At 62.4% G+C, this 56,964-nt stretch carries 54 protein-coding genes (1 of these 54 only partly in view); 30 read left to right on the top strand and 24 right to left on the bottom strand.

Going from position 1 to position 56,964, the window contains the following annotated elements:
• The 6 genes from L1069_RS10795 to L1069_RS10770 form a co-directional block, all read right to left on the bottom strand.
• Positions 1-184 carry the 5' end (the start) of a cell wall hydrolase gene (locus L1069_RS10795; protein ID WP_237455669.1) on the bottom strand. Its footprint begins 470 nt before the window's first position, so only the first 184 of its 654 coding nucleotides appear in the window; it begins with the start codon at positions 182-184; its stop codon lies off the left edge, out of view.
• 171 nt (positions 185-355) lie between these two features.
• On the bottom strand, positions 356-2,974 hold the full coding sequence (locus tag L1069_RS10790; protein WP_237455668.1) for a putative PEP-binding protein: 2,619 nt from the start codon (positions 2,972-2,974) through the stop codon (positions 356-358).
• A 135-nt stretch (positions 2,975-3,109) separates the two neighbouring features.
• Complete coding sequence (glyS, locus tag L1069_RS10785; protein ID WP_237455667.1) at positions 3,110-5,350, bottom strand: glycine--tRNA ligase subunit beta; 2,241 nt, start codon at positions 5,348-5,350, stop codon at positions 3,110-3,112.
• A 9-nt stretch (positions 5,351-5,359) separates the two neighbouring features.
• Positions 5,360-6,568 (bottom strand): sodium/glutamate symporter, encoded by a 1,209-nt coding sequence (gene gltS / locus L1069_RS10780; protein WP_129371691.1) that lies wholly within the window; start codon positions 6,566-6,568, stop codon positions 5,360-5,362.
• A gap of 33 nt (positions 6,569-6,601) precedes the next feature.
• On the bottom strand, positions 6,602-7,129 hold the full coding sequence (locus L1069_RS10775; protein WP_237455666.1) for a DUF6446 family protein: 528 nt from the start codon (positions 7,127-7,129) through the stop codon (positions 6,602-6,604).
• Between the two features lie 16 nt (positions 7,130-7,145).
• Entirely contained in the window at positions 7,146-8,087 is a 942-nt protein-coding gene (locus L1069_RS10770) for a glycine--tRNA ligase subunit alpha (protein ID WP_237455665.1), read from the bottom strand.
• Positions 8,088-8,344: 257 nt separating this feature from the next.
• On the opposite strand from L1069_RS10770, the gene L1069_RS10765 reads away from it, so the two are divergent.
• The gene (locus tag L1069_RS10765) at positions 8,345-10,117 is read left to right on the top strand and encodes a trypsin-like peptidase domain-containing protein (protein ID WP_129371694.1); all 1,773 of its coding nucleotides are present in this window, start codon (positions 8,345-8,347) and stop codon (positions 10,115-10,117) included.
• A 384-nt stretch (positions 10,118-10,501) separates the two neighbouring features.
• Here the strand turns inward: L1069_RS10765 and L1069_RS10760 are convergent, their stop codons facing one another.
• From L1069_RS10760 to L1069_RS10745, 4 genes are all read right to left on the bottom strand, one after another.
• Positions 10,502-11,143, bottom strand: coding sequence for an SDR family oxidoreductase (locus tag L1069_RS10760; protein WP_237455664.1), 642 nt, complete (start codon positions 11,141-11,143; stop codon positions 10,502-10,504).
• A gap of 14 nt (positions 11,144-11,157) precedes the next feature.
• The gene (locus L1069_RS10755; protein WP_129371696.1) at positions 11,158-11,667 is read right to left on the bottom strand and encodes a DUF1178 family protein; all 510 of its coding nucleotides are present in this window, start codon (positions 11,665-11,667) and stop codon (positions 11,158-11,160) included.
• A gap of 68 nt (positions 11,668-11,735) precedes the next feature.
• Entirely contained in the window at positions 11,736-12,509 is a 774-nt protein-coding gene (locus L1069_RS10750) for an EcsC family protein (RefSeq protein ID WP_129371697.1), read from the bottom strand.
• A gap of 48 nt (positions 12,510-12,557) precedes the next feature.
• Entirely contained in the window at positions 12,558-13,046 is a 489-nt protein-coding gene (locus L1069_RS10745; protein ID WP_237455663.1) for a GNAT family N-acetyltransferase, read from the bottom strand.
• A 121-nt stretch (positions 13,047-13,167) separates the two neighbouring features.
• Between L1069_RS10745 and L1069_RS10740 the strand changes: the two genes are divergently transcribed.
• Both L1069_RS10740 and L1069_RS10735 read left to right on the top strand, forming a co-directional pair.
• Positions 13,168-13,773 (top strand): flavin reductase family protein, encoded by a 606-nt coding sequence (locus L1069_RS10740; protein WP_237455662.1) that lies wholly within the window; start codon positions 13,168-13,170, stop codon positions 13,771-13,773.
• A gap of 8 nt (positions 13,774-13,781) precedes the next feature.
• A complete protein-coding gene (locus L1069_RS10735; RefSeq protein WP_129371700.1) occupies positions 13,782-14,423 on the top strand; it encodes a CatB-related O-acetyltransferase in 642 nt (213 codons plus the stop codon).
• Positions 14,424-14,523: 100 nt separating this feature from the next.
• Here the strand turns inward: L1069_RS10735 and L1069_RS10730 are convergent, their stop codons facing one another.
• Positions 14,524-16,164 carry a SulP family inorganic anion transporter gene (locus L1069_RS10730; RefSeq protein ID WP_237455661.1) on the bottom strand — a complete coding sequence of 547 codons (1,641 nt, stop codon included), beginning with the start codon at positions 16,162-16,164 and terminating at the stop codon, positions 14,524-14,526.
• Positions 16,165-16,402: 238 nt separating this feature from the next.
• Here L1069_RS10730 and L1069_RS10725 point away from each other — a divergent pair, with 238 nt between their 5' ends.
• The 4 genes from L1069_RS10725 to L1069_RS10710 all read left to right on the top strand — a co-directional run bounded on the left by L1069_RS10725 (position 16,403) and on the right by L1069_RS10710 (position 20,261).
• Entirely contained in the window at positions 16,403-17,047 is a 645-nt protein-coding gene (locus L1069_RS10725; RefSeq protein ID WP_164982747.1) for a PRC-barrel domain-containing protein, read from the top strand.
• A 495-nt stretch (positions 17,048-17,542) separates the two neighbouring features.
• Positions 17,543-18,406 carry an S-methyl-5'-thioadenosine phosphorylase gene (locus L1069_RS10720; protein WP_129372941.1) on the top strand — a complete coding sequence of 288 codons (864 nt, stop codon included), beginning with the start codon at positions 17,543-17,545 and terminating at the stop codon, positions 18,404-18,406.
• A gap of 128 nt (positions 18,407-18,534) precedes the next feature.
• Positions 18,535-19,545, top strand: coding sequence for a DUF418 domain-containing protein (locus L1069_RS10715; RefSeq protein ID WP_237455660.1), 1,011 nt, complete (start codon positions 18,535-18,537; stop codon positions 19,543-19,545).
• A gap of 176 nt (positions 19,546-19,721) precedes the next feature.
• Positions 19,722-20,261 (top strand): adenine phosphoribosyltransferase, encoded by a 540-nt coding sequence (locus L1069_RS10710; RefSeq protein ID WP_129371704.1) that lies wholly within the window; start codon positions 19,722-19,724, stop codon positions 20,259-20,261.
• A gap of 212 nt (positions 20,262-20,473) precedes the next feature.
• Here the strand turns inward: L1069_RS10710 and L1069_RS10705 are convergent, their stop codons facing one another.
• The 11 genes from L1069_RS10705 to coxB form a co-directional block, all read right to left on the bottom strand.
• Positions 20,474-21,892, bottom strand: coding sequence for an FAD-binding oxidoreductase (locus tag L1069_RS10705; protein WP_237455659.1), 1,419 nt, complete (start codon positions 21,890-21,892; stop codon positions 20,474-20,476).
• A gap of 44 nt (positions 21,893-21,936) precedes the next feature.
• Positions 21,937-22,758: an MBL fold metallo-hydrolase gene (locus L1069_RS10700; protein ID WP_237455658.1), complete on the bottom strand. Its 822-nt coding sequence runs from the start codon at positions 22,756-22,758 to the stop codon at positions 21,937-21,939.
• A gap of 278 nt (positions 22,759-23,036) precedes the next feature.
• Positions 23,037-23,627, bottom strand: a complete 591-nt coding sequence (locus L1069_RS10695) for a GNAT family protein (RefSeq protein WP_237455657.1) — start codon at positions 23,625-23,627, stop codon at positions 23,037-23,039.
• The gene (locus L1069_RS10690; protein WP_237455656.1) at positions 23,627-24,889 is read right to left on the bottom strand and encodes a pitrilysin family protein; all 1,263 of its coding nucleotides are present in this window, start codon (positions 24,887-24,889) and stop codon (positions 23,627-23,629) included. Before L1069_RS10690 ends, L1069_RS10695 begins: the two co-directional genes overlap by 1 nt.
• Complete coding sequence (gene thrC / locus L1069_RS10685) at positions 24,886-26,274, bottom strand: threonine synthase (protein WP_237455655.1); 1,389 nt, start codon at positions 26,272-26,274, stop codon at positions 24,886-24,888. The genes L1069_RS10690 and thrC overlap by 4 nt, the downstream gene beginning before the upstream one ends.
• Positions 26,275-26,286: 12 nt before the next feature.
• A complete protein-coding gene (locus L1069_RS10680) occupies positions 26,287-26,955 on the bottom strand; it encodes an SURF1 family protein (protein WP_237455654.1) in 669 nt (222 codons plus the stop codon).
• Between the two features lie 133 nt (positions 26,956-27,088).
• On the bottom strand, positions 27,089-27,898 hold the full coding sequence (locus tag L1069_RS10675; protein ID WP_129371712.1) for a cytochrome c oxidase subunit 3: 810 nt from the start codon (positions 27,896-27,898) through the stop codon (positions 27,089-27,091).
• A 24-nt stretch (positions 27,899-27,922) separates the two neighbouring features.
• The gene (locus L1069_RS10670; RefSeq protein WP_129371713.1) at positions 27,923-28,510 is read right to left on the bottom strand and encodes a cytochrome c oxidase assembly protein; all 588 of its coding nucleotides are present in this window, start codon (positions 28,508-28,510) and stop codon (positions 27,923-27,925) included.
• Complete coding sequence (locus L1069_RS10665; protein WP_129371714.1) at positions 28,510-28,674, bottom strand: cytochrome C oxidase assembly protein; 165 nt, start codon at positions 28,672-28,674, stop codon at positions 28,510-28,512. Before L1069_RS10665 ends, L1069_RS10670 begins: the two co-directional genes overlap by 1 nt.
• A 1-nt stretch (position 28,675) precedes the next feature.
• Positions 28,676-29,617: a heme o synthase gene (gene cyoE, locus L1069_RS10660; protein WP_129371715.1), complete on the bottom strand. Its 942-nt coding sequence runs from the start codon at positions 29,615-29,617 to the stop codon at positions 28,676-28,678.
• Positions 29,618-29,713: 96 nt separating this feature from the next.
• A complete protein-coding gene (coxB, locus tag L1069_RS10655; protein ID WP_129371716.1) occupies positions 29,714-30,559 on the bottom strand; it encodes a cytochrome c oxidase subunit II in 846 nt (281 codons plus the stop codon).
• Between the two features lie 198 nt (positions 30,560-30,757).
• Between coxB and tldD the strand changes: the two genes are divergently transcribed.
• From tldD to L1069_RS10630, 5 genes are all read left to right on the top strand, one after another.
• Entirely contained in the window at positions 30,758-32,179 is a 1,422-nt protein-coding gene (gene tldD, locus L1069_RS10650; protein ID WP_237455653.1) for a metalloprotease TldD, read from the top strand.
• Between the two features lie 239 nt (positions 32,180-32,418).
• Positions 32,419-33,600 (top strand): DNA-processing protein DprA, encoded by a 1,182-nt coding sequence (gene dprA / locus L1069_RS10645; protein ID WP_134829279.1) that lies wholly within the window; start codon positions 32,419-32,421, stop codon positions 33,598-33,600.
• A gap of 195 nt (positions 33,601-33,795) precedes the next feature.
• The gene (topA, locus tag L1069_RS10640; protein WP_237455652.1) at positions 33,796-36,423 is read left to right on the top strand and encodes a type I DNA topoisomerase; all 2,628 of its coding nucleotides are present in this window, start codon (positions 33,796-33,798) and stop codon (positions 36,421-36,423) included.
• 444 nt (positions 36,424-36,867) lie between these two features.
• A complete protein-coding gene (locus tag L1069_RS10635; protein WP_129371720.1) occupies positions 36,868-37,590 on the top strand; it encodes a CoA transferase subunit A in 723 nt (240 codons plus the stop codon).
• Positions 37,590-38,234, top strand: a complete 645-nt coding sequence (locus L1069_RS10630; RefSeq protein ID WP_129371721.1) for a 3-oxoacid CoA-transferase subunit B — start codon at positions 37,590-37,592, stop codon at positions 38,232-38,234. The genes L1069_RS10635 and L1069_RS10630 overlap by 1 nt, the downstream gene beginning before the upstream one ends.
• 72 nt (positions 38,235-38,306) lie before the next feature.
• Here the strand turns inward: L1069_RS10630 and L1069_RS10625 are convergent, their stop codons facing one another.
• Positions 38,307-39,020: a hypothetical protein gene (locus tag L1069_RS10625; protein WP_237455651.1), complete on the bottom strand. Its 714-nt coding sequence runs from the start codon at positions 39,018-39,020 to the stop codon at positions 38,307-38,309.
• 35 nt (positions 39,021-39,055) lie between these two features.
• Between L1069_RS10625 and L1069_RS10620 the strand changes: the two genes are divergently transcribed.
• A complete protein-coding gene (locus tag L1069_RS10620; protein WP_237455650.1) occupies positions 39,056-39,361 on the top strand; it encodes a TetR/AcrR family transcriptional regulator in 306 nt (101 codons plus the stop codon).
• On the opposite strand, the gene L1069_RS10615 is transcribed toward L1069_RS10620, so the two are convergent.
• Complete coding sequence (locus L1069_RS10615; protein WP_237455701.1) at positions 39,286-40,053, bottom strand: lytic transglycosylase domain-containing protein; 768 nt, start codon at positions 40,051-40,053, stop codon at positions 39,286-39,288. The genes L1069_RS10620 and L1069_RS10615 overlap by 76 nt on opposite strands.
• Before the next feature lie 397 nt (positions 40,054-40,450).
• Between L1069_RS10615 and L1069_RS10610 the strand changes: the two genes are divergently transcribed.
• From L1069_RS10610 to L1069_RS10530, 17 genes are all read left to right on the top strand, one after another.
• A complete protein-coding gene (locus L1069_RS10610; protein ID WP_129371725.1) occupies positions 40,451-40,642 on the top strand; it encodes a hypothetical protein in 192 nt (63 codons plus the stop codon).
• A gap of 392 nt (positions 40,643-41,034) precedes the next feature.
• Positions 41,035-41,226 (top strand): hypothetical protein, encoded by a 192-nt coding sequence (locus L1069_RS10605; protein WP_129371726.1) that lies wholly within the window; start codon positions 41,035-41,037, stop codon positions 41,224-41,226.
• Between the two features lie 344 nt (positions 41,227-41,570).
• Positions 41,571-41,747: a hypothetical protein gene (locus L1069_RS10600; RefSeq protein ID WP_164982748.1), complete on the top strand. Its 177-nt coding sequence runs from the start codon at positions 41,571-41,573 to the stop codon at positions 41,745-41,747.
• A 98-nt stretch (positions 41,748-41,845) separates the two neighbouring features.
• The gene (gene cpaB, locus L1069_RS10595) at positions 41,846-42,703 is read left to right on the top strand and encodes a Flp pilus assembly protein CpaB (RefSeq protein WP_237455649.1); all 858 of its coding nucleotides are present in this window, start codon (positions 41,846-41,848) and stop codon (positions 42,701-42,703) included.
• A 215-nt stretch (positions 42,704-42,918) separates the two neighbouring features.
• Positions 42,919-44,325 (top strand): type II and III secretion system protein family protein, encoded by a 1,407-nt coding sequence (locus L1069_RS10590; protein WP_237455648.1) that lies wholly within the window; start codon positions 42,919-42,921, stop codon positions 44,323-44,325.
• Positions 44,326-44,340: 15 nt separating this feature from the next.
• Positions 44,341-44,970, top strand: a complete 630-nt coding sequence (locus tag L1069_RS10585) for an OmpA family protein (RefSeq protein ID WP_129371729.1) — start codon at positions 44,341-44,343, stop codon at positions 44,968-44,970.
• Positions 44,971-45,124: 154 nt separating this feature from the next.
• Complete coding sequence (locus tag L1069_RS10580) at positions 45,125-46,354, top strand: AAA family ATPase (protein ID WP_237455647.1); 1,230 nt, start codon at positions 45,125-45,127, stop codon at positions 46,352-46,354.
• Between the two features lie 23 nt (positions 46,355-46,377).
• Entirely contained in the window at positions 46,378-47,814 is a 1,437-nt protein-coding gene (locus L1069_RS10575; RefSeq protein ID WP_129371731.1) for a CpaF family protein, read from the top strand.
• Complete coding sequence (locus tag L1069_RS10570) at positions 47,814-48,782, top strand: type II secretion system F family protein (RefSeq protein WP_129371732.1); 969 nt, start codon at positions 47,814-47,816, stop codon at positions 48,780-48,782. The genes L1069_RS10575 and L1069_RS10570 overlap by 1 nt, the downstream gene beginning before the upstream one ends.
• Before the next feature lie 10 nt (positions 48,783-48,792).
• On the top strand, positions 48,793-49,764 hold the full coding sequence (locus L1069_RS10565) for a type II secretion system F family protein (protein WP_237455646.1): 972 nt from the start codon (positions 48,793-48,795) through the stop codon (positions 49,762-49,764).
• A gap of 11 nt (positions 49,765-49,775) precedes the next feature.
• On the top strand, positions 49,776-50,366 hold the full coding sequence (locus L1069_RS10560; protein ID WP_134829271.1) for a tetratricopeptide repeat protein: 591 nt from the start codon (positions 49,776-49,778) through the stop codon (positions 50,364-50,366).
• 30 nt (positions 50,367-50,396) lie between these two features.
• On the top strand, positions 50,397-51,245 hold the full coding sequence (locus tag L1069_RS10555; RefSeq protein WP_129371735.1) for a hypothetical protein: 849 nt from the start codon (positions 50,397-50,399) through the stop codon (positions 51,243-51,245).
• 3 nt (positions 51,246-51,248) lie between these two features.
• On the top strand, positions 51,249-51,746 hold the full coding sequence (locus L1069_RS10550; RefSeq protein ID WP_129371736.1) for a prepilin peptidase: 498 nt from the start codon (positions 51,249-51,251) through the stop codon (positions 51,744-51,746).
• A gap of 151 nt (positions 51,747-51,897) precedes the next feature.
• Positions 51,898-53,205 carry an ATPase gene (locus L1069_RS10545; RefSeq protein ID WP_129371737.1) on the top strand — a complete coding sequence of 436 codons (1,308 nt, stop codon included), beginning with the start codon at positions 51,898-51,900 and terminating at the stop codon, positions 53,203-53,205.
• A gap of 90 nt (positions 53,206-53,295) precedes the next feature.
• Complete coding sequence (locus tag L1069_RS10540; protein ID WP_237455645.1) at positions 53,296-55,713, top strand: ligase-associated DNA damage response DEXH box helicase; 2,418 nt, start codon at positions 53,296-53,298, stop codon at positions 55,711-55,713.
• Between the two features lie 37 nt (positions 55,714-55,750).
• Positions 55,751-56,401, top strand: a complete 651-nt coding sequence (pdeM, locus tag L1069_RS10535; RefSeq protein ID WP_237455644.1) for a ligase-associated DNA damage response endonuclease PdeM — start codon at positions 55,751-55,753, stop codon at positions 56,399-56,401.
• Between the two features lie 74 nt (positions 56,402-56,475).
• Positions 56,476-56,883, top strand: coding sequence for a PaaI family thioesterase (locus tag L1069_RS10530; protein WP_237455643.1), 408 nt, complete (start codon positions 56,476-56,478; stop codon positions 56,881-56,883).
• The last annotated feature ends 81 nt before the right edge of the window (positions 56,884-56,964 follow it).

Here is a 56,964-nt window from a genome sequence, read left to right as displayed (position 1 = left end):
GTGCCTTGCGGCTCTTGAACGCGTTGTTGCGGATCCCGAAAAACCCGCTGAACTTCCGCGCAGGAACTGCACTCAAACTGGCCTGTTCACGCTCGATCAGCGTACCCAGACCGGTTTCGGCAGCAACACTCTTACCCATCGCGATGGTGGCAGCCATCACGGCAATCATAGTCAACAATTTCATTCAGGGTTCCCCCGTCCTAGCAGCTTGTGCCCGGTTCCCCCGGCACATGCGGTCGCATCCCTTAAGGTAAAAGACCCGAAACGTCCAGCGTTCGGGCAGCAACCGCACTCACGAGGAACACAAGCCCACCGCCGGTGTTACATCGGCGGCTGCTGGATGGCCCAATTTTTCTTAATATTTTGTGTATGTTGGCGCTGTCTGCCCGGTTTTTCCGGAAATTGCCAGCTGGGCTGCGGCCAAACGCGCAACCGGTACCCGGAACGGGGAACATGAAACGTAATCAAAGCCCGCGTCACGGCAAAAGGCAATCGATTCGGGGTTGCCGCCGTGCTCGCCGCAGATTGAAAGAGTGATCTCCCCGTTTTCCGCCCGGCCGCGCTGAACGCCCAGTTTCAGCAGCTCTCCCACCCCGTCGGTGTCCAGCACATGGAACGGATCCTCGGGAAAGACCCCCTGGTTCACGTAGTCCGACATGAACCGCCCGGCATCGTCGCGCGACAGCCCATAGGTCATCTGGGTGAGGTCATTGGTGCCAAAGCTGAGGAACGCGGTATGCGGTGAAATCTCGCCCGCCCTGAGCGCCGCGCGCGGTGTTTCCACCATGACGCCCAGCCGGTAGGTAAAGTCCTCGCCGCGCTCTGCCTTGACCGCTGCGGCCACCGCATCGATGCGGGCCTTGACCAGCTCCACCTCGCGCTTGGCCGAGACCAGCGGGATCATGATCTCCGGCACCACAGGCTCGCCTTCTTCCGAGGCTTCCAATGTGGCTTCAAAAATCGCCCGCGCCTGCATGTCGTAGATTTCCGGCACCGTGACCCCCAGCCGCACACCGCGCAGGCCCAGCATGGGGTTGTATTCGCCCATTTCCTCAACCCGGCGGGTGACATCGCTGACCGGGATGCCCAGTGCTTCGGACAATTCCCGCTGGCCGGATTTGGTGGCAGGCAGGAATTCATGCAACGGCGGGTCGAACAGGCGGATGCAGACCGGCATCCCCTCCATGATCCGGAACAGTTCTCGGAAGTCGTCACGCTGCATCGGCAGCAGCCGCTCCAGCACCGCAGCCCGCCCTGACGGTGTCTCGGCAAAAATCATCTCCCGCATCACCGTCAGGCGGCCGGGTTCAAAGAACATGTGTTCCGTGCGGCAGAGCCCGATGCCCTGCGCATTGAATTTCCTTGCTGTTTCAGCATCTTCCGGCGTATCAGCATTGGCGCGAATGCCAATGTCGCGGGCCTCGTCGGCCCAGGCCAGCAAGGTTTGCAGCGCCCCGTCCTGGGCCGCCTCCAGCATCGCCGGCTGGCCCGCCAGCACATGGCCGCTGCTGCCGTCGATCGTGATGATGTCACCAGCCCGGAACACCCGGCCATCCGCCGCCTCCAGCATCTTGCGCTTGCTGTGGAACTTCATGTTCAGGGCGCCGACAATACACGGCAGCCCCAGCCCGCGGCCGATCACCGCAGCGTGGCTGGTCATGCCGCCCTTTTCGGTCAGCACCCCGGCAGCGGCATGCATCCCGCGCACATCTTCAGGAGAGGTTTCCCGGCGCACCAGAATGCAGGGCTCCCCGCGGGACGCGCTGGCCTGCGCCCCGGCGGCGGTAAAGACCAGCTTGCCCGTGGCAGCCCCCGGACTGGCGGCGATGCCGCTGCCAATCACATCCCGTTCCGCATCCGGCGCCACCTGGCGGTGCAGCATCTCGTTCAGGATATGCGCATCCACCCGCAACAGCGCCTCTTCCTGCGGGATAATGCCGTCTTCGGCCAGCGCCACAGCAATCCGCACCGCAGCCTGCGCCGAGCGCGCCACCCGCACCCCGTCCAGGATATGCACACGCCCGTTTTCAATGACAAACTCCAGCTGCATTTCCTCACGCAGCTTCTCACGCATCAGCGCGGCATGGGATTGAATATCCGCAAAAGCCTCCGGCGCCAGCTCCTCCAGCGACAGTCCGCGCGTGTCCCTGGCCAGATACAGTGCCTTGGCCCCTGCCCCCAGCGCATCGCGCCCCTGGCTTTGGCTCAGGTAGCGTCCGGTCAGCCGCGGGCTGCCGGTGGTCGAATTCACCAGCTGCAGCACGCCGGAGCCGCATTCGCCCTGGCCGACACCGGGGATCATTTCCTGCACCACCAGCCCCAGGCCTGCATCAGCAGGTGCGCCCTTGGCCTGGCGCAACAGCCGCGCCGAGGTGCCTTCCCAGGCCCGCGCCATCGACCGCAGCACCGCCGCCAGCTGTTCGCCTGGATCCTGCGGGAAAGGCTCATCCGTTTCCGCCTCGTAAGCGTGCAGGATCTCGCTCAGCGCGTCCGGGCCGCCATCCTCGACATCGTCGAACACATCCGGGTCCAGCCGCGCCACATGCACTGCGTAAGATTGCACAAAGCGCAGGAACAAAGCCGCGGCGGCCTCGCGGCCCAGACTGTCGCAAAGGTCCACATAACGCGCGTCGTTCATGCCGATGTTCAGGATCGCGCCCGGTCCGCCCCAATCCGGATCCTCGGAAGACGGGCGAACGCACAGCAGTGCCTCCGGATCGAATTCGCTCAGCACTGCTGTCAGGTCCGGCATTTGGCCTTCGGCAATGGAATGCACCGCGTCAAAAGACAGCGCCACTGTGCGCGGCACCGGCAGGTCCAGCCGCTCCAGCCGCTGCAGGCATTTCGCCCGCCCGCCATGGGTGGTGGCGGCAATCGGTGCGGTCGCGGTGATAAGGGAAGCCGGCGGGATCTGTTCGAAATCTTTCTGCACTGCAGCACGTCTCCTTTGCAAGTCACCATAAGGACAAGACATGATCGCGCAAGGGGCTTGTAACCGCCCTCCGGCAACTGAGCGCGGTTCTGCAAAAGAAAACCGGCCTTCCCTTGCGGCAAGGCCGGCGCCTCCGGCGGGAGTATTTTTGGAAAGGTGAAAGAGCGGGCGGCTCTCTCAGCCTTCGATCTTGGTGAGATCCGCCACCTGGCCGCAAACCTGGCGGATCTGGCTGAGGAGGTTCAGGCGGTTGCGGCGGACCACTTCGCTGTCCGCATTCACCTGCACTGCCTCAAAGAACGCATCGATCGGCGCGCGCAGAGCGGCCATGCCCCGCATGGCTGCCGCGAAATCTTCGGCCTCGATGGCCGGAGAGATCGCCGCCCCGCCTGCCTCCAGCGCGTCGAACAGTGCCTTTTCGGTGTCGTCCTCGGCAAACTTGCGGTCGGCGCCATAGGAGTATTCGACGCCGTCCTTTTCCTCCGCCTGGGACAGGATGTTGTTGGCGCGTTTGAAGCCCTGAAGGAGGTTGGTGCCGTCCTCGGTCTTCATGAAGTCTTCGAGCGCGCAGGCGCGTTTCACCAGCAGGGTCAGGTCGTCGTTGCCGTCCATCGCGATGCAGGCGTCGATCACATCGTGGCGGATGCCCTGATCGCGCAGGAAGACCTTGAGGCGGTCGTGGAAGAAGGAGAGGAGGTTGTCGGAAGTATCCGGAATTTTTGCGTCCAATCCTTCTATGGGGGAAGGCCAATCTGTTCCCCCAAGAGCGCTGGCTTGCACCTCCTTAAATGCCGCTCCAAATACCCCGTGCTTAGCAATTTTAGCGATCAGATCACTCAGCATTGCTTCGCCCATCGATCCTTCAGAATGATTTACACTCATCTCTGTCCGCAGCAACTGGCTGTCGAAGAACCGGTCAAGCGGCACCCGAACGTCATTCTCCAGCACCAGCCGGATCACCCCCAGCGCGGCGCGGCGCAGGGCGTATGGGTCTTTCGACCCGGTGGGCTTTTCGTCAATCGCCCAGAAGCCGGTCAGCGTGTCCAGCTTGTCGGCCAGCGCCACGGCAACAGACACCGGTTCAGACGGCACATCATCGCCCGGCCCCAGCGGCGAATAATGCTGCTCGCAGGCGTTCGCCACTTCCTGAGGCAGACCCGCGGCCTGCGCGTAGTAGCGGCCCATCAGACCCTGCAGTTCCGGGAATTCATAGACCATTTCCGAGCTGAGATCGGCCTTGGCGACCCGCGCCGCCTGCTCTGCCAAACCGGCATCGGCGCCGACCACCGGCGCGATTTCGCGGGCCAGCGCGGCGATGCGGTCAATCCGCGCCGCCTGGGTGCCCAGTTTGTTGTGAAAGGTCACATTGCCGAGGTTTTCGACCCAAGCGCTCATGCCCGCCTCGGACTTGGCGGTGCGCAGATCGTTCTCCCAGAAGAACTTGGCATCGGCCAGCCGCGCCGACAGGACTTTTTGATTGCCCGCCAGAATGGTGGCGCCATTGTCCGCCGTCTCGCGGTTGGCAACGGTAATGAATTTCTCGATCCGCCCGGTCTTGGGGTTTTTGACCGAGAAGAACTTCTGGTGCTCCTTCATGGACGTCTGCAGCACTTCGGCCGGCAGCTCCAGGAATTCGGCGTCGATGGCGCCCATCAGCACCACCGGGCATTCCACCAGTCCGGCGACCTCGGCCAAGAGGCCCTTGTCTTCGACCACCTCCAGGCCGCTGGCAAAGGCCTGATTGGTGGCCTCCTGCCAGATCGCCTCGGCCCGTTCGCGGGGGTCCAGCACCACATACGCGCGCTTCAGCTTGGCGGCGTAGTCGTCAAATCCGGTGACGGTGATCTGGTCCGGCGCCATGAAGCGGTGGCCGCGGGTGGTGTTGCCGGATTTAATACCGTCGATGTCCAGATCCACCACGGTCGCGCCTGCCTCATCCGACAGGATGCAGAGGATCGAATGCAAGGGGCGCACCCAACGCAAGGACCCTGCGCCCCAGCGCATCGACTTCGGCCAGGGGAAATTGCGGATGGTGTCTTCCAGCACTTCGGCAATGATCTCCGCCGCCGGGCGCCCCGGCTTTTCGATCATCGCGAAATAGACCGCGCCCTTGGGGGTTTCGCGCTCTTCCAGCTGATCACGGGTCAGGCCTGCGCCGCGCAGAAAGCCCTCGATTGCCTTGTTCGGCGCGCCGACCTTGGGGCCTTTGCGTTCTTCGCGGATGGTGGGGCTTTCCGCCAGCAGGCCGTCGACGGCCAGTGTCAGGCGGCGCGGTGTCGACAGCGCTGCGGCACCGGAATAGGTGAGACCCGCCTCGACCAAGCCATCGGTCACGCGTTTCTTCAGGTCCTCAGCCGCACGCGCCTGCATGCGGGCCGGGATTTCTTCGGAAAAGAGTTCAATCAGCAGATCGGGCATCGGGGGTCCTCAGAAATTCACAATCGCCTGGATGACGATGGCATTGGCGATATCAACAAAGAAGGCGGATACAAGGGGGAGCACAACAAAGGCAATAGGCGACGGCCCGTAGCGTTTGGTCACAGCGGTCATATTGGCGATGGCAGTGGGGGTGGCGCCCAGGGCAAAGCCGCCGAACCCGGCGGCCAGCACCGCAGCCCGGTAGCCGCGTCCCAGCAGCGGAAACAGAACAAACAGCACAAAGGCCACGGTGAACAGCGTCTGTGCCAGCATGATGACGGCAATGGCCAATCCCAGCCCCGCGATGGTCCACAGCTGCAGGGCCATCAGCGACAGGGCCAGAAAGGCGCCCAACGAGAACTCCGAGATCAGAGCAAGCGCCGGGGTGCGGGCCACGGGGTCCGCAGCGGGCGCCAGCAGGCTGCGCAGGTTCGCCAGCAGAATGCCCGCGATCAGGCAGGGCACAAACAGCGGCAGCTTCACCCCCGCGGCGTCCAGGCTGATCGAGGCGGCATATCCCAGGATTATGGCAAGGTTCAGGTACAGCATCACCCGCATCAGATCGAGGTGGCCGACGCTTGCTGTCTCCGCCTCGTCATGCCCAAGGCCGACTGTCTGTTCCTCCTCCGGGCGCGCAGGCGTCAGCCCATGGCGGTTGATCAGGTGGCGGGCAACCGGCCCGCCTACCAGTGCTGCCAGCACCAGCCCAAGGGTGGCCACCGCCACGCCCAATTCGGCAGCCCCGTCCAGCCCTGCCGCGGCAGCCACATCGGGCGCCCAGGCAATAGCCGTTCCGTGCCCGCCGATGAGTGCGGCCGAGCCGAACAGAACGCCTGCCTGAACCGGATATCCGAATAGCACGGCCCCGGTCGCGCCGATCACGTTCTGGGCCAGAATGGCCAGCAGAGTCAGCACCAGCAGGATGACGAGCGGCCGGCCACCGGCGACCAGGTCGGAAAGCCGCGCGTTAAGGCCGATACCGGCAAAGAACAGCACCAGAAGGTAGTCGCGGCTTTGCATTTCGAACTCGATTTGCAGACCGGTCAGGCCGTAGACCAGCAGCACCGCAACCGAGGCCGCCAGCCCGCCGGTCACCGGCTCCGGGATGTTGAACCGGCGCAGCACCGCAACCTTGGCATTCAGTCGTGCGCCCAGCAGAAAGACCGCAAACCCCAGCGTTACCGAGATGAAGTCAGGTATGGTGATATGGGTTTCCATGTCCCGCGCGGGATTTACCTCTGAACGTTCCGGTTATTCGCCTGCTGCCGGCCGGGCCGGGCATTCCTCGCCCACCACAGTGCCGTCATAGGCTTTCTGGCCGCATTTGTTCAGCTCGTGCCAGACATAACCGCGGCCATCGTCAGTGACGGCAACAACCCGGTCGACACCAAAGGAGATGTTCTTGACCGACAGAAAGGACTTGGCCGAGCCATCCGCCAGCCTGGCGCCGATGGCTGCGGCATCAAAGCAATCGAACCAGCCCGGCGCGTTGCGCGGTTCCAGCTTGTCCGTCAGGGTGAAGATCTGCGCCAGCTCGTCCGGCGAAACCCTGGTGCGGAAACAAGCGCGGTAGCGGATCGGCGAGCTGCCGGCGTCAATCGCCTCAAAATCCGAATAGGCCACGGGCTGCGGCTCACCGCCGTCCAGCGGCATCAGCATCACGTCGCGGCCCGGCTGCAGCTCGACGTTATCGTAGAACCCGTAGATCTGCAGGTAATACATCGCCCCGCCGGCAGCGAGCGCCGACAGGATCAGGACCAGAGCAAGAACTTTCCCCATACCGTGCTATCCCTGCTCAGGCTGCGGTGCCGGCAGTATGCCCGCCAGCTTCGGTCAGCACAAAGGCATCGGCACATTGCTTGGCCAGCGCCCGGACCCGGCCGATATAGGCCTGGCGCTCGGTGACAGAAATCACCCCTCGGGCGTCCAGCAGGTTGAAGATATGCGAGGCCTTGATGCACTGGTCATAGGCGGGATGCGCCATGATGATGCGCTTGCCGGTCTTGGGGTCCATATGCTCCTGCGCCAGGATGGCGGCGCATTCGGCCTCGGCTTCCTCGAAATGGCGCAGCAGCACTTCGGTATTGGCCACGTCAAAGTTCCAGCGGGCGTATTCTTCTTCGGTCTGCTTGAATACATCGCCATAGGTCAGCGGGATCAGCGCATCCGGATCGTTGTAGGGCATGTCCATCACGTGATCGACACCCAGCACATACATCGCCAGACGCTCCAGACCATAGGTCAGCTCGCCCGACACAGGATGGCAGTCATGGCCGCCGACCTGCTGGAAATAGGTGAACTGCGAAACTTCCATGCCGTCGCACCAGACTTCCCAGCCCAGGCCCCAGGCGCCCAGCGTCGGGCTTTCCCAGTCGTCCTCGACAAAGCGGATATCATGCATCGCCATATCAACGCCGATGGCCTCAAGACTGCCCAGATACAGCTCTTGCAGGTTCGGCGGCGAGGGTTTGATCAGCACCTGGTACTGGTAATAATGCTGCAGCCGGTTCGGGTTTTCACCATAGCGCCCGTCCGTGGGGCGGCGCGAAGGCTGCACATAGGCTGCGGCCCAGGCTTTGGACCCCAACGAGCGCAGCGTGGTTGCCGGATGAAAGGTGCCGGCGCCGACTTCCATGTCATAGGGCTGCATCACCGCGCAGCCTTTGGCGGCCCAGTAATTCTGAAGCCTCAGGATAATCTCTTGGAAGGAGCGCGGCGCGCCGTTGGTCTGGTTCATCTCGTATCCCTTTTGGGGCAGCTGGGGCAGCAATTGCGGGGATCTTCCTATGCAAGGCAATGGGCAGGGTCAACGCCCTGCGGGGGCTTACACCGCAGCGGCTGCCCTGCGCTGTGCAGCGTATCGGCAACAAAAGTGCGGGAATGCGGCAACGGGGCGGGAATTCCCCCTGCGATGAGGAGTTCCCTTTGCCGTGCCAAAATGCTTAACCTCCGCGGCAAAGAATAAGAGATCTTCCGGGATACGAGGCCCTGACAATGAAAAAACTGTTTGCCGCTCTGGCGCTGCCGCTGATTGCGCTGGCCATTGCGTTCACCGCGCCGGTTTCGGCGCAAAGCAGCCGCGATGCGGTGTGGATCCAGATCGCCGCCCGCCCCTCCCTTCGCGAGGCCGAGACCGAGGCCCGCACCTATGCCGCCCGCCTGCCCGACGTCTCCGGTTATGCGCTTGGCGGCGGCTGGTACGGGGTGGTGATCGGCCCCTACGCCCGCGAAGATGCCGAACGGGTGCTGCAAGTCTACCGCGCCGAAAACCAGATCCCGCGCGACAGCTTCATCGCGTTTCGCCGCAACCTGCGCAACCAGTTCTACCCGGTGGCGGCAGATGCAACCGCCCCGGCGCAACCAGCGCCTGCCCCTGCACCGGCGGCCCCTGCGGCGGCGGATCCCGCGCCGCAGCAGCAGGCAGCCGTGCAGTCGAACCTGCCGGATGAGACCCCCGCCGAGGCGCGGCGCAGCGAACGCGTGCTGTCGCGTGAACAGCGGATGGAACTGCAGGTCGCCCTGAAGGCCGCAGGCTTCTACAGCTCGTCCATTGACGGCGCCTTTGGCCGTGGCACCCGCGGCTCGATGAGCGACTGGCAAACGGCGCGCGGATTTGAACCCACCGGCGTGCTGACCACCGCCCAGCGCCAGGTGCTGATGGATGAATACAACGCGCCGCTGATCTCGGTCGGCATGGCCCGCGTGGAAGACGCCAAGGCCGGCATCGCCCTGCAGATCCCTGCGGATGAGGTCGCGTTCGACCGCTATGAATCGCCCTTTGCCCATTACGCCGCCAAGGGCAGCCTGGGCGCTGAGGTGCTGCTGATCAGCCAGCCCGGCGACAAACGCACCCTTTTCGGCCTTTATGACATTATGCAGACGCTGGCGATTGTGCCGCTGGAAGGCCCGCGCCAGCGCGGCAAGGACAGCTTCACCATCGAAGGCCGCAACAGCAAGATCGTCTCCTTTACCCAAGCCAGCCTGAAAAACGGCGAAGTGAAGGGCTTTACCCTGATCTGGCCGGCCGGTGACGAAGACCGCCGCGCCCGCGTTCTGGCGGCAATGCAAGCCAGCTTCACCCGCCTCGACGGCGTGCTGGACCCGGCAGCTGGCGGCGATGCAGTGCAGAACATCGACCTGGTTTCCGGCCTGGAAATCCGCAAACCGAAACTGTCGCGCTCCGGTTTCTTTGTCGATGGCGACGGCAGCGTGCTGACCACCTCCGACGTGGTGGCGGGCTGTACCCGCATCACATTGGACCACGGCTACAGGGCCGAAGTGGCGGCCAACAACACCGCCGACGGCATCGCCATCCTGCGCCCGGTCCAGGCGCTGGCGCCTGCCGCAGTTGGTGAACTCAGCACCGCCTCGCCGCGGCTGCAGTCTGAGATCGCTGTTTCCGGCTTCTCCTATGAGGGTGTGCTGGGCGCACCAAGCCTGACCTGGGGCAAAGTCGCAGACGTCAAAAGCCTGGATGGCAACACCGGCGTTGCCCGGCTGGAACTGTCAGCCCAGCCCGGTGATGCGGGCGGTCCGGTTCTGGACAGCAGCGGCGCTGTTCTGGGGATGCTGCTGCCGCGCCAGATCGAGGGCAAGCAACTGCCCGAAGGTGTCAGCTTTGCCGTCAACGCCGAAGCCATCCGCAGCGCGTTGAACACCGCAGGTATGACCCCGGCAGCACAAAGCGCGCCGGCAGGCAGCCTGCCCAATGCGGCAATGACCCGGCTGGCGTCCGGCATGACTGTGCTGGTCAGCTGCTGGGAGTGACCGGCTGGCCGTCACTCGTGGCAGGCCAGACCGACAAGACAAAAGCCGGCGCAGGTTCTGCGCCGGTTTTTTCATGCAAGCTGTACCTTTAATGCGCGGCAGCTTGAGCACAGGCAGGCACTCCCGCCCGGCAACGGGCCTTATCAGGCCCTATGCCCGTTGGGCATAGCACCGTGCCAATGCACGGTGCCGGGGGGGGGGGGGGCGGGGGGGCCCCCCCCCCCCCCCCCCCCCCCCCCCCCCCCCCCCCCCCCCCCCCCACCCCCCCCCCCCCCCCCCCCCCCCCCCCCCCCGCCCCCCCCCCGGCCCAAGCCCGCAAACGGGGCTGGCGCAGCCAGGCCTTTGCGGGCTTGGGAGCCTTAAGCCTACTGTGCGAAAGTAAAGTCAGTAAGGCTGAATACGGCCGTCCCAGGTGTGGAAACAGCCAGTGGTGTCCAGGTTCAGCACTGCGAATTCATTGATCAGCCCGGCGACGGACTCTTCCACCGTGATATCGCCTTCATAACCGCCCATGTCGGTGCGTACCCAGCCCGGGTGATAGATGCCGACGGCAATTCCTTCCGGCTGGAGATCAGTGGCCAGGTTGCGGCCGATGTTCAGCGCCGCGGCCTTGGACGCGCGGTAGGCATAGCTGCCGCCGGGTGCGCGCGACTGGCTGGCCATCTGCGAGGACAGGATGGCGATCTTCGGCTCTTCTGCCAGCCGCAAATTGGGCAACATCGCCTGCACCGTCAGAAACACGCCGGTCACATTGGCGGCCAGGGTCTTGGCCCAGACCTCGGCCGAGTAGTCCTCAAGCCCCATCGCCTTGTCGATATAGACCCCGGCATTGCACACCAGCAGATCCGCCGGCCGGTTCTTGATCTGGGCCGCAAAGCGCGCCTGCTGGCCAGGGTCGGAGACATCCAGCTTGACGCCCGAGGAGTGATCGCGCGAGGTGCCTGTCACCTCATAGCCCGCCTCCTGCAACCGTTTCACCAGCTCCTTGCCGATGCCGCGGCTGGTTCCTGTTACAACTGCATGCATTTTTGCTCTGCCCTTCAGTTTGTTTTGCGCCCGGGACGGAACGGCAGCGGCATGACCGGCACGCCTTCCTCGATCAGCTCCCGCGCATCTTCCAGCTTGGCCTCGCCATGAATCGCCCGCTCCGGCGCCTCGCCCAGGTGCATTGCCCGTGCTTCCTGAACAAAACTGCCGCCGACGTAATCGGAGTTTTCCTCAACCTTCTTGCGCAGATCAGCAATCGCTTTTTCCACCGCGCCCGCAGGGCGGCTCAGCATGCCGGGTCCTGCAGCAGCCGCCGGCGCAGCTGCGGGGAGCGCAGCCGGAGCGGCGGGCGCAGCAGCCTGCGGTTCCGGTTCCCCGACAGCAGACACCGCCTTGCGCCCGGGGCGGACCCGTGGCGCCATAATCGCCTTCTCCACCTGCGCGCCACCGCAGACAGCGCAGGACACCAGACCCGCCGCTGCCAGCTTGTCAAAGGCCGCCGCCGATTGGAACCAGCTGTCGAACCTGTGGCCATCGGTGCATTTGAGGCTGTATTGAATCATGCTTTCCCTCTTAGCAGGAAGGGTTGATTAAATCTCCCGCCGCGGCAAGTGCAAGAGGTCTGTTGTATCTACTGTGCCGCACCTGGGCTGTGCAGCCGCTGCCGCAGCTTTGCGGCCAGCTCCTCTTGCGGCAGATCTGCATCCACTGCCAGCCGCCGAAGTCCGAAATGCACATGCGCCATCTCGCGGTAATAGCCCGCAAAGACGTAATTCACTGCGGCCCCGGCAACGGCCCCGGCGATCGGCACCGCCTGGGCTGCCAGCTTTTGCCCCAGCACTGCACCCAGCTTGGGCGCCACCTGGGCAATCAGCTTGTGCAAGCCTCCCGGCAGCCCCAGCCGCACCGAGACAAAGCCCAGATCCGCACCGTCATCTTCGGCCAATGGGCCAGCCGCAGCAAACACCTGAATGCAATCAAAACGCACGCTGTCGGCCTCCGGGTCGAACCCCTCCGCAGCTGCGGCGCCCTGGATGGTCCGGAGCAAAAACGCGGTTGTCGCAGGCAGCTCCACCAATGCGCCCGGCAGGCCCGCGGCGCCGCCCGCAGCGCCCATGGCTGCGCTCACCATCCGGTCGACGCCCGGTTTCTGATCCGCCACCAGGCGGCGTGACTGGCTGGCCCCCTTCATGGCAACCCGGAGGGCGGTCTCAGTGGCGCCTGTCAGCCCGGCCCGCACTGGCTCCGGCAGCCGCTCCAGCAGGCTTTCGCCGCTGCCGCCCAGCCGGTTCAAAAGGTCCACGCCAAAGCCGCCCGCCGCCCGGTGCCGCTGAGCCAGCGCCTCCAGTTCAGCTTCAATATCCTGCGGGGTAAATACCCGTGCTGTTGATAAAACGTCCGCCACAAGCGCCTCCTCTGCCCTCCTTAAAGATCGGCAGCCAGGGGCGGGAATTCAACCCCGCCAGCGGCGCACCTGCCCCTGGATGCCGTCCCAGGCCGCGTCTTGCAGCGCCATTCCCAAAACCCGGTCCGGGTTGGTGGGCGGCGGCATTTCAACCCCGGTCAGTTTCGTAAAACCAAAGCGCCGGTAATAGGGCGCATCGCCCACAAGCATCACCCGTGCCCATCCGGTTTCCTCTGCCTTGGCGACGCTGTCGCGAATCAAAGACCCGCCCAGCCCCTCGCCCTGCCGTGTCGGATGCACCGCAACAGGCCCCAGCAGCAGCGCAGGCGCCGTGCCAATAAGAACCGGCCAATACCTGATGGCTGCGGCCAGGATGCCGTCACTGTCGCGCGCCACCTCGCTGAGACCTGCAACCGGCGGCACCCCGTCGCGCAACCGGTAGGACGACAACGCCTCGCGGCCCGGCGCAAAGCACAGGTCATACAGCGCCTCAACCTCCCACCGGTCTTCCGGCTGCTCTGCCATCAATTCGATCACGCCGCCATGTCCCTGTTCCGGCCTCCGCATTTTCCCCCTGCAGGCTGGCATTCGGCCTAACACGGGCGTAAGCCTTGGGCAAACACCTAAGCCCCTGAAATCCCCTGAGCAGGAAGCACGAATGTTCTACCGACCCGAGGACGGCCACGGCCTGCCCCACAACCCGTTTAATGCCATCGTCACACCGCGGCCAATCGGCTGGATCTCTTCGCGCTCCGCCGGCGGGGTGAACAATCTGGCGCCTTATTCCTTTTTCAACGCAGTGGCTTACAGCCCGCCGCAGGTGATGTTTGCCTCCACCAGCAGCAAGCCCGACCAAGAGGGCACCAAGGACAGCGTTGCCAATATCGAGGAAACCGGCGTGTTCTGCGTCAATGTGGTGTCTTACGCGCTGCGGGAGGCTATGAACGCCAGCTCCGCCGCGCTGCCCAAGGAGGCGGACGAATTCGCCCATGCAGGGCTTGAAGCCATAGACTGCGAAACCATCGCCTGTTCCCGTGTGGCCCAAGCGCCGGCCGCGCTGGAGTGCAAACTGACCCGGATCGTGACCCTGCCGGGCGAGGCGAACAAGGTGGTGTTCGGCGAGGTGACCGGCGTGCATCTGCGCGATGACTGCCTGCGCGACGGCACCTTTGATGTCACCGCATTCCAGCCGCTGGCCCGCCTCGGCTACCGCGACTATTCAGTGGTGCGCGAGTTGTTCCCGCTCACCCGCCCCGATGATTGAGACCCGACATGCCATTGCCTGACCCGAAAAAACGCAATCCGATCACATTGCCGGACGGCAGCGCCCATGCCGGCACCGTAATGCTGTCCGAAGCGGTTGATCACCCGAATTTCTCCATCGGCGCCTTTACCTATGCCTCCGCCTTTGAGCCGCCAAAGGATTGGGCCGGCCATCTTGCGCCCTACCTCTTTCCCGGTTCGCGCGAGCGTGTGGTGATCGGAAAGTTCTGCCAGATCGCGGACGGTGTGCGCTTCATCACCGCCTCAGCCAACCACGCCCAGGACGGGCTCAGCTGCTTTCCCTTCCCGGTGTTCGATCAGACGCAGATGACAGGGTTTCAGCCGGACACCCGCGACACGGTGATCGGCAACGACGTCTGGATCGGCTATGGCGCGCTGATCCTGCCCGGCGCCCGTATCGGCGACGGAGCTATCATCGGCGCGGGCGCGGTGGTGCGCGGCTCTGTCCCGCCCTATGCCGTCATCACCGGCAACCCCGGCACGGTGCACAGCTTCCGTTTCCCCAAGCCGCAGATCGCCCGGCTGCTGAGCCTCAAATGGTGGGATTGGCCGCCTGAGCTGATCGCCGCCGCTGAACCCGCGCTTCTTTCCGGCGACCTCGACATGCTGGAAACCCTCGCCCCCGACTAAGCCCTGCCACTGGTATTTGCTGGTATGGTGAGCCAGAGCCCCTTTCAAAAAAACCCGCGGCTCGCCAGACCCGCGGGTTTCTCTTTCAAACGATCAGGCGTCAATGGCCGCCCAGAACCCCGGTTTTGACCGAGTAGTCCACCGCAACTTCATAGTCCGGGTCATCATCGCTATCGACCATCAGATGTCCCGCCTTGGTCAGCAGCTGGTGGCAATCCCGGCTCAGATGGCGCAGCACCACAGATTTGCCCTCGGCCTCATACTTGCCCGCCAATGCCTCGATTGCCTGCAAGGCTGATTGGTCGACCACCCGGCTGCGGGCAAAATCCACAATTACATGATCCGGATCACCTGCCACATCAAACAGCTCGATGAACCCATCGGTAGAGCCAAAGAACAGCGGGCCTTCGATCTCATAGACCTTGGCGCCCTTGTCGCTCTCAGATTCGCGGGTATAGGCGTGAATGCGGCGTGCATTGTTCCAGGCATAGGCCAGCGCCGAGACGATCACGCCCACCACAACCGCAATCGCCAGGTCGGTCATCACCGTCACCACGGTCACCAGCACGATGACAAAGGCATCCATCAGCGGCACTTTGGTCATCACCTTGAAGCTGTTCCAGGCAAAGGTGCCGATCACCACCATGAACATCACGCCCACAAGGGCCGCCAGCGGGATCTGCTCGATCAGCGGCGAGGCCACAACGATGAACGCCAGCAGAAACAGCGCCGCAGTAATGCCCGCAATCCGCGTCCGGCCGCCGGATTTCACGTTGATCATCGATTGGCCGATCATCGCGCAGCCGCCCATACCGCCAAAAAAGCCTGTGACCACATTCGACGCGCCCTGCGCGATACACTCCTGGCTGGCACCGCCGCGCTTGCCGGTGATCTCGCCCACCAGGTTCAGCGTCAGCAGGCTCTCAATCAGGCCAATCGCCGCCAGGATCACCGCATAAGGCAGGATGATCCACAGTGTCTCCAGCGTGAACGGCGCCAAAGCAGTGCCATAAAGCCCCTCGCCGGTGCCAAACGGATTATGAAACGCCGGGAACCCGCCTTTGATCGAGGCCATGTCGCCAACGGTCGGCACATTAATCCCAAAGGCAATCACCAGCCCTGCCACAATGCCGATCCCGGCCAGCGGGGCCGGAATGATCGCGGTGATCTTTGGCGTGCCCCAGATGATCAGCATGGTCAGCCCCACCAGACCCAGCATCATCACCAGCTGCGAGCTTGCCAGCCAGGCTTCGGTGTTTTCCGGGTCCTTGAACTGGGTCAGCTGCGCCAGGAAGATCACAATCGCCAGACCGTTCACAAAGCCAAGCATCACCGGATGCGGCACCAGGCGGATGAACTTGCCCCAATGCATGACACCCGCGATGATCTGCAAAATCCCCATCAGGACCACTGTGGCAAACAGATACTCGACCCCGTGCTGCGCCACCAGCGCCACCATCACCACCGCCAGCGCACCCGTAGCGCCCGAGATCATCCCCGGCCGGCCGCCAAACACCGCGGTGATCAGCCCCACCATAAAGGCCGCATAAAGCCCGACCAACGGATGCACGCCCGCGACAAAGGCAAAGGCCACCGCCTCGGGCACAAGCGCCAGCGCCACGGTGAGGCCGGACAGCAATTCGGTGCGCACGCGGGCCACGGTAAAGCCCTCGTCCTGCATGATGGAGAGGTTGGGCGGGGAAATCTGCTTGGCCAGCAAAGCCATGGCTGCGCGTCTCATTGGGTGTACCTGTACTTGGAAGGGGAGTGTCCGCAGCCCGCCCCTAGCGGAAATACGCCAATGGGGCAAGGGTGCGGGATATTCACGGCACCCGGCCAATGCCTGGACACGGCCCTTTGCCCGGACCTGAAGCGCCTCCAGCGGTTTTTCACATCCCTCTGGGAACCGAGCACCGCTGCCAGGCGTTTTTTCATCGACTGCTCACCAACGAGCCACTTTAGATTAAGGAAGAATGGTCATGAAAAAGCTGCTACTTTCCACGGCGCTGGCCGCCGTGACAACTTTCCCTGCCTTCGCATCCGATACGGCCACCGAAGAGGCTGCCGAGGCGATCTCCGAACAAGGCGCAGAGATTGCTGCAGAAGCCGGGGCTGCGGCAGAAGGGGCTGCTGATACGGTTGCCGAGGAAGCAGGCGAGCTCGCCGCGGAAGCCGAAGCCGCAGCTGAAGAAGCCGCAGATGCCGCAGCCGAGGCAGAGGTTGAAGCAGAGGCTGAGGTAACCGGCACCGCAGAAACCGGGTCCACTGAACACATGACCGACACTGAAGCCACAGCGGCCATGCAGCCCCGGGTGCCGGTAGAGCGCGACGGATACATGACTGCGGAAGAGACCGATCTGACCGCCGAGAAGCTGACTGGTGCAGCAGCCTATGACTCCAATGACGAATGGATCGGTGAAGTCTCCGAACTGCTGCTGACTGATGCCGGCGAGGTCAAGGCCGCCGTTATCGACGTTGGCGGTTTCCTTGGCTTGGGCGAAAAACCGGTTGAGCTGGAACTGTCGAAGATCGACATCCTGCGTGCCGACGACGGCTCGGACCTGCGCGTCTACATTTCGATGACCGAAGACGAGCTGAAAGCCCTGCCCGACTACGAAGGCTGAGCCCGGGATATGCGAAACCGGAGAACCCGCCAGATGGCGGGTTTTCGTCTTTGTCTGCCGAACGCCGCCAAATCCGCGCCGCTGACCACAGACGGCCATTTGGCTTTCCTGTGATTGAGGTTCGGCCCTGCGACACCTCAAATAGGTCAGCTTTTCTGCCGCAATGTTTCGCGCGCGAAACATTTGGTCAAAAGGGCTGACGCTTAACTTTAGCGCTCGTTAAGATTTGGGCGTTCGCTTGGTCCCTCTCCTCGCGCTGCCCGCGCCGCAACGCTTGCCTGGATTACACGGCGGAATGGCTCCCGCTGTTTCATCTTTTCAAAAATACTCCCGCCGGAGGCTCCTGCGCCATCGGCACACACCGGTGCACAGGGGGCCACACCTGCCGTCCGCTGTTGATCACCTTGCTCTTGCCAAATCCGGCCCCGCTTGTGCATATCCCAACGAGCAGCATCAGGAGGGCAGCACGTGACCGCATCAGAACCCCGTGAAACCATGATTGCCGTGATCGGCGGCTCGGGCATTTATGAGATCGACGGGCTGGAAGGCGCCGGGTGGGTCTCGGTCGAAACGCCTTGGGGGGCGCCATCGGATCAGATCCTGACCGGCTCCCTGGACGGAGTGAAAATGGCCTTCCTGCCCCGCCACGGCCGCGGCCATGTGCATTCCCCGACCGAAGTTCCCTACCGCGCCAATATCGACGCGCTGAAGCGGCTGGGGGTGACAGACGTGTTCTCGGTCTCTGCCTGCGGGTCGTTCCGCGAAGAAATGGCGCCGGGCGATTTTGTTGTTGTGGATCAGTTCATTGACCGGACCTTCGCGCGCGAAAAAAGCTTCTTCGGGACTGGCTGCGTGGCCCATGTGAGCGTGGCGCATCCGACCTGCGAGCGGCTCTCGGACGCCGCCGAAGCAGCGGGCAAGGATGCAGGTATCAACATCCACCGCGGCGGCACCTACCTGTGCATGGAGGGGCCCCAGTTTTCGTCCATGGCGGAAAGCAAGATGTACCGCGCGCAATGGGGCTGCGATGTGATCGGCATGACCAACATGCCCGAAGCCAAACTCGCCCGTGAGGCGGAGCTATGCTATGCCTCGGTGGCAATGGTCACCGATTACGACAGCTGGCATCCGGAACACGGCGCGGTGGAAATCACTGATATCATTGCAACATTGCAGGGCAACTCTGCCAATGCCCGCGAACTGGTCCGCCGCCTGCCCGGTCTGCTGGGCCAGGATCGTGCGGATTGCCCGCATGGCTGCGACAAGGCGCTGGAATATGCGATCATGACTGCACCCGGGAAACGCGATCCTGCTCTGCTGGCCAAACTGGATGCAGTGGCGGGCCGGGTTCTGGGCTGATCCAAGGCTGCAACAGTTTTGAACTATCGGGGCGGTCTTTGCAGGGCCGCCTCTTTTCTTTACCGGGCCGTGTCCCTTTATCGTGCAGCAGACCTTGCTTCGACGTAGCTGATTTCAGGACCTCTTTCATGCGCCTTCACGGATTGGACATCGCCCGCTTCCTTGCCTTTTGCGGCATGGTGCTGGTCAACTTCCGCATTGCGGCGCAGGTGGCGCCGGGAACCGATGCAATCTCTCTGTTCACCAACAGCCTGGAGGGCCGCGCAGCCGCGCTGTTTGTGGTGCTGGCAGGAATCGGGGTGTCGCTGGGTAAGCCGGACCGGGCAACGATGTTCCGGCGCGCTGTGTTCCTGTTTGCGATCGGCCTTTTGAACCTGACCATATTCGACGCCGACATCCTGCACTTCTATGCGCTGTATTTCCTGGTGGCGCTGCCGTTCCTGACCGTCTCCAGCCGGACGCTGCTTTGGGCCGCCGCGGGCACGCTGGCGATCGGGCTGGCAGGGCTGCTGGTGCTGGATTACGAGGCGCATTGGAACTGGGACACACTGACCTACGCGGAGTTCTGGACGCTGGAAGGTTTTCTGCGCCATTCCTTCTTCAACGGCTGGCATCCGGTGTTCCCCTGGGCCGCGTTCCTGTTTCTGGGCATGTGGATCGGGCGCCTGGATCTGGCCAGCCGCCGGGTGCAGGCCCGCATGATCGTCTGGGGCGTGGCAGCGGCAGTGCTGGGCGCCCTGCCCGGGATGCTGCTGCAGGATCCAGAGCTGGCCGAACTCTTCGGCACCAGCGCCATTCCCCCTGGCCCGTTCTACATTATCGCAGCCTCCGGCACCGCGGTTGCCGTGACCGGGCTGATGCTGGCGATCGGCCCGGCGCTGGACAAGGCTGGGCTGGGGGAATGGCTAGCAGCACCAGGGCGGCAAGCGCTGAGCCTCTATGCGGCGCATATCCTGTTGGGAATGGGCACATTGGAAGCCATGGGCCAGCTGGACGGTTCGCTCGGCACCTCCCGGATCTTCGGCTACTCGCTTGGCTTCTGCGCCCTGTCGATGGTGCTGGTCTGGATCTGGAACATTTTTGCCAGAAACGGACCGCTGGAAGCGCTGATGCGCTGGAGCACCCGTTTTCCCCGGTGACCTATCCCCGCGCCGCTGCCCCCGCACGCGGCCAGTGTCAGCAGGCCTCCTGCGGCAGCCCCGAACCGCATGCTCACGGTTCCCCCTTGCATGACAGCGCTGCATCGGCCAAACCGCCAATGGCCCGGCGGCACTGCCGGGCTGCTGTCACAATTGCGCCAAGGGGAGCCTGACCGATGCCCAAGAAGCCCGCCGTCCAGGATTACATCCGCACCATCGTTGATTTCCCCCATGAAGGGATCCTGTTCCGCGATGTGACCACGCTGTTTGCCGATCCGCGCGGGTTCCGCATGGCGATCGACCAGATGCTGCATCCCTATGCGGGTGAACGGATCGACAAAGTGGTGGGGCTTGAAGCACGTGGTTTTATCCTGGGCGGCGCGATTGCCCATCAGCTGAGCGTCGGCTTTGTGCCCGTCCGCAAGAAAGGCAAGCTGCCCGGCACCACCATCAGCGAAGAGTACAAGCTGGAATACGGCGAGGCGATTGTCGAGATCCACGACGACGCCATCAAGCCGGGCGAGAAGATCCTGGTAGTTGATGACCTCTTGGCAACTGGCGGCACTGCGGGCGCGGGCATCAAGCTGATCGAGCGGCTGGGCGGCGAGATTGTCTCCTGCTCCTTCATCGTCGATCTGCCGGAACTCGGTGGCCGCAAGCTGTTGGAGAGCATGGGCATGGATGTGCATGTGCTGTGTGAATTTGACGGCCTCTGAGCACTGTAAGGACAGCGTCCGGGCCGGGGGCTCCCGCCGGACAAACGCCATTCTTGCGAACGGCTCTTCCCGTTGGGCATAGCCCTTTCCGGCCCGCAAGGGCCTGAAAGGGCACGCCGCGCGGATGCGCGGCGCCGGGCCCAAAGCCGCCAGGCGGTCCGGCGCAGCCGGGCTGATGCGGCTGCGGGAGATCTTGGGAATGCCCGGACGGGTCAGCCGGCCTTCAGCACCGCGCCAGGATTCATGATGCCGTTGGGATCCAGTGCCTGCTTGATTGCCCGCATGGCCGCCAGCTTGACCGGGTCGCCATAGCGTTCCAGGTCGCCCGTTTTCATCCGCCCGACCCCGTGCTCAGCACTGAAAGAGCCGCCAAAGGCATGAACAAGATCATGCACCGCCGTTTTCACTGCTTCACGCATGTGCCTGAACTGGTCGCGGGATTGCCCCTTTGGCGGGAACACATTGTAGTGCAGGTTGCCGTCTCCCAGATGGCCAAAGCAGTTGATGCGGAAATCACCAAGGCCTGCGACCATCTCTCTGCCCCGTTCGATGAAGGCAGGAATATCCGAGATCGGCACCGAGATGTCGTGGCTGGAAACCGATCCGATTGCCTTGTTGGCCAGCGGAATATTCTCGCGCACCGCCCACAGCGCCTGCCGCTGGGATCCGGACTGGGCAATCACGCCATCCGCAACCAGTCCTGCCGCCTCTGCGGCTTCGAACAACTCTGCCAGAGTGTCCTCAGCAACCACGCCCTGAGGCAAGCCCAATTCGATCAGCACGCACCACTCAGGCGTGTCGTCAAACGGCTGGCGGATCTCCGGCAGAGCCTCCGCCAGAAACGCCAGACCTTGCCCGTGGATCAGTTCAAAAGCACTGACGGATTCGCCGGCGTGGCCGCGGGCCAGAGCCAGCAGCGCAATGGCAGCAGCAGGGTCCTTCACTGTGAAAAGCGCGGTTCCCTGCGTGACAGGGATCGGCGACAGCTTCAGCGCGGCGGCAGTGATAACCCCCAGCGTGCCCTCGGCGCCGATCAGCAGGTTTTTCAGGTCATAACCCGTGTTGTCTTTGCGCAAACGCGACAGCCCGTGCCAGATGTCTCCAGAAGGCAGCACCGCCTCCAGCCCCAGGCAGAGGTCGCGTGCATTGCCATAGCGCAGCACGTTGACGCCGCCGGCATTGGTCGAAAGGTTGCCGCCGATCCTGGCTGATCCCTCTGCCGCCAGCGACAGGGGAAACAACCGCCCTGCCTCTTCCGCCGCTGTCTGGACATCCGCCAGAATGGCCCCCGCTTCGGCAATCAGGACATTTTCCTGCGGGTGGACCGACCGGATTGCCTTCATCCGTTCCAGCGACAGCACCAGCGGCGCCGGGCCGTCCGGCATCACCTGGCCGCCGACCAGGCCGGTGCCGCCGCCATAGGGCACAACCGGCACCCGGGCGGCACTGGCCTCGCGGATCAGCCGTGAGACCTGCTCCACCGTCTGCGGCAAGGCCAGCACCCCTGCCTGCCCCTGGTAGCGGCCGCGCGGTTCCTCAAGATATCGCGGCTCCGGCGGCCGCAGCACACCTTCCGGCAGCAGGTTCGAGAGGTGGTTGGCAAAGGCAGTATCTGCAGAGTTCAGCATCATGCCTCATCCATGCCGGAAGCGGAACCGGCTGGCAAGGCAGGTCACTATTCTTCAGCTAGGTACTTTGGCTGCAGCACGTGGATCGTCGGACGGCCGGGCAGGCTGCGCAGGGAGACCGTAAGGGTGCTATTGCCTTCATTCACGACATCAAACTCAGGGCCGGCCCGGGCCAGGAAGCGCTGCAGCGATGCGTCGCTGAACCAATGCATCGGGATAATGACGGAGGAACGCAACCGCCCCAGCACCTCCAGCATTTGATCCAGCGGCAGGGTTATGCCGCCATCCACCGCCGCCATCACCACATCCAGCCGCCCCAGCGCCGCATATTGTTCCGGGGTTGGCACGTGGTGAAGATGACCCAGATGGCCGATGCAGAGGCCAGCCGCCTCAAAAACGAAGATCGAATTGCCGTGCGCTGCCACGCCTCCGAACATGTTGCGGATGTCAGTGGAGACATTGCGGATCAGCATTTCGCCAAGGTCCAGATGGTGTTTTATCCCGTCCTCAAGCGGCCCCCAGCCCCGTAGCACATGGGGAATGGCTGGATCGGGATGCGCCGTCCAATGGGTTTCATGGGCGTGGTTCATGGTGACCACATCCGGGACCAGCGGCGCAGCGCCGGTGAAGCCGGTGAAATCGGTGACCACATTCAGCCCGCCTTCGGTGCGCAGCAGGAAGGATGCATGCGCGATATAGCGGACCTGCACGCTGTCCTGGGAAACAGGATCCTGCCAGCCGGCTTGGTGCAGATACTCCAGGCCAGGGGTTGCCCCGGCCAGCGCGATACAATGGCTCGCCCGCCGCTCCTGGGCCTGGAGGGCAGTGGCACAGAGGATCAGCCAAAGGAGACAGCAAAAGCCGCGCATGAAGCAGGTTCTAGGGCGCAAACCGCAGTTGTCAGCCCCCGGGGCGGAAATTTGCGCCGGGTACGCTCCCGCCTGTTCCAGCAGAATTGAAAATTCCGCCTCTCAGTTGGGCGTGGCTCCGGCCTGCGGCCCGGCGCAGCCATGGCGGCCGCGGAAATCTTTGCGGCCGCAAGGCCGGGCAGCGCCGCACCGCAGGTGCGGCGCTGCCCCCAACGGGAGCGGTGCATTTCAATGCACCAGCGACGGGCGGGAGTTCCCGGCTGCCTGTGCGCCTGCGGTCATGCCTGGCCCGTCAGGGTTTTGCCGCGGCGGTCGTGGCGCAGCGAAGCGTACAGAACATGGGTCCGCCAGCGGCCGTTGATCTGCAAATAGGACTGGGCGACGCCTTCGTATTTGAAGCCGGATTTCTCCAGCAGCCCGCGGGAAGCTTGGTTTTCCGGCAGGCATGCAGCCTCAATCCGGCTGAGATCCAGTTTGCTGAAGGCGTGATGCACCACCGCGCCGATCGCCTCGCGCATGTAGCCGTGACGGGCAAAGGGCAACCCGGTCCAGTACCCCAGTGTTCCTGCCTGGGCCGGCCCGCGGCGGATATTGTCCAGCGTGATCGCGCCCATCAGCATATTGTCGGACCGCCGGACCAGGAACAGCGGCAGCGCCGTGCCCCCAGACACCGACCGGCGGGCCCAATAGACCCGGTTGGTGAACGACTTGCGGCTGAGATGATCCGCCGCCCAGCTCGGCTCCCATGGCGTCAGATACGGCTGGCTCTGCAGCCGCAGCGCCGCCCAGCCGTGAAAATCCGCATGCACCGGCGGCCTGAGAGTCAGGCGCTCGGTTTCAATGCGGACCTTGCGGCGGTTCAGCAGCATCAGGCGGCGCGCCTCTCCTGCAGCCTCTCCAGCGCCGGGGCGTCTGCAACCGGGCCATAAAGCGCAAGAGCCGCCGGTGCCGAAACCGCCATCTCCTCGGCCATGCCGCGCACATCCTTGGTGGTCACAGCCTCAATCCGCTCAACCGTGTGCTCCAGCGACGGAACATTGCCCCAGATCTGCACCAGGCGGGCCAGACGTTCAGCCCGGTTCGACGGGCTTTCCAGCCCCATCAGCATCCCGGCCTTCATCTGGGCGCGGGCGCGTTCGACCTCGGCCTCGGTCATGTCGTCCGCGGCGCGTTTCATCTCGTCGATGGTGATGCCTGCCAGTTCCTCCAGCTGCTCGCCAGAGGTGCCGGCATAGATCGTCATCGCGCCGGTATCGGCATAAGACCCGGCCTGCGCAAAGATCGTGTAGCACAGACCGCGTTTTTCACGCACTTCCTGGAACAGCCGGGAGGACATGCCGCCGCCAAGCGCGCTGGCGTAGATCTGCGAGGTATACATCGACTGGTCGCGATAGCTGGGGCCCTCAAACGCCAGAGCGAAATGCGCCTGCTCCAGATCCTTGACCTGCCGCGCCTCGCCGCCGGTGAACCGCGCGCCTTCAGCGGTGAAATCGGGCTTGGCTTCCATGTGGCCGAACAGCCGCTCGGCCAACTTGACTAGAACATCGTGATCGACGCCGCCGGCCGCAGCCAGAATCATCTGGCCAGGGCCGTAGTGCTCAGCCACGAAACTCTGCAGATCTTCGCGGTTGAAGCTGCTGACGCGCTCTGCCGGACCCAGGATGGTGCGGCCCAAAGGCTGGCCGCGGTAGCTTTCTTCCTGCAACCAGTCAAAGATCACATCGTCCGGCGTGTCCAGCGACTGGCCGATTTCCTGCAGGATCACCCCGCGCTCGATCTCGATCTCGCGGGCATCAAACACCGGGTTCAGCAGGATGTCCCCGATCACATCCACCGCCAGCGGCACGTCCCCCTTGAGCACGCGGGCGTAATATGCCGTCACCTCACGCGAGGTGTAGGCGTTGATATAGCCGCCCACATCCTCGATCTCCTCGGCGATCTGAAGGGCCGAGCGGGTCTTGGTGCCCTTAAAGGCCATGTGCTCCAGGAAATGGGCGATGCCGTTCTGCTCAAGCCGCTCGTGGCGGCCGCCGGCGTTTACCCAGATCCCGACCGCCGCGGATTCCAGTCCCGGCATGTGTTCGGAGACGATGCGGAACCCGTTGGCGAGTGTGTGCTGCTGAACTGTCAATTCGCGATATTCTTTCTGATGTGATCCTCGAGGGCGGCCAGATCGTTGGCGATCCGGGTCACCCGTTCCGGCCTGTCATACAGGTCGCCCATGCGCGGGGGAAGAGGCGGATGGATGCCGCTGGCATCTTCGACCGCTGCCGGGAATTTCGCCGGGTGCGCTGTGGCCAGCGTGATCATCGGCACATCGGCCGTGCGGTGCTCATTCGCAACCTTCACAGCCACGGCGCCATGCGGGCACAGCAGCTCGCCCGAGGCGGCCAGTTCGGACTTGATGGTCGCCAGGGTCTCCTCTTCGGAGGTGCGGCCCGAGACGTAGGTCTCGCTCAGCGCCTGCATCGCGCCCTGGGAGACGTCAAAACCGCCGTTCCTCAGCTCATCCATCAACAGCGCCACAGCCTTGCTGTCCTGACCGTAGGCATAGAACAGCGCGCGCTCGAAGTTGGACGACACCTGGATGTCCATCGAGGGTGAGATCGAGGGCGCGGTATCGCCCTTGTAGTAGCCCTGCCCCGACAGGCAGCGGTGCAGGATATCGTTCTGGTTGGTGGCGACCACCAGCTGGTCGATGGGCAGGCCCATCTGCTTGGCGATGAAGCCTGCAAAGATGTCGCCGAAATTGCCGGTGGGCACGGTGAAGCTGACCCTGCGCTGCGGCGCGCCCAAGGAGACAGCGGCGGAGAAATAGTAGACCACCTGCGCCAGCACGCGGGCGATGTTGATCGAGTTCACGCCGGCCAGTTTCACGCCGTCGCGGAAATCGAAGTCGTTGAACATGTCTTTTACGCGGGCCTGGCAATCGTCAAAATCGCCATCGACAGCCAGCGCGTGGACGTTGGCATCCGCAGGCGTGGTCATCTGACGGCGCTGCACCTCGGACACCCGGCCATGCGGATACAGGATGAACACATCCACATTGCTGAGACCGCGGAAAGCCTCCATCGCCGCCGACCCGGTATCGCCCGAGGTGGCGCCTGCGATGGTCACCCGGTCGCCGCGGCGTTCCAGTGCGGTCTGGAACAGCTGGCCGATCAGCTGCATGGCGAAATCCTTGAACGCCAGCGTCGGACCGTGGAACAGCTCCAGCAGGAAATGGTTCGGCGCCAGCTGTTTCAGCGGCGCGCGGGCAGCGTGGCCAAAGCCCTGATAAGCGCGGGCGATGATGGCGCGGAATTCCTCGTCGGTGAAACAATCGCCAAGGAAGGGGCGCATCACGCGAAAGGCGGTTTCCTCATAGGAGAGACCGGCCAGTGCGGCGATGTCATCCTGGGACATCTGCGGGATTTCGGCCGGCACATAGAGGCCGCCGTCACGGGCAAGCCCGGTCAGCATCGCGTCTTCAAAGGTCAGCTCGGGCGCTTGGCCCCGGGTCGAGATATATTTCATCGCCTTGGCTCTCTAGGAATTGGCGCGGTTGCGCCGCAGGAAGTAGACAGTCATCGCAGCCCAGATGAAGGCCAGCGAAAACCAGGTGATCGCATATTGCAAGTGGTTGTTCGGGATGGTGCTGGTGCTGATCCCCATCGGCCGGACATTTTCCCCGAGAGGCTCGCGTGAGATCACCAGCACCGGTTCTGTCTTCAGCGCGGCGGCCATCTCGGCCAGATCGCGCGCGTACCAGAAATTGTTGTCCGGATCATTCTGCGGGGTAAAACTGTCGCGCTCAACCGGCCAATGCAGGTTGCCGGCGACATAGACCGGGCCGGTGCTGCGTTCGGCGTTCTTTGCTGCCTCGGGCACGAAACCGCGTTCCAGCAGAATACGGCGGCCTGTCTTGTTTTCCGTCAGGGCCTGAATGATCCGGAAGCCGGTACCGGTTTCCTTGGAGCTGACCAAAACGTGCAGCTCCGCACCGGAGATTGTCCCGAACAGATCCACGGCTTGGTACTTGTGCTCTGCCGCATCGGGGGAGGCTGGCAAGGGTTCAGGCAATCCGGCCAGCCGGAAGATTATATCCTCGATGACCTGCTCTTTCCACGCCAGCCGCTGCAGCTGCCAAGTGCCAAGGGTCAGCAGGATCGCAATCCCCAGACCGCTGACCACCACCAAAAAACCGACATGCCGCATCCGGGCCGCTCCGCTTCAACAGTAAAGGCGCGCAGAGCGTGATGCCCTGCGCGCCTTGCTCATTAAGGTCTGTCTGCGGCTTTTGGAACCGCAAACATGTAACCGTTACAAACCGTCCGTTAGAGGCCGCCCATTAAAGGCCGGAAGTGCCCCAGATGTAGACAGCGACAAACAGGAACAGCCAGACGACGTCCACAAAGTGCCAGTACCAGGCAGCGGCCTCAAAGCCGACGTGCTGCTCAGGGGTGAAGTCGCCCTTCATCGCGCGGATCAGGCAGACGGTCAGGAAGATGGTGCCGATCACAACGTGGAAACCGTGGAAGCCAGTCGCCATGAAGAAGTTCGAGTAGAACTCATCGCCACCGAACTGCCAGCCTTCGTGCAGCAGGTGGGCATATTCATAGCCCTGCAGGAAGGTGAAGAGGATGCCGAAAAGGATGCCGATGGACAGGCCCTGGATCAGCGCCTTGCGGTCGTTGTTGTGAACCAGCGCGTGGTGCGCCCAGGTCACGGCACAGCCCGACAGCAGCAGGACCAGGGTGTTGATCAGCGGCAGGTGGAACGGGTCGACCGGCAGGATCTCCGGCGCCACGTATTCGGTGCCGATATAGGTCTCCATCGGGTAGATGGCATGTTTGAAGAATGACCAGAACCAGGCGAAGAAGAACATCACCTCGGACATCACAAACAGGATGAAGCCATAACGCAAGCCAATCCGCACCACATTGGTGTGATCGCCGACCTTGCTTTCGGCGACAACTTCGGACCACCAGGCGAAGGCCGAGTAGAGAACTGCAACCAGGCCGATCCAGAACGCCCAGGCAGTGATGCCCTTCATCCAGAAGACCGCGCCGACCAGCATGACAAAAGTGCCCAGCGATGCGGCCAGCGGCCAGATCGACGGCGGCAGAATATGATAATCGTGATTTTTAGCGTGCGCCATTCAAGTGTCCCTCACCAAAGCGGCCTAGTTCGTGGTTGCCCCTGCCCCGGTGTTATTCCCGGTGTCGAGGGCGGCATAGCCCTCGGGCAGATCGATTTCATGAAACGTGTACGAAAGCGTGATCGTATGCACGTATTTTGCGTCCCGGTCGTCAATGATTTCGGGATCGACAAAGAAGGTCACGGGCATCTGCACCCGCTCCCCCGGCTGAAGCACCTGCTCGGTAAAGCAGAAGCAGTCTATTTTTTCAAAGAACCCGCCGGCCTGATAGGGCGTCACATTGTAAGACGCCTGCCCTGCCACGGGGCGGTCTGTCGGGTTGTAGGCCTCGTAAAAGGCCAGTCCGGTTTCCCCCAGCTTGATCTCCATCTCGCGCTGGGACGGCTTGAACTCCCACGGCATGCCGCGCTGTTTCGAGCCGTCAAAGCGCACTGTGATGGTCTGATCCACAATCCTGTCCGAACCGGTGCTGGCAACGCCGGTAACGCCGCCAAAGCCAGTGACCCGGCAGAACCAGTCATAAAACGGAACCGAGGCCCACGAGAGGCCGCCCATCAGGACAACAACGCCCACCAGCTGGACAACCGTTTTCTGCGGCCCCTGCAGCGCCATCAGTTCTGCTCTCCCTGGGCGTCCGGGAATTTGAAAGTGGCCGAGGTCACCTTGGCCATGGTCAGCGCCATCACCAGCACCACAAAGGCGCCCAGCAGAATGCCGACCCCTTTGTTGAGGCCGGAGCGGCGCTTGTGGATTTCATGCTCTTTGCGCAATGCCATCTTACCAGCCTCCCAGCCCGTAGGGCTTCAGCAGGGCTTCGGCCAGGATCGCACCGAAATGCAGGAACAGATACAGCAACGACAGCTTGAAGAAGCTGCGCTCCACCTTGAAGTTGTCGTTTTCGGAATCGTCCTCATCGCGGCGGGTGATCTTCCAGGCGCCATGCAGGAAAAGCGCGTTCATGACCAGCGCTGCGGCCAGATACAGCGGGCCGCCGATGCCGGAGAATGCAGTGCCAATGGCCAGAACCGCCAGCAGGACTGTATATACCAGAATATGGACGCGGGTTGCGCGGCGGCCGTGGGTCACGGTCAGCATCGGCACGCCGGCATCGTCATAGTCCGAGCGCATGAACAGCGCCAGCGCCCAGAAATGCGGCGGCGTCCACATGAAGGTCAGCAGGAACATCAGCCAGGGTTCCACCGACATTGTGCCGGTGGCGGCAATCCAGCCGATCACCGGCGGGAAAGCCCCCGCAGCGCCGCCGATCACGATGTTCTGCGGCGTCGCGCGCTTGAGCCACATGGTGTAGACCACCACGTAAAAGAAGATGGTGAAGGCTAGGAAGACGCCGGCAAAAACATTTGCCGCCAGCGCCAGCATGATCACCGACAGGCCCGACAGCGCCAGACCCAGCGCCAATGCCTCGCCCGGCTCAACCTTACCGGCAGGGATCGGGCGGCCCCGGGTGCGCTTCATCACCTTGTCGATGTCAGCGTCCCACCACATGTTGAGCGCACCGGACGCACCGCCGCCGATGGCGATGAACAGGATGGCACAGAAACCGATGACGGGGTGCACGGAAACGGGCGCGGCCAGCAGCCCGACCAGAGCGGTGAACACCACCAGCGACATGACACGGGGTTTCAGCAGGGCGAAGTAGTCGCCGAAACTGGCCTCGTCTTCATATGCACGGCTTGCGTTGATGCTTGCGTCGCTCATCTTGGGTCCTTTGGCAGCAACAGGTGCGCATTGCTGCGCACCCCGGTCTTTTGACTATACCACACGAAGCGCTCTTAAGCTCCGCATGGCCAGGTCTCAGTTGGAGGCGACCTGATAGGTCTGCGGCAGGCCCGCGTATTCTTCTTTGGCGCCTGCCAGCCAGGCGTCATATTCCGCCTGGGTCACAACTTTGACGGTGATCGGCATATAGGCGTGGTCCTTGCCGCACAGCTCGGAGCACTGACCGAAGTAGATGCCTTCCTTGCCTTCGTCGACGTTGAACCACAGTTCCGCCAGACGGCCGGGAACCGCGTCCTGTTTCACGCCGAATGCGGGAATGGTCCAGGAGTGGATCACGTCAGCCGCAGTCACCTGCATCACAACGGTCTTGCCCGACGGCACAACAACAGCCGTGTCGGTGGCCAGCAGCCACTCGTCCTCGGCATAGCCGTTTGCAGCCAGCTGATCCTTGGGCAGCAGGAAGCTCTCAAAGCCGAATTCGTGGTCGGTGTATTCGTAGCCCCAGTACCACTGGTAGCCGGTCACTTTGATGGTGATGTCGGCCTTGGGGATTTCCTGCTGGGCAAACAGCTGCGGCAGCGAGAAGGAACCGATGAATACCAGCACCAGGATCGGGATAATGGTCCAGGCGATCTCAACCGGGGTGTGGTGGGTGAACTTGGCCGGGGTCGGATTGGCGCGCTTGTTAAAGCGGACAATGGCGTAAAGCATCAGACCGGCAACAAAAACACAGATCACGGTAATGATCACCAGGATCATGTAATCCAGTCTCTGCAAGCCATCCGCCAGCGAAGTCGCCGCCGGCTGGAAGTTCAGGCCGCCGTCAACCGGCTTGCCAATGGTTTTCAGACCTTCTTGCGCCATTGCTGGAAGGCTTGAAAGGCCGGCGAAAAGGCCCGAAAGCATCAAAGCGTTTTTCATGTTCTGTCCTGATCGGTTGATCGCATTGTTCCTGCGGCAGCACGAAATACGGGGGAATCGATTGATTCCCACAAAACGCACCTGCCCCGTTGTCTTTGACGCTGGTTAAAATCATATTCGGGGACACAGATAAAGAGGCAGCCAAGCGTCAAACCGTCGCTTTCTTGATTTAGATCAAAAAAATCCGAGGACCGTGCCATGGAAAACCCAGCCTTCCGTCCCTTTGAAACCGCGCTCCCCGAGGATGAGGCCCTCGCCAGCCTGCGCGATGCGCTGAATGGTGCGGAGGATGGCGAGATTTTTGCAGAGCGCCGCAAATCCGAAGCGCTGTCCTTTGACGACGGGCGGTTGCGCAGTGCCAGCTATGACGCCTCCGAGGGCTTTGGCCTGCGCGCTGTGAACGGCGATGTGGCCGGATATGCCCATTCCACCGACGTCTCCATTGCGTCACTGAAGCGGGCGTCAGAAACGGCCAGGCTGGCAGTCGGCACCGGCGGCGGCACCTATTCGGATGCGCCGCAGGCGACCAACGCCAAGCTGTACACCGATGCCGACCCGATCAGCGCTATGCCCTTTCCAGTGAAGGTGGAGACCCTGCGCGAGGTTGACGCCTATGCGCGAGATCTGGACCAGCGCGTGGTGCAAGTCTCTGCATCGTTGGCCGCCTCACTGCAGGAGGTAGAGATCCTGCGGGCGGACGGAACCCGGGTGCGCGACATCCGCCCCATGGCGCGGTTCAACGTGTCGGTGATCGTCGAAAAGGACGGCCGCCGCGAAAGCGGCTCGGCCGGCGGCGGCGGGCGGCTGGGGCTGGACGGGCTGGTCGATCCCAAGCACTGGCAGGCCCAGGTGCAGGAGGCATTGCGGATTGCGCTGGTGAACCTGGATGCGGTGCCAGCGCCTGCGGGCGAGATGGATGTGGTGCTTGGCCCCGGCTGGCCCGGCATCCTGCTGCACGAAGCAATCGGCCACGGGCTGGAGGGCGACTTCAACCGTAAGGGATCCTCCGCGTTTGCCGGTCTGATGGGTCAGCAGATCGCCGCCAAGGGCGTTACGGTACTGGATGACGGCACCATCCCCGACCGGCGCGGATCAATCACCGTGGATGACGAAGGCACGCCCAGCCAGAAAACCACACTGATCGAGGATGGTGTTCTGGTCGGCTTCATGCAGGACCGCCAGAACGCACGGCTGATGGGGGTTTCCCCCACCGGCAACGGGCGGCGTCAAAGCTACGCCCACGCGCCGATGCCGCGGATGACCAATACCTATATGCTGGGCGGCGAGGCCGATCCCGGTGATCTGGTCGCAGGCATCAAGGACGGCATCTGGGCTGTGGGATTTGGCGGCGGCCAGGTGGATATTACAAATGGCAAGTTCGTGTTCTCCTGCACCGAGGCTTACCGGGTGAAGGACGGCAAGGTCGGCGCACCGGTTAAAGGCGCCACGCTGATCGGCGACGGCGCCACCGCGCTGAAGCAGATTCGCGGGCTTGGCAACGACATGGCGCTGGACCCCGGCATGGGCAATTGCGGCAAGGCAGGCCAATGGGTGCCGGTCGGCGTCGGCCAGCCCTCGGTGCTGATGGGCGGCCTGACGGTGGGCGGCTCGGCGGCCTGAGGCAGCGCAAATTCTCGGTAAAACCATGTTTTGACCGTAAAAATCTGGGCCGCCCGCCAGTGTTACCGGCCCGGATTACGGCAATGCCTCCCCGTTCGAACTGTGAGCGAAAGGTAATTCCCCCCATTTTCCGGCTACTTAAGAAAATTTTCGGGGAATTGGCCGAAAACCCTCCGGCGTTCACCACCTGTTAACCCCCTTAAGGTTAATTCTGGTTCTGCAAACAGGCGGAGCTGCGGATGACCGAAGAAACACTTTCTTCCACTCACCCCCCACTCCCACCCACCACGGAAGATACCCGGTTTTCCTGGCTTCGCCTTTTGCGCTCTAAACGGGTTGGCCCGGTGACCTTTCACCGGCTGCTCGCTGAATATGGTTCAGCGCAGAACGCGCTGGATGCGTTGCCCGAAGTGGCACGTTCCGCAGGTATCAAAGGGTATGAAACATGCCCCGCCAAGGCGGTAGACGCTGAAATTAGGACCGCAAAAGCCGCCAAAGCGCGGCTTTTGTGCTTTTCCGACCCGGAATACCCTGAGCTCCTGCGCAGCCTGAAAGATGCGCCGCCGCTGTTGTGGGCCATTGGCGACCTTGCGGCAGTGCGGCGTCCGATGATTTCCATGGTCGGCGCCCGCAACGCGTCTTCGCTGGGGTTGCGCATGGCCAGATCGCTGGCGCAAAACCTGGGCGAGGCTGGCTATACCGTTGTTTCCGGCATGGCCCGCGGTATCGACACCGCCGCGCATCAATCAGCGCTGCAAACAGGAACAATTGCCATTCTGGCGGGCGGCGCCGATGTGATCTACCCGGCAGAAAACGCCCGGCTTGCCGAAGAAATAAGCGAAACCGGGCTGCGCCTGTCAGAGCAGCCGATGGGCAAGACACCGCAGGCCCGCGACTTCCCCAAACGCAACCGGATCATTGCCGGCATGTCCCGCGCCGTTGTGGTGGTGGAGGCGGCCGCTAAATCCGGCAGCCTGATCACCGCCCGGGACGCGCTGGACTACGGCCGCGAGGTGCTGGCGGTGCCCGGCCACCCCTTTGATGCCCGCAGTTCCGGCTGCAACAGGCTGATCCGCGACGGCGCCCTGCTGGTCCGCAGTGCCGCTGACGTGCTGGAGGCGCTGCCGCCGCAAGACCTGCCGCAGGAACAGGCGCCGGCAGCTGGCAGCCCGCAGCAGGCCCTGGCCGGCCTGCCGCAGCAACCGCCCGAACGGCGCAGCCTTGCGCAGACCAACGCCCTGCATCAGCAGATCCTCGGCAGGCTGGGGCCCTCCCCCACATCTGAGTCCGACCTGCTGCGCGAACTTTCCTTGCCGCCGCAGCTGCTGGCCCCGGCGCTGACGGATCTGGAGCTGGAAGGCGCGATCAGGCGCCAGCCGGGCGGGTTGCTGTCCAAGGCCTTTCCGGAAAATGAAGACTGACCCTGCGCGCCTTGCCTTGCCCCTGCCTGCCGCGCCGGACCGCAGGAACAGGCTGCCGCGAACCGTCGGAATATCACCGTAAACATCCCGCTTCCCGCCGCGTCCAATGCACCTGGATTGACATTCTCCCCTTGCGCCCCACATCCTGCCCCGCCATAGAACCCGCAGAAGCGGTCCGAAGAGGTTACAGAATTTATGCCAGTAGTCGTTGTCGAATCCCCGGCCAAAGCAAAGACAATCAACAAATATCTTGGCTCAAACTATACGGTTCTGGCGTCTTACGGGCATGTGCGCGACCTGCCGGCCAAGGATGGTTCGGTCGATACTGACGCCGATTTCGACATGACCTGGGAGGTCGGCAATGATTCCCGCAAGCACGTCAAGGCGATTGCCGACGCGCTGAAAGAGGACAATGCGCTGATTCTCGCTACCGACCCCGACCGCGAGGGAGAGGCGATCAGCTGGCACCTGCAGGAGGCGTTGACCAAACGGCGCTCGATCAAGAAGGACACGCCGGTCAGCCGGGTGACCTTCAACGCGATCACCAAAGAAGCGGTGACCGAAGCGATGCAGAACCCGCGCCAGGTCGACATGCCGCTGGTCGAGGCCTATCTGGCCCGCCGCGCGCTGGACTACCTCGTGGGCTTCAACCTGTCGCCGGTGCTGTGGCGCAAGCTGCCGGGCGCGCGGTCCGCGGGCCGGGTGCAATCCGTCTGCCTGCGCCTGATCGTCGAGCGCGAGATGGAGATCGAAGCCTTCAACGCCCAGGAATACTGGTCCGTGCGCGCCCAGATGGCGACCCCGCGCGGCCAGGAGTTCGAAGCCCGCCTGACGGTGCTGGGCGGTGACAAGCTGGACAAATACAGCCTGAAGAATTCCACCGCTGCCGAACTCGCGGTGCAGGCCGTGGCCTCGCGCCAGCTGTCAGTACTGTCGGTCGAAGCAAAACCCGCTTCCCGCAACCCCTCTGCCCCGTTCATGACCTCGACCTTGCAGCAGGAAGCCAGCCGCAAATTCGGCATGGGTGCGCGCCAGACAATGAACGCCGCGCAGCGCCTGTATGAGGCGGGCCACATCACCTATATGCGGACCGATGGCATCGACATGGCGCCTGAGGCAGTGCAGGCCGCGCGCGCCGAGATCGAAACGCGGTATGGTGCTGAGTATGTGCCCTCCTCCCCGCGGATCTACAAGAACAAGGCGAAAAACGCCCAGGAAGCGCACGAATGTATCCGCCCGACAGATATGAGCCGCGATGCGGCCAGCCTGAAGGTGACGGACGACGATCAGCGCAAGCTCTATGACCTGATCTGGAAGCGCACGCTGTCGTGCCAGATGGAAGGTGCCCGTCTGGAGCGCACCACCGTCGACATCGGCTCGGACGACAAACAGGTGGTGCTGCGCGCCACTGGCCAGGTGATGCTGTTTGACGGTTTCATGCGCGTTTACGAAGAAGGCCGCGATGATGTGGCCGACGAAGATGACAAGCGCCTGCCGCAGATCATGCAGGGCGAAGCGCTGAAATTTGCGTCTTCGCTGGCCGCGCAGGCTGATAAGGCCGGCAAAGAGGCCTCCGTGCTCTCCGAGGACGGCGCTGTGCTGGCACTGCAGCACCATACCCAACCGCCGCCGCGCTATACCGAGGCGACACTGGTCAAACGGATGGAAGAACTGGGCATCGGCCGCCCCTCGACCTATGCCTCCGTGATCACCACAATCCAGGACCGCGAATACGTCCGCAAGGACAAGAACCGCCTGTTCCCCGAGGACAAAGGCCGGATCGTCACCATCTTCCTGCTGAATTTCTTCCGCAAATACGTGGGCTATGAATTCACCGCCAATCTGGAAGAAGAACTGGATGACGTCAGTGCCGGCAACGGCGACTATAAGGAACTGCTGGGCAAGTTCTGGCGCGATTTCTCGGCTGCCATTTCGGAAACCTCCGAACTGCGGATCACCGAAGTGCTGGATGTGCTGGATGACGCCCTGGCCCCGCAGCTTTATCCGCCGCGCGAAGACGGCACCGATCCGCGCGTCTGCCCTAAATGCGGGGCGGGCCAGCTGCACTTGAAAACCTCGCGCACCGGCGGCTTTGTCGGCTGCGGCAATTACCCGGAATGCACCTACACCCGCCCCATCGCCGGAGAAGGCGCTGATGGCGACGAGCGGCTGCTGGGGATGGATGGCGAAGATGAGATCCATCTGAAGGCCGGCCGCTTTGGGCCTTACGTCCAGCGCGGCGAAGCAACGCCGGAAAACAAAAAGCCGCCGCGCGCCAGCCTGCCCAAGGGCTGGAGCAAGGACGATATGGACCTGGCAAAAGCGCTGACCCTGCTCAGCCTGCCGCGCCAGATCGGCGACCACCCCGAAGGCGGTGTGATCGCCTCCAACTTCGGCCGCTTCGGCCCCTATTTGATGCACCAGCTGCCAGATGAGGAAAAACCGGTCTACGCCAACCTCAAGGACCCCAACGACGTCTTTGAAATCGGCATGAACCGGGCGGTGGAACTGCTGGCGGAAAAGCGCGCCAATCCGGGCCGCCGCGGCAGCCGGGCTGCTGCCAAACCGCTGAAGGAGCTGGGGGATCACCCCGACAGCGGCGGTGCTATCAACATCATGGACGGCCGCTACGGGCCTTACGTCAAATGGGAGAAGGTGAACGCCACCCTGCCCAAGGACGTGGAACCCAAGGACGTGACCATGGAGATGGCGATGGAGCTGATTGCGGAAAAATCCGCAAAGGGCGGCAAGAAGAAAACCGCCGCCAAAAAGCCCGCAGCCAAGAAAAAGGCAGCCCCTAAAAAGGCCGCAGCGAAAGACTGACAACCGGCGGCGTGGATTTGGGCGGGGCGCTCCCGCCGGTTCCAGGCGCATTGCCATGCGCCCTCACCGTTGGGCCCGGCGCCGCTAACGCGGCGCGGGTCATGTCCTGCACGCGTCCTTCTCTGCTTTGCAACGGGTCAAGGACGGCTCTGCTGCTGCGTCAGCGGCTTGCCCTTGACGCAGCGCAGAACAGTTTCACTCTCGCGACGGCCCAAAATGGGCAAATCTGACCTTATTGGCTTATCAGCAAGGCTTTCTTTTGCGCCGCAAAGCGGCGCCACGCCCAAGGCTGATGGAGCATCTGCCGAAGGCAAGTGCTCCGGGAGGGCGCGGGAGCCTTGCCCTTTCTAGTTCTCCGTAGAAATACGTGCCCGTCTCCGTATTCATTGACTCTGCTCCAGCAGGCAGCCAGAAATCCCGCAACCGGCATACTGGGAGAACTCCATGAAGAAGGTATATTCCAACGCTGCTGAAGCGCTCGACGGGCTGCTTCACGACGGCATGTACATCGCTGCGGGCGGTTTCGGCCTCTGCGGCATCCCCGAACTGCTGCTGCAGGCGATCAAGGACGCTGGCACCAAGGATCTGACCTTTGCCTCCAATAACGCCGGTGTCGATGATTTCGGCATTGGTATCCTGCTGCAGACCCGGCAGGTGAAAAAGATGATCTCGTCCTATGTGGGCGAAAACGCGGAATTCATGCGCCAGTACCTGAGCGGCGAGCTGGAGCTGGAATTCAACCCGCAGGGCACCCTGGCGGAGCGCATGCGCGCGGGCGGCGCAGGCATTCCGGGCTTCTTCACCAAGACCGGCGTTGGCACCGTGATCGCCGACGGCAAGTTTGAAAAGCAGTTCCCCACCGGTGCGGACGGCGCCATGGAGGACTACATCATGGAAGAAGGCATCTTTGCCGACCTCGCCATCGTAAAGGCCTGGAAGGCGGATGAGACCGGCAACCTGGTGTTCCGCAAGACGGCCCGCAACTTTAACGCGCCTGCCGCCACTTGCGGCAAGGTCTGTGTCGTTGAAGTGGAGGAGATCGTGCCGACCGGCTCGCTGGATCCGGATTCGATTCACCTGCCCGGCATTTATGTGCACCGCATCATCCAAGGCCAGCACGAGAAACGCATCGAACAGCGCACCGTGCGCAAGCGGGAGGAAGCATAATGCCTGCAGATACTAATGGCTGGGACCGTAATCAAATGGCAGCACGCGCCGCGCAGGAACTGCAGGACGGCTGGTATGTGAACCTTGGCATCGGCATCCCGACGCTGGTGTCCAACTACATCCCCGAAGGTGTGGAAGTGACCCTGCAGTCGGAGAACGGCATGCTGGGCATGGGTCCCTTTCCGATCGAGGGGGAAGAGGACGCCGACCTGATCAACGCGGGCAAGCAGACCATAACCGAGCTGCCGCAGACCGCCTATTTCGATTCTGCGCAGTCCTTCGCGATGATCCGCGGCGGCAAGATTGCCATGGCGATCCTGGGTGCGATGGAAGTGGCCGAGAACGGCGATCTGGCAAATTGGATGATCCCCGGCAAGCTGGTCAAGGGCATGGGCGGCGCCATGGATCTGGTCGCGGGTGTCGGCCGTGTGGTGGTCGTGATGGATCACACCAACAAACACGGCGACAGCAAGGTTCTGAAGGATTGCACCCTGCCGCTGACCGGCAAGGGCGTGGTCGACCGGATCATCACCAACCTGGGCGTTCTGGACGTCGTGGACGGCGGCCTGAAGATCGTTGAGTTGGCGGATGGTGTCAGCGAAGACGAGATCCGCAGCGCGACTCAGGCCACCCTGGTGGACTGATCCCGGATCAGGTCTGACAATCAGGGCCCGCCGGTTTCCGGCGGGCCTTTTCTTTGCACATCCGGTTTCCAGTCAAACCCCGGCAGCAGACCCAGGCCGGGCGCGCGGGCGCTGCGTGTGCCTGATGGCGCCTTCGGGCGGGTTGACGATTTCATACATGTAAACACGCTTATCGTACCAATTGACGATCTTCTCCTGGCCGTCTTCGAACACTACCACGCAATAACTGCCTCTGGCCGGGTCACAGCTGTCGCGGCCAAGCAAGGTAACGATGACCGGATCCACCAAATGCCGGTTGAATAGCACGATTGCCTTGGTCTGCTTGCCCGAAACATACAAAGCACCTGCAAACAGGCCCGCGGCCAGCAGCACAAAACCCAGGCCCGAGAAATTCCTGAACGGGTTGACCTTTGCAAGTCCCGGAGCAAAGGCGACAAACACCATCCGCCCGAAAATCCCGGTAAAAGCGATCAGGCCGAGCATTGTAAGTGTGCTGGTGGCCTCTTGCGAACCCGCGGCAAGAGCCGCCGGATCAATTCCCAATTCCAATTCCTGTCTCCAATTTCTCAAAGCCCAATGATGCGGCTCAATCCTGTCAATTCCTGCACCATAGCGGCGGTGACAGGAAAAGAACAAAAAACTTTGCAGAAAACACACCATTTCAAGACGTTGCGGACAGGCCGCTGGGCAGGCTGGCGGAACTCCGGTTATGCCCTGCTTTCGCTTGTTAAATTGATTTGAGTTGCCAGCCCCTTCCGTCGCCAAAATGAACAGACCGGTAAACACAGAGATGAATCATCCGCCCGCACAAACAGGACGAATTGGTCCGCAAAGCCCAGGACGTGTTCTACCGCAGCGGATTTCACGTGACGGAAATGGACAAGCCGGTCAGGGAAACCGGCGTCTCAAAGACTTCCATGTACAAGCAATTCCGCACCAAGGATGACCTGATCATTGCTGTTCTGCAGCTGCGCGACGAAAACTTCCGCAACGGGCTCTATGGCCGTATGGAGGGCTTGTCGGACACACCGGCGGGACAGCTGATCGCGCCTTACTTGCCCAACCTGAAGGCGCATCCGTCGGACAAAAACTGCGGCGGTGTCATGCATAGGCCGCGCGCCACCTGATAGGCGGCCAGAACCTTGGGCACGTAGTCGCGTGTCTCGGCAAAGGGCGGCACCCCTTGGTGCGAGCGCACAGCCCCTTCGCCGGCATTATAGCCAGCCAGCACCAAAATCGGATCGCCGCCGAATTCCCCCATCAGCCAATCGAGATACTGAATACCACCAGCAATGTTCTGCCGCGCTTCCAGCGCGTCACTCACCCCGAAACGTTTGGCAGTATCGGGCATCAGCTGCATCAGCCCCTGCGCCCCGGCAGAGCTGACCGCATCGGACTTGCCGGCGGATTCGACAGCGATCACTGCCAGGACCAAGGCCGGCGACACCTCGGTGCCCAGGCTTTCGGTCAGGATCTGCACCCCGCGTTCCTGCACAATATCCTGCATCAGTTGCAACCTCGGGGCCGCCGGGCCTTTGGCTCCGCTCAAGGCCTGCAGGGCGTCATCCAGACGCCCCGGCCCCGATCCCTCTAGTCCAAAGGCAACCTTATCCCAGAACCAGCCATAACGGCCGGCCGGCTTTGCGCTGCTGTCTGCGGCTGCTTTCAACGCAGGCGCCGGGGGGGCTGGCTCAGGTTCCGGCTCAATCTGTATGGTTATGCGCTTGCCTCTTCCGGGCGCCGGCGGCTTGATGCGTTTGGCCTCAAACTGCGGAAAAGGCCGGGGCTGCACCTCCTCAGCCACTGCAGCCAGTGGCATGGCACAGGCTGCCAGCGCCAATACAGTGTTCCCGAACGACATTGCCCTGCCTGCCTGCGGTTTCAGTTCGCTCCAGTCTGTGAAAATTGACGCCCGAAGGCCAGTATTCCTGCCCCGGAATCTGGCGCAACCGCCTTATTTGCCCTGGACTGGCGCTGAAACATCACGGGACACACTGCGGTAACAAAAAATTAATACCGCAAAAACAATGAGATGCATAAGGTGTTGCCGAAAAGTAAAAATTGGGCAGCAATTTCCGGGTTTCAGCCCAAATCCTGCCACGCTGCACTGGCTATATGTATTCATCCAAGCCGGACAGTGGTCGAGCAGGTGAGAGAGCAGACCCTGGCGAGATGGCGGGATTACACATTCAGAGATCCTTTGGAGGGACCGAACCATGATCAAGTTTTTCAAAAGCTTCCGCAAAGACTTCCGCAAAGACGAATCCGGCGCTGTGACCGTTGACTGGGTTGTGCTGACCGCAGCTGTCGCCGCACTGGGCGGTGTGGTTTACACCGCTGTGCAGGATGGCGCTTCCACCTTGTCGAGCGACACCGGTTCCTACCTGAAGACCAAAAAGCCGACCTGATCGCGGCGGCGGCGTATATACCGCATCGCGACACCGCAATTCGGGCCGCTCTCTTCGGAGGGCGGCCTTTTCCGTTTCCGCTCCACTGCGGGACAGTCCGGACCTGCATCTTCAACCAGCTGGAACTTTAAAAGCCCCGGCGCGCGGGAAGATCCGTCAATCCCGGAATATTTCTTCAGCTAGCCGCAGAAGACGCCCTTCCTGACACATGCCGTTTCTTGCCAAAAAGTTAAAATTGGGCAGCCAATTCCGAATTCTCGCCCCAATCCTGACATGCTCTGCTGGCTATATGTACCTACCCAAGCCGGTCAGTGGTCCCGCAGATGAGAGAGCAGACCCTGACGCAACGGTGAGACGACACCTATTCAGAGATCCTTTGGAGGGACCGAACCATGATCAAGTTTTTCAAAAGCTTCCGCAAAGACTTCCGCAAAGACGAATCCGGCGCTGTGACCGTTGACTGGGTTGTGCTGACCGCAGCTGTCGCCGCACTGGGCGGCGTGGTTTACACCGCTGTGCAGGATGGTGCATCGACCCTGGCCAGCGACACCGGCTCCTACCTGAAAGGCAAGAAGCCGACCTGATCGCAGGCGCTGGTATCCAACCCGCACTGCAACACAGTAATTCGGGCCGCTCTCTTCGGAGGGCGGCCCTTTTCATTCGGCACTTCTGTAATGAGGCCGGTCCCGAGTAAAGTTATCTGGGGAAATCCACCGACTTAAATGAACTTGGGAATTGGAAAGCGAGGCAAACCCTGCGCCAAAAAACGCTTTCTTCCTGCACCCTCGCATTAATAGGTTATTAGGCAAAAAGCACTGAATTACGCCCCATTAACGCCCCATTCATGAAGCTTAATGATACTAACACGGGATTGCTCTCAGCAGGCGATCCTATCCCTTGACCCCCTTTGGGCAGCGAGGTCCGCAACATGAAGAAACTATGGTCATTCATTGCCAGTGACGACGGAGCGATAACCGTTGACTGGGTTATCCTGGCCGCCGCCGCAATCGGGCTGGCCGTATTGATTGCCGGGATGACGCAAGACGGCGCGCTTGGCCTGGCCCAGGGGCTGGCAGACTTTATGAGCAACTGGAACTTTGGCTGAGGCTTGGCGGACACCATCAATTGCCGCCGCAGTTCGAGTGATCCAGCAGCCGGTTCCGCCCCGCGGGGCGCCGGCTGAAATCTATGAGAGGTAACACAATGCGTGCAGTTTTCGGACTGGTGCTGATTGTCGGTGTGGCCCTCGCGGGCGGCGCCGTCTTGATGGCAAAAAACTATATCTCGGCCTATCAGAATGAACTGGCCCGCGAACGCGCGGCCCGTGCCGAAGCGGTGCCGCTGGTGGATGTTTTTGTCGCCACCAAACCCTTGAAATACGGCGAGCGGCTGTCCCAGGACGCAGTGCGCACTGTGCGCTGGCCCGAAGATGCCATTCCCGAAGGTGCCTATATCACCCATGAAGAGTTGTTTCCGCCGCATGCCGGTGATCAGCTGAGAGTGGTTCTGCGCGCGATGGAAACGGATGAGGCCATAATGGCCCTCAAGGTCACGGCACCTGGCGAAGACGCCGGCATCACATCGCGGTTGCAGCGCGGTATGCGTGCCTTTGCAATCAAGGTCGATGTCTCCTCAGGTGTTTCGGGTTTCCTGCGGCCTGGCGACAAAGTGGACGTCTACTGGACCGGCATGATGCCTGGATCGGCCGGCAACCGCGGCGAGGTCACCCGTCTGATTCAGACCAATGTGGAACTGGTGGCCGTTGACCAAAGCGCCGGCGGCGATATCAACGAAGCCGTCATCGCCCGCACCGTCACTGTTGCAGCCCACCCCAGGCAGGTCGCCGCGCTGGCACAGGCGCAAACCACCGGACGGCTGTCGCTGGCCCTGGTCGGCGCCGGCGATGACACCATCGCCTCGGTTGTCGAAGTGGACCAGCGCAGCCTGCTGGGCCTGGGGGCATTGGAAGCGCCGCAAGAAGTGGAAAAGGAAAAAGTCTGCACCATCCGCACCCGCCGCGGCGCCGAGGTTGTGGAAATTCCGATCCCCTGCACCAACTAGGAATTTCATTTCCGCGCGGACCATTAACAGGCTCAGCCGTCCTTTTTCAGCAAGGGGCGGCTGTTTTGCCTGTTGCGCAGGCCCCACAATGGCCCGCAGACAGGAACACCCCAGAAGCCATTGATTCTTGCAATAATTCGGGATCTGCACCACAGTGCCCGAAAGAGCGGGCAAAAAGACCCGGATTTTGAGGCGTGATCGGAAAGGCAGGTCACATGGCAATTGGACGGTTCGTAGCGGCGGCCCTGCTGGGGCTATCGCTTATTGGTATGCCTCAGGCAGATGGGGCATCAGCGCAATCCTTGCGGGTGGTGAAAAAAGGCACGGCTTCACGACTGGACGTGCCGATGAACCGCGCCGTGGTGGTGGAAAGCGAAACCCCTTTTGCTGAGCTCAGCATCGCCAACCCCGGCATTGCAGATATCTCCTCCCTTTCTGACCGCACGATCTATGTGCTGGGCAAGTCGCCCGGCCTGACCACGCTGACGCTGCTGGACGGCTCCGGCCGGCTGATCACCAATGTGGACGTGCGGGTGGCGGCAGATGTGACCGAATTCAAAGAACGCCTGCGCCAGATCCTGCCCAATGAAAAAATCGAAGTCCGCACCGCCAACGACGGCATTGTTTTGTCCGGCACCGTATCCAGCGCAGTACGGCTGCAGCGGGCGCTGGACCTGGCAGAGCGTTATGCACCGGAACGGGTCAGCAATCTGATGTCGGTCGGCGGTGTGCAGCAGGTCATGCTTAAGGTCCGCTTTGCCGAAATGCAGCGCTCGGTCTCAAAATCGCTGAGCGCCTCGCTGGGCTTTAACGGCGGCACTGGCAACGGCCGCACCGGCGGCATCAACACACTGAACACATCCGGCGCACTGGCCAACTCGCTGGCCGGCAACATCCCTGCAGCCAACGAAAACACCGGCGCCTTCCTGTTCGGCTTCAACGCAGGTTCCGTCCAGGTCAGCCTGCTGCTGGAAGCACTTGAGCAAAAAGGCGTTGTCCGCACCCTGGCGGAACCCAACCTTTCCGCCCTGTCAGGTCAGGAGGCGAAATTCCTGGCTGGCGGCGAATACCCGGTTCCGATTGCTCAAGAAGGCGGCGTCATCACTGTTGAATTCAAACCCTTCGGGATTGAGCTGAATTTCATTCCCAGGGTGATCGACGGCGACTTGATCAATCTTGAATTGAATGCCGCTGTGTCGGCCATCGACCCCTCCAATGCGCTGGAGCTGAGCGGCCTGACCATCGACGCCTTCACGCGCCGGGAAACGTCCACCACGGTAGAAATGCGCGACGGCGAGAGCTTTGCCATCGCCGGTTTGATCCGTGATGAATTTCTCGACAACTCTTCACAGTTGCCCTGGCTTGGCGACGTTCCGGTACTGGGCGCGCTGTTCCGCAGCGCCGATTACCAGCGCGAACAGACCGAGCTGGTGATCATCGTCAGCGCCCACTTGGTAACCCCGACCCGCGGCGAGGCGCTGACCCTGCCGACAGACCGGGTGGCGCCGCCAAGCGAAAAGGACCTGTTCCTGTTCGGGCGCACCTCCCGCACCAAAAACGGACCGGCGGCCGAAGTGGCCAAGCAGGATTTCAACGGCTCATACGGCTACGTGCTGGACTGATAGGGAGTGGCACAGATGATCAGAACCGCTGCAATTTTCGCTATTCTTCTGGCCGCAGCCGCCTGCGAACGGGAGGCCGGCCGCGAGCTGAACCGCTCAGGCGACTTTGGCGAGGCGACCCTTAGCAATGCGGCGGTGATGAGCGGGGAACGCAACTTTGCCATCCAATTGGCCAGCCGGTTCGCCAAAGAAGTGCCCACGACGATCAACTTCGATTTTGACAGCGCCCGGCTGGATCAGACGGCGCGGACGGTACTGGACCGCCAGGCGGTCTGGATCAAGCAATTCCCCGAGGTGCGATTCCGCGTCTTCGGCCACACCGACGCGGTCGGCAGCAACGGCTACAACAAATCCCTCGGCTTGCGCCGGGCCCGCGCGGCTGTGAACTATCTGGTTTCCCGCGGCATCAGCCGCAGCCGGCTGGAAGCAGTGGTGTCGCACGGTGAAACCCAGCCGCTGGTCCCGACACCTGAGCGCGAACGCCGCAACCGCCGGACGGTGACCGAGGTCAGCGGTTTCCTTAAGCGCCACCCGACGGTGCTGGACGGGAAATACGCCCAGATCATCTATCGCGAATATCTGGAAAGCGCGATTCCGGGCACCACCCTGACCGAACAGCAGTCGCTGGAGCGCACGCTGCAGTAGGCAGAAGACGCGGCCAGCTGGTTACGAAGTAGTAACAATTCCCCAGATTTGGGGATTTTTGGCCCCAATATCGCCTAGATTGCCACCGACATTGTTTCCAAGAGGCGGACTGTGCCCAAAGCCCGGTCTGCCCAAGTGAACAAGGATGATGGCGATGAGCAGCGGAATGCCGCAAACAGACACACCTGCGATTGTTGCCTGCACGATCAGCCGGGACGTGCAGAATTTCGACCTCCTTATCGAAGATATGGAAGCCGTCCTGGGAGAGGCCTGGGGCGATCTGGGCTTTACCGAAGCGCTGGCTTTCTTTGGCCAGACCGAGGCAGAGCCGCTGCAGTTTGTGGCTCTGGCCATCGACAGCGCCGATGAGGGCGATCTGCCGCTGATGGGAGAGATTATCAGCCAGGCAAAGGCGCGCGGCATCAAGGTGATCCTGATCGCCGAGGACGTGACCCCGGCGGCACTGCATACGCTGCTGCGCCAGGGCGCGGACGAGTTTGTGCCCTACCCGCTGCCTGAACAGGAATTGCAGGCTGCCATCGAACGGCTGCAGGCGCCGGAACCGGACGTTGTGCAGAACCCGCACCAGCTGCAGTCCGGCAGCCAGCGCGAAGGCGCGGTGATCGTCTGTCACGGGCTGGCAGGCGGCACCGGATCGACCACCATGGCTGTCAACCTGGCCTGGGAGCTTGCAGCGCTCAGCGAACATGACGAACCCAGCGTGTGCCTGCTGGACCTGGATCTGCAGCACGGTTCGGTCTCGACCTACCTTGACCTGCCCCGCCGCGAGGTGGTGATGGAAATGCTCAGCGAAACTGAAAGCATGGACGCGGATCTGTTCGGCCAGGCGCTGCTGCCGTTTCAGGAAAAGCTGCAGGTTCTGACGGCACCGTCCGAGCTGGTGCCGCTGGATCTGCTGTCGCCCGAGGATATCACACGGGTGATCGGGATGGCGCGCAGCCACTTCGACTTTGTTGTCGTCGACATGCCCCATACGCTGGTGCAATGGTCTGAAACCGTTCTGAACATGGCGCATGTTTACTTCGCGATGATCGAACTGGACATGCGTTCGGCACAGAACGCGCTGCGCATGAAGCGGGCGCTGCAGTCCGAGGACCTGCCGTTCGAAAAACTGCGCTTTGCCCTGAACCGGGCGCCGAAGTTCACCGATCTTGCCGGCAAAAGCCGGGTCAAACGGATGGCCGAATCCCTGAGCATCTCCATCGACCTGCAGCTGCCCGATGGCGGCAAGCAGGTTCTGCAGAGCTGCGACCACGGGCTGCCGCTGGCCGTTTCGGCAGCGAAGAATCCCTTGCGCAAAGAAATCGCCAAGCTTGCAGCCTCGCTGCACGCATTGGGCCGAAGTGAAGCCGAAGCCGCCTAAGCGGCTGAACCGGGGGTGAGTTGATGTTTTCCAAGTACAAAAAGCAAGCGGCCAAACCTGCCGCACCTGCGCCTGCGCCGGTTCCGGTCGCGGCGGCTGCTGCCGCGCCTGCTGCCAGTCTGCGGCGGCCGGTCCAGCGCAAGGCCGCCGAGGCGCAGCCGATGGATAAGGACCGCAAGCGCAAGGAGCGTTTGGGCGAGATCAAGATCCAGCTGCACCGGGAGCTTTTGGAGAACCTGAACCTGGCCGCGCTGGAACGCGCAGGCGAGGCAGAGCTGCGATCTGAGATCGCCACGATTGCAACCGAGATTCTGGCGGAAAAAGGCATCGTCCTGAACCGCGAAGACCGCCAGCAGCTGAACAAGGAGCTGTATGACGAGGTCACCGGCCTTGGCCCGCTTGAGGCGCTGCTGCAGGACGACACGGTCAGCGATATCCTGGTGAACGGCCCGCAGCAGATCTTTGTTGAACGCGATGGCAAGCTGCAGATCAGCGACATCACCTTCAAGGATGAGAAGCATCTGATGCGGATCATCGACAAGATCGTGTCGGCTGTGGGCCGCCGTGTTGATGAGAGCAACCCCTATGTGGACGCCCGCCTCGCCGATGGCTCGCGTTTCAACGCGATGGTGCCGCCGGTTGCGGTGGATGGCTCGCTGGTGTCGATCCGGAAATTCAAAAAAGACAAGCTGGGCATCGACGACCTGGTGAATTTCGGCGCCTTCACCGAGGAGATGGCCGCCTTTCTGCAGGCCGCAGTTTCGACCCGGCTGAATGTCATCGTCTCGGGCGGGACCGGTTCGGGTAAAACCACCACACTGAATGCGCTGTCCAGCTTCATCGACAATTCCGAGCGGATCCTGACGATCGAGGATACCGCGGAACTGCAGCTACAGCAGACCCATGTGGGCCGGATGGAAAGCCGCCCGCCCAATGTTGAAGGCAAGGGCGAGGTCTCCCCTCGCGACTGTCTGAAGAACGCTTTGCGGATGCGCCCTGACCGCATCATCGTCGGCGAGACCCGCGGCGAGGAAGTCATCGACATGCTGCAGGCGATGAATACCGGCCATGACGGCTCGATGACCACGATCCATGCCAACTCAGCCCGCGACGGGATTTCACGACTGGAAAACATGATTGCGATGGCAGGCATTGAAATGCCGCTCAAAGCGGTGCGCAGCCAGATCTCCTCGGCTGTGAATCTCATTGTGCAAGCCTCGCGTCTGCAGGACGGTTCCCGCCGGATGACCTCCATAACCGAAATCACCGGCATGGAGGGCGACGTGATCTCGATGCAGGAAATCTTCCGCTTCCAGCGGGTCGGGCTGACCCCGGACAACAAGATCATCGGCCATTTCACCGCCACCGGCGTGCGCAGCCATTACTCTGAGCGCTTCCGCCTGTGGGGCTTTGATCTGCCGCCGTCGATCTATGAACCCACCGTGATGGAGGCACGCTGATGCAACTGAGTGCCGAGCCGCTTATTTATGGCGCGATCTTCTTTGGGGTTCTGGCCCTGGTCGAAGGCCTGTATCTGTTCACCTTCGGCAAATCCATCAGCCTCAACAGCAAGGTGAACCGCCGGCTGGAGATGATGGAGAAGGGCAGCAACCGCGAACAGGTGCTGGAACAGCTTCGCAAAGAGCTGGGCCAGCACGCCAAATCGCAGTCTATCCCGCTCTATTCACTGCTGTCGGAGCGGGCGCAGAAAGCGGCGATTGCCTTTTCGCCCAAGCAGCTGATCCTGATCATGGCCGCCCTTGCTGCCGTTGCGTTTGCCGGCCTCAGCATCGGTACTTCGGCCCCCCTGCCCGTCCGGATCCTGGGATCCGTCATCATCGGCGTTGGTGCGGTGTTCTTCTGGGTTAACAAGAAAGCCGCCAAACGGATGGCCATGATCGAAGAACAGCTGCCGGATGCGGTGGAACTGATGGTGCGCAGCTTGCGCGTCGGCCATCCGTTCACCTCGGCCGTGCAGATCGTCGCAAATGAGGTTGAAGACCCCTTGGCGACCGAGTTCGGCATTATCTCCGACGAATGCGCTTATGGCCGCGATGTCGGCGAATCGCTCAAGGAAATGGCGGAACGTCTGGACATGCAGGACATGCGCTTTCTGGCTGTTGCCGTCACCATCCAGCAGCAATCAGGCGGCAACCTGGCCGAAGTTCTGGCAGGCCTGGCCAAAGTGATCCGCGCCCGCTTCCGCCTGTTCCGCCGGGTCAAGGCCATCACCGCCGAGGCGCAGTGGTCGGGCAAATTTCTGTCGGGGTTCCCGCTGTTCTGCCTGATCGGGATCCTGGTTAAGGATCCCAATTATTATGACGGCGTGCTGGACCATCCCTGGTTCATCCCCGCCTGTTTTGCGGTGGGTGTGATGCTGACTGCCAATCTGATCGTCATGCGCGTGCTGACCAACATCAAAGTGTAAGGAGGGGACCGTGGAATTTCTGACCGGAATAAACGATTACCTGACATCGCAATTCGGCGAGTTCGGCCCGCTCCTGGCGCTTGGCATTGCCGGGCTGTTCATGATCCTGCTGGCGGTTCCGCTGCTGCTGAACCAGCCCGAGGATCCGCTGAAGAAGCTGCAAAAGAACATGGCGCCCGAAACCCGGAACAAACCGCAAAAGCAGCGGTTGCGCCAGGCCGACCGCAACGAGCAGTTGCAAAAATTCGCAGGCTTTCTGGAACCGCAGAACGAAGACGAACTGTCAGCGATGGAACTGAAGCTGCGCCAGGCGGGGTATCACTCCAAGGACTCGGTACGCCTGTTTCATTTCCTGCAGTTTGCTCTGGGCATTCTGGGTCTGCTGGCGGGGCTGTTCTTTGTCTATGTGCTGAAGGCCGATATCGAATATGACAGCCAGCAAATGGCGATCCGCATCATCGGCCCCGGTGCGGCCGGCTATTTGCTGCCGAAATACTGGATCACCCGCCGGATTGAAGAGCGCAAGCAAAAGATCACCGAAGGCTTCCCGGATGCGCTGGACATGATGCTGGTCTGTGTCGAAGCCGGCCAGTCTCTGGACCAGGCGATTGTTCGCGTCGCCAAGGAGCTGCACGCCTCTTTCCCGGATCTGGCCGAAGAATTCGAGGTTGTCGCGCAAGAAATGAAGGCAGGCAAGGAAAAGGACAAGGTCCTGCGGGACATGGCCACCCGCTGCGGGGTGCAGGATGTCTCCTCCTTTGTGACTGTGATGATCCAGTCCGCCAGTTTCGGCACTTCGATCGCAGACGCGTTGCGGGTATATGCCGGGGAAATGCGTGACAAGCGTGTGATGCGCGCGGAAGAGGCCGCAAACAAGTTGCCCGTGAAGATGACCCTTGCCACAATGGGCCTGACAGTCCCGCCGCTGCTGATCATTCTGGTCGGCCCGTCGGTGCAGGGCATCATGAACATGGGCAACTGAGGCAACCGAACATGAACTCATCAGGACGGGCCGGGCCGGGCCGTCTCTGCCGTGCTATTGCCGCCGCCAGCGTTGTTGCGCTGGCGGCGGCCTGCGCGCCGGGCGGGCTGAAACAGGACAAGGGCAGCCCTTGGGCGCCAGGCGGCAATCACCGCCAGCAGGCCGAGGACGGGCTGGTAGTCGGCCACCGGCTGATGGCAGCGGGCCAGCATGAACTGGCATTGGACGCCTTCACCCGCGCGGCCCTTGACCACGGGCTCACGCCCGAAGTTCTGACCGGCATGGGCAGTGCCAAACTGGGCCTCAGGCGGCTTGGCCAGGCAGAAGATCTGTTGCGCCAGGCGGTGGATGCGGACGGCACCTGGCCTGAACCGATGAACAACCTGGGCGTCGTGCTGATGGAGCGCGGCAAAACCGCCGAAGCCGTGCAGGTGTTCCAGCGCGCCTATGCGCTTGACAATGGCGAAAGTGACGCAATCCGCGATAATTTACGCCTTGCTCTCGCAAAGCTTGAAAATCCTGCGCATACTGACCCTCAAAATCAAGACTATAAATTGGTGCGGCAAGGCGGCGGCAGCTACCTGATAAGCCAAGCACCATGACAGAGGCAGAGCAGTAAAAAGGACGCACCAATGCGCCAGCAGTATTTCCTATCCGCTTCTCTGGCAGGGGCGCTGCTTTTGTCGGCCTGCGCAGAGAAAGCCGATGAAACCGTGGAACGGGCTTTTCAGGAAGTGAATGTCATCGACGAGAGCAATCTGAATGACGTCATGCTCTCGGTCGCCGACCCGAACGAGGCGGTTGCCCATTTCCAGCGGACGCTGAAGAACAGCCCGGACCGGATTGAGCTGCAACGCGGGCTGGCCTATTCGCTGATCCGCGCCAAGCGCACCACCGAAGGCACCACCGCCTGGAAGAAAGTTGTCTCGATGAAGGGGGCCACCAGCGAGGATCATGTTCAGCTGGCCGGCGCGCTTGTGCGCAGCGGCGAATGGGACGGGGCCAAGGCAGAATTGGACAGGGTTCCCCCAACCCATGAGACCTATGAGCGCTACCGCCTGGAGGCAGTTGTGGCGGATGCCGCCAAAGATTGGAAACGCGCCGACAGCTTTTATGAAATTGCAGTGGGTTTGACGACAAAACCCGCAAAAGTGATGAACAATTGGGGCTATTCCAAGCTGACCCGCGGCGACTTCGCCGGCTCTGAGCGGTTGTTCGGCGAAGCAATCCGCCAGGATCAACGCCTGTTCACAGCCAAGAACAACCTGGTTCTGGCCCGCGGCGCGCAACGCAATTACACCCTGCCGGTGATCCCGATGGACCAGACTGAACGCGCACTGCTGCTGCACACGCTGGCGCTGTCGGCAGTAAAGCAAGGCGACGTCAAGACCGGCGAGAATCTGCTGCGCGAAGCGATTGACACCCACCCGCAGCACTTTGAGGAAGCCTCGCGCTCGCTGGCGGCCCTGGAGAACGGCTGATCCATGCAGTTCCCGGCCCATGCTGCCCTGTGGTTCCTGCCCTTTGTGCTGCCGCTGTGCTACACAGTCGCGCTGACAGATCTGCGCGGCATGCGCATCCCCAACTGGGCCGTCGATTTGCTAGCCGTGATCTACGTGGTTGCAGGCGCGATGCTGATGCCCAGCTGGGCGGACTACGGCTGGCATCTGCTGCACCTGCCGGTCGGCATCGGCCTGGGATACTTGTTCTATGCAGCCGGTGCTGTCGGCGCGGGCGACGCCAAATTTGCAGGTGCCGCCGCCCCCTTCTTTGCGCTTGGCGACCTGCGGCTGTTGATGATTATCTTTGCTGCCACCCTGCTGGCCGGGTTCACCGCCCACCGGATCGCCAAATACACCCCCCTGCGCCGGCTGGCGCCGCAATGGCAAAGCTGGGACACCGGCAAAAGCTTCCCGATGGGCCTGTGCCTGGGCGGCACCCTGGCCCTCTACCTGGTGCTGGCAGCGCGCTTTGGCAGCTGACTGCATCCGCTGCAAAAACTTCGCTGGATATCCGCCGCCTCCGCGGAATTGCTGCAGCTCTGCCCCGCTGTTGCCACAGTCCTGAATAGTCTGTTTCCTTGAACGCCCCGGCTGCCGGGGCACGGATCCGATCTCAGGGACAGGCACCGCCATGAACATGCAGAACCTCACCGTGATGGCCCCGCCCGCCCCCAAGGGACTGGCGCAGATGCAGCTGCCGCTGGTGATGATGCGGGACATCCTGCTGAAGACCATCTTCCGCAAAAACGTCGAGAACGTCACGGAAATCGCCGAGGCAATCTGCCTGCCTGGCGCCGTTACCCAGGAACTGGTGGATATCGCCCGTGAGCAAAAGCTGCTGGAAGCCACCGGCACGCTCAACGCCAACAGCGGCAACGAAATGGGCTACCAGCTGACCGATGCGGGTAAATCGCGGGCGCTGGATGCGCTCAGCCAGTCGGAATACTTCGGGGCGATGCCGGTGCCGCTGGACGTCTACCGCGAGCAGGTGAAACGCCAGTCGATCCGCAACATCCAAGTGTCCCGCGACCAGCTGACCAATGCCATGGGGCATCTGATCCTGCCAAACAGCCTGCTGGACCACCTTGGCCCGGCCGTCAGCGCGGGCCGTTCGATCCTGATGTACGGTCCGCCGGGCAACGGTAAGTCTTCAATCTCCAACGGTATCCGCGACGCCCTGGGGGACCACGTCTATGTGCCGCGCGCCATTGAATATTCGGGCCAGGTGATCACGGTCTATGACCCGATCGTACACACCGAAGTCGCGCAGGAACCGGAAGACCCCAACGCGTTGCGCCGCCGCCGCAGATTCGACGAACGCTATGTCATGTGCCAGCGCCCCACCGTAATCACCGGCGGCGAACTGTCTCTGGACATGCTGGATCTGGTCTATAACCCCACCGCGCGCACCTATCAGGCGCCCTTGCAGCTGAAATCCACCGGCGGCATTTTCATCGTCGACGACCTTGGACGCCAGGCGGAACCGCCGCAGTCGCTGGTCAACCGCTGGATTGTGCCGCTGGAGGAAAGCAAGGACATCCTCGCATTGCAGTCAGGTGAGAAGTTCGAAGTGCCCTTTGACACCCTGGTGATCTTCTCCACCAACTTCCACCCGAACAAAATCTTTGACCAGGCAGCCCTGCGGCGGATCTTTTTCAAGATCAAAATCGACGGCCCGGACCAGGAAAACTACCTCAAGATCTTTGCCATGGTGGCCCGCAAGAAAGGCATGCCGCTGGACGAAGGCGCATTGGTACACCTGCTGAAAAGGAAATACCCGTCGATCGATAACGTCTATGCGAACTACCAGCCGGTGTTTCTGATCGACCAGATCATCGCAATCTGTGAATTTGAGGGCATCCCCTATCAGATGTCCCCCGAGCTGATCGACCGCGCCTGGGCCAACATGTTCGTCAAGGACGAAGATATCGTGAAGTGATCCCCGCCGGCAGACAGGCGGCAGCAAGAGTTTTCAAAAACTCTTGCAAAACTTTTCGAAAAGTTTTGGGCCTTCCCCTAAAAGGAAGGGATGAGCAAACTTCCCAAGGTCATACTAGGCTGGTTTACCGCCCGCGGCTGGTCCATCCACCCGCACCAGCATACCATGCTGGACCGTGCCGGGGATCCGGCAACCCTGCTGATCGCCCCCACCGGCGGCGGCAAGACCATGGCCGGCTTTCTGCCCACCCTCGCCGATCTGGCAGAAAGCCCTCATGACGGGCTGCACACTCTCTATATTTCACCGCTCAAGGCCCTTGCTGCAGACATCAAACGCAACCTGCGCACCCCGGTCGAGGAAATGGGCCTGCCCATCCGCATTGACGACCGCACCGGCGACACGCCGTCTTCCCGCAAAAGGCGCCAGCGCGCCGATCCGCCGCATATTCTGCTGACCACACCGGAAAGCCTGGCGCTGCTCACCTCCTACGAGGATGCGGCCCGCACTTTCAAAGGGCTGAAGCGGGTGGTGGTGGACGAGATCCATGCGCTGGCCGAAAGCAAACGCGGCGACCAGCTGATGCTGGCCCTGGCGCGGTTGCAAACGCTCTGCCCTGATCTGCGCCGGGTGGGCCTGTCAGCTACCGTGGACGACCCGCAGGCCATTGCCAGTTATCTGGCCTGCCACCCGGACCCCTGCAAAATCGTGCAGGCCGACCCCGGCCCCGCACCGGACATCCGGATGCTGGAAACCGCAGAAGCCCCGCCCTGGGCCGGCGGCGGCGCGGCCTATGCCATCGCGGCGGTGATGGAACAGATCCAGGCGCATAAAACCACGCTGATATTTCACAACACCCGCGCCCAGGCCGAGATATTCTTTCGTAATCTCTGGCTCGCCAATGACGATGCGCTGCCGATCGGGATCCATCACGGCTCGCTCGACCGGGGCCAGCGCGACCGGGTCGAGGCCGCCATGGTCCGCGGCGAGCTGCGCGCCATTGTCTGCACCGGTTCACTGGACCTCGGCATCGACTGGGGCGATGTGGATCTGGTGATCCAGATCGGCGCACCGAAGAACGTGAAACGCCTGGTCCAGCGCATCGGCCGCGCCAACCACAGCTACAACGTCCCGTCCAAGGCGCTTTTGGTCCCCGCCAACCGGTTTGAGGTGGTGGAATGCCATGCCGCGCTGGACGCCGTCCGTGCAGGGGATCTGGACGGCGAGGCACGCGGCCCCGCCCCCCGCGATGTCCTATGCCAGCACATCCTGATTACGGCCTGTGCCGGGCCGTTTGATGCGGATGAACTCTACACCGAAATAACCAGCGCCGGCGCCTATGCCACCCTCACCCGCGCCGGTTTCGATGCCTGTCTCGATTTCTGTGCCACCGGCGGCTACGCGCTGAAAGCCTACGACCAGTGGCAGCGCCTGTTGCAACGCCCGGACGGCAAATGGCAGCTGCGCGATCCGCGCGCCGCCCAACGCATCCGCATGAACCTGGGCACCATTCAGGATGCCGACCTCATCAAGGTGCGCCTGAAGCGCAGCCGCGGCGGCAAGCCCCTGGGCGAGATCGAAGAGGCCTTTGCCGCCACCCTCACCCCCGGCGACACATTCCTGATCGGCGGCCGGACCGTGCGATACGAGGGCTTGCGCGAAATGACCGTCGAGGTTACCCGCACCCCCGGCAGGAAACCGAAAATCGCAGTGTTCTCCGGCACCAAATTCGCCACCTCCACCCAGCTCAGCGCCCGCATCCTGGAGATGTTCAAAAAGGACAGCTGGCCAGATCTGCCCCGCCACACCGCCGAATGGCTGGAACTGCAGCGCGACGTCTCGGACCTTCCCCGCGCAGGCTCGCTGCTGATCGAAAGCTTCCCCCGCGACGGGCGCGAGCATGCTTGCATTTACGGCTTTGCCGGCCGTAACGCTCAGCAAACGCTGGGGCTGCTCCTGACCAAGCGGATGGAGGAGCTTGGCCTCGATCCGCTTGGCTTTGTCTCGACCGACTACGCCACATTGATCTGGGGTCTGGAGCCGCTGACCGACCCGGCCCCGCTGTTCGATGTCACTGCCCTGCGCGATGGACTGGACGGCTGGCTGGCCGGCAACGCAGTAATGAAACGCGCCTTCCGCGGCGCGGCGACCATCGCCGGGCTGATTGAACGCAACACCCCCGGGCAACGCAAGAACGGGCGCCAAGCAACATTCTCCTCCGACATCCTCTATGACACGCTCAGGAAATACGACCCGGACCACCTGCTGATGGGAATCACCCGCGACGAAGCCCTGCGCGGGCTGGTGGACTTTGGCCGCGTCGAGCAGATGCTGGCTCGGATCAATGGCCGGATCACCCTGCGGCGGCTGGACCGGATCTCACCGCTTGCAGCGCCGCTTTTGCTGGAGGCTGGCAAGGTTCCGGTCAAAGGCGCAGCGCAGGAAAAGCTGCTGCAACGCGAGGCCGAAGCGCTGATGCGGCTATCCGGACTGGACCGGCTGGTGCAATAGCGCTTGCCTGTTCGACCAGCGCGTCTAAGACCACAGCATGAACGGATTTGATTTCAACCTCGCAGGCACCCGCCTGACCGCGCTCGGCTCCGGCGCGCTCTGGTGGGCGGACCACCGGCTGCTTTGCGTCTCCGACCTGCATCTTGGAAAATCCGCACGCCACGCGCGGCGCGGCGGCAGTGCCCTGCCCCCTTACGAAGGCCGTGACACACTCAACCGCCTTGAAAGACTGGTCGCAGACCTCAACCCGGTAACTGTGGTTTGCCTCGGCGACAGCTTCGACGATGATACCGCAGCCACAGAATTGCCGGCCCCTGAAAGGATCCAAACCCAAGACCTGATGCATAACCGCCGCTGGATCTGGATCGAGGGAAACCACGACCCCGCCCCCACCAGTCTAGGCGGGGAGCACTTGGCGGACTTGCGGATTGGCCCCCTCACCTTCCGCCACATTGCTGATCCGCCGGCAACGGCGGAAATCTCCGGCCACTACCATCCCAAGGCCCGCGTCCGCAGCAATTCACGCCCCTGTTTCCTGCTGGACGCCTCCCGCCTGATCCTGCCCGCCTTCGGCACCTATACCGGCGGGTTGCGCAGCACTGATCCGGCGCTTGCATCATTGATGGCGCCGAATGCCTTGGCCATTCTGACCGGTCCGCAAGCCCTGCCGATACCGATGCCCCGCTAAGTGGCGCAGCGTCACCGCCATGGGACCGCCCCTTCTCTTCTATGCTTGGCCTCAGCAAAAGAAGGACACTCAAAATGGAACACCGCATCCGCAGCAGTTTCGCCAAGCAAAGCATGATGCAAACCCTGGGCGCAAACATTGAAAGCGTCTCGGATGGTGAAGTGGTGATCACTGCGCCGATCCTGCCCGGCAGCCGCCAGCAGCACGATGCGGCGCATGCAGCGCTGAGCTTTGCCATCGGCGACACCGCTGCCGGATATGCAGCACTGACAAAAATGCCGGAAGACAGCGAAGTGATGACAGCTGAGATGAAGATCAACCTGCTGGCGCCGGGTGCCGGAGACTCTTTACGGGCGACCGGCAAGGTCATCAAACCGGGGCGCCGGCTGGTCATTGTCACGGCTGAGGTCCACGCGCTGCAGGGCAGCCAGGAAAAGCTGATTGCCATCCTCCAGGGCACGATGGTGCCCGTCCCGGCCTGAGGAACTGCCCCCCGTTCTTCACGTATCCACAGAGGTGCAGACAGGCTCTGGAATGAACGCCCGTCCCATTTTCATCTTTCC

Origin of the sequence: Leisingera sp. MMG026, assembly GCF_021654205.1 — a bacterium.
Classification (GTDB): domain Bacteria; phylum Pseudomonadota; class Alphaproteobacteria; order Rhodobacterales; family Rhodobacteraceae; genus Leisingera.
This window is presented reverse-complemented; position numbering and strand designations above follow the sequence as displayed.

What these genes read in the sequence shown, in the direction of transcription:
- L1069_RS10790 (WP_237455668.1), bottom strand. Translation starts at nt 2,974, where the DNA reads ATGTCTTGTCCTTATGGTGACTTGCAAAGGAGACGTGCTGCAGTGCAG.
- glyS (WP_237455667.1), bottom strand. Translation starts at nt 5,350, where the DNA reads ATGCCCGATCTGCTGATTGAACTCTTTTCCGAAGAAATCCCGGCCCGC.
- gltS (WP_129371691.1), bottom strand. Translation starts at nt 6,568, where the DNA reads ATGGAAACCCATATCACCATACCTGACTTCATCTCGGTAACGCTGGGG.
- L1069_RS10775 (WP_237455666.1), bottom strand. Translation starts at nt 7,129, where the DNA reads ATGGGGAAAGTTCTTGCTCTGGTCCTGATCCTGTCGGCGCTCGCTGCC.
- L1069_RS10770 (WP_237455665.1), bottom strand. Translation starts at nt 8,087, where the DNA reads ATGAACCAGACCAACGGCGCGCCGCGCTCCTTCCAAGAGATTATCCTG.
- L1069_RS10765 (WP_129371694.1), top strand. Translation starts at nt 8,345, where the DNA reads ATGAAAAAACTGTTTGCCGCTCTGGCGCTGCCGCTGATTGCGCTGGCC.
- L1069_RS10760 (WP_237455664.1), bottom strand. Translation starts at nt 11,143, where the DNA reads ATGCATGCAGTTGTAACAGGAACCAGCCGCGGCATCGGCAAGGAGCTG.
- L1069_RS10755 (WP_129371696.1), bottom strand. Translation starts at nt 11,667, where the DNA reads ATGATTCAATACAGCCTCAAATGCACCGATGGCCACAGGTTCGACAGC.
- L1069_RS10740 (WP_237455662.1), top strand. Translation starts at nt 13,168, where the DNA reads ATGTTCTACCGACCCGAGGACGGCCACGGCCTGCCCCACAACCCGTTT.
- L1069_RS10735 (WP_129371700.1), top strand. Translation starts at nt 13,782, where the DNA reads ATGCCATTGCCTGACCCGAAAAAACGCAATCCGATCACATTGCCGGAC.
- L1069_RS10730 (WP_237455661.1), bottom strand. Translation starts at nt 16,164, where the DNA reads ATGAGACGCGCAGCCATGGCTTTGCTGGCCAAGCAGATTTCCCCGCCC.
- L1069_RS10725 (WP_164982747.1), top strand. Translation starts at nt 16,403, where the DNA reads ATGAAAAAGCTGCTACTTTCCACGGCGCTGGCCGCCGTGACAACTTTC.
- L1069_RS10720 (WP_129372941.1), top strand. Translation starts at nt 17,543, where the DNA reads ATGATTGCCGTGATCGGCGGCTCGGGCATTTATGAGATCGACGGGCTG.
- L1069_RS10715 (WP_237455660.1), top strand. Translation starts at nt 18,535, where the DNA reads ATGCGCCTTCACGGATTGGACATCGCCCGCTTCCTTGCCTTTTGCGGC.
- L1069_RS10710 (WP_129371704.1), top strand. Translation starts at nt 19,722, where the DNA reads ATGCCCAAGAAGCCCGCCGTCCAGGATTACATCCGCACCATCGTTGAT.
- L1069_RS10705 (WP_237455659.1), bottom strand. Translation starts at nt 21,892, where the DNA reads ATGATGCTGAACTCTGCAGATACTGCCTTTGCCAACCACCTCTCGAAC.
- L1069_RS10700 (WP_237455658.1), bottom strand. Translation starts at nt 22,758, where the DNA reads ATGCGCGGCTTTTGCTGTCTCCTTTGGCTGATCCTCTGTGCCACTGCC.
- L1069_RS10695 (WP_237455657.1), bottom strand. Translation starts at nt 23,627, where the DNA reads ATGCTGCTGAACCGCCGCAAGGTCCGCATTGAAACCGAGCGCCTGACT.
- thrC (WP_237455655.1), bottom strand. Translation starts at nt 26,274, where the DNA reads ATGAAATATATCTCGACCCGGGGCCAAGCGCCCGAGCTGACCTTTGAA.
- L1069_RS10680 (WP_237455654.1), bottom strand. Translation starts at nt 26,955, where the DNA reads ATGCGGCATGTCGGTTTTTTGGTGGTGGTCAGCGGTCTGGGGATTGCG.
- L1069_RS10675 (WP_129371712.1), bottom strand. Translation starts at nt 27,898, where the DNA reads ATGGCGCACGCTAAAAATCACGATTATCATATTCTGCCGCCGTCGATC.
- L1069_RS10670 (WP_129371713.1), bottom strand. Translation starts at nt 28,510, where the DNA reads ATGGCGCTGCAGGGGCCGCAGAAAACGGTTGTCCAGCTGGTGGGCGTT.
- L1069_RS10665 (WP_129371714.1), bottom strand. Translation starts at nt 28,674, where the DNA reads ATGGCATTGCGCAAAGAGCATGAAATCCACAAGCGCCGCTCCGGCCTC.
- cyoE (WP_129371715.1), bottom strand. Translation starts at nt 29,617, where the DNA reads ATGAGCGACGCAAGCATCAACGCAAGCCGTGCATATGAAGACGAGGCC.
- coxB (WP_129371716.1), bottom strand. Translation starts at nt 30,559, where the DNA reads ATGAAAAACGCTTTGATGCTTTCGGGCCTTTTCGCCGGCCTTTCAAGC.
- tldD (WP_237455653.1), top strand. Translation starts at nt 30,758, where the DNA reads ATGGAAAACCCAGCCTTCCGTCCCTTTGAAACCGCGCTCCCCGAGGAT.
- dprA (WP_134829279.1), top strand. Translation starts at nt 32,419, where the DNA reads ATGACCGAAGAAACACTTTCTTCCACTCACCCCCCACTCCCACCCACC.
- topA (WP_237455652.1), top strand. Translation starts at nt 33,796, where the DNA reads ATGCCAGTAGTCGTTGTCGAATCCCCGGCCAAAGCAAAGACAATCAAC.
- L1069_RS10635 (WP_129371720.1), top strand. Translation starts at nt 36,868, where the DNA reads ATGAAGAAGGTATATTCCAACGCTGCTGAAGCGCTCGACGGGCTGCTT.
- L1069_RS10630 (WP_129371721.1), top strand. Translation starts at nt 37,590, where the DNA reads ATGCCTGCAGATACTAATGGCTGGGACCGTAATCAAATGGCAGCACGC.
- L1069_RS10615 (WP_237455701.1), bottom strand. Translation starts at nt 40,053, where the DNA reads ATGCCACTGGCTGCAGTGGCTGAGGAGGTGCAGCCCCGGCCTTTTCCG.
- L1069_RS10610 (WP_129371725.1), top strand. Translation starts at nt 40,451, where the DNA reads ATGATCAAGTTTTTCAAAAGCTTCCGCAAAGACTTCCGCAAAGACGAA.
- L1069_RS10605 (WP_129371726.1), top strand. Translation starts at nt 41,035, where the DNA reads ATGATCAAGTTTTTCAAAAGCTTCCGCAAAGACTTCCGCAAAGACGAA.
- L1069_RS10600 (WP_164982748.1), top strand. Translation starts at nt 41,571, where the DNA reads ATGAAGAAACTATGGTCATTCATTGCCAGTGACGACGGAGCGATAACC.
- cpaB (WP_237455649.1), top strand. Translation starts at nt 41,846, where the DNA reads ATGCGTGCAGTTTTCGGACTGGTGCTGATTGTCGGTGTGGCCCTCGCG.
- L1069_RS10590 (WP_237455648.1), top strand. Translation starts at nt 42,919, where the DNA reads ATGGCAATTGGACGGTTCGTAGCGGCGGCCCTGCTGGGGCTATCGCTT.
- L1069_RS10585 (WP_129371729.1), top strand. Translation starts at nt 44,341, where the DNA reads ATGATCAGAACCGCTGCAATTTTCGCTATTCTTCTGGCCGCAGCCGCC.
- L1069_RS10580 (WP_237455647.1), top strand. Translation starts at nt 45,125, where the DNA reads ATGAGCAGCGGAATGCCGCAAACAGACACACCTGCGATTGTTGCCTGC.
- L1069_RS10575 (WP_129371731.1), top strand. Translation starts at nt 46,378, where the DNA reads ATGTTTTCCAAGTACAAAAAGCAAGCGGCCAAACCTGCCGCACCTGCG.
- L1069_RS10570 (WP_129371732.1), top strand. Translation starts at nt 47,814, where the DNA reads ATGCAACTGAGTGCCGAGCCGCTTATTTATGGCGCGATCTTCTTTGGG.
- L1069_RS10560 (WP_134829271.1), top strand. Translation starts at nt 49,776, where the DNA reads ATGAACTCATCAGGACGGGCCGGGCCGGGCCGTCTCTGCCGTGCTATT.
- L1069_RS10555 (WP_129371735.1), top strand. Translation starts at nt 50,397, where the DNA reads ATGCGCCAGCAGTATTTCCTATCCGCTTCTCTGGCAGGGGCGCTGCTT.
- L1069_RS10550 (WP_129371736.1), top strand. Translation starts at nt 51,249, where the DNA reads ATGCAGTTCCCGGCCCATGCTGCCCTGTGGTTCCTGCCCTTTGTGCTG.
- L1069_RS10545 (WP_129371737.1), top strand. Translation starts at nt 51,898, where the DNA reads ATGAACATGCAGAACCTCACCGTGATGGCCCCGCCCGCCCCCAAGGGA.
- L1069_RS10540 (WP_237455645.1), top strand. Translation starts at nt 53,296, where the DNA reads ATGAGCAAACTTCCCAAGGTCATACTAGGCTGGTTTACCGCCCGCGGC.
- pdeM (WP_237455644.1), top strand. Translation starts at nt 55,751, where the DNA reads ATGAACGGATTTGATTTCAACCTCGCAGGCACCCGCCTGACCGCGCTC.
- L1069_RS10530 (WP_237455643.1), top strand. Translation starts at nt 56,476, where the DNA reads ATGGAACACCGCATCCGCAGCAGTTTCGCCAAGCAAAGCATGATGCAA.